37 protein-coding genes and 2 pseudogenes are annotated in these 52545 nt (G+C 42.8%); 23 read left to right on the top strand and 16 right to left on the bottom strand.

What is annotated here, in order from left to right:
- Positions 1-75: 75 nt before the first annotated feature.
- Complete coding sequence (locus AC5590_RS19725) at positions 76-603, bottom strand: DUF4112 domain-containing protein (protein ID WP_169265174.1); 528 nt, start codon at positions 601-603, stop codon at positions 76-78.
- Positions 604-761: 158 nt separating this feature from the next.
- Between AC5590_RS19725 and AC5590_RS19720 the strand changes: the two genes are divergently transcribed.
- Complete coding sequence (locus AC5590_RS19720) at positions 762-1211, top strand: hypothetical protein (RefSeq protein WP_169265173.1); 450 nt, start codon at positions 762-764, stop codon at positions 1209-1211.
- 65 nt (positions 1212-1276) lie between these two features.
- On the opposite strand, the gene thrC is transcribed toward AC5590_RS19720, so the two are convergent.
- Positions 1277-2368 carry a threonine synthase gene (thrC, locus tag AC5590_RS19715; RefSeq protein WP_169265172.1) on the bottom strand — a complete coding sequence of 364 codons (1092 nt, stop codon included), beginning with the start codon at positions 2366-2368 and terminating at the stop codon, positions 1277-1279.
- A gap of 496 nt (positions 2369-2864) precedes the next feature.
- Between thrC and AC5590_RS19710 the strand changes: the two genes are divergently transcribed.
- Positions 2865-3047 (top strand): hypothetical protein, encoded by a 183-nt coding sequence (locus AC5590_RS19710; protein ID WP_169265171.1) that lies wholly within the window; start codon positions 2865-2867, stop codon positions 3045-3047.
- 965 nt (positions 3048-4012) lie between these two features.
- Positions 4013-5848, top strand: coding sequence for a right-handed parallel beta-helix repeat-containing protein (locus AC5590_RS19705; RefSeq protein WP_169265170.1), 1836 nt, complete (start codon positions 4013-4015; stop codon positions 5846-5848).
- Positions 5849-5859: 11 nt separating this feature from the next.
- On the opposite strand, the gene AC5590_RS19700 is transcribed toward AC5590_RS19705, so the two are convergent.
- Positions 5860-7083: a glycosyltransferase family 4 protein gene (locus AC5590_RS19700; RefSeq protein WP_169265169.1), complete on the bottom strand. Its 1224-nt coding sequence runs from the start codon at positions 7081-7083 to the stop codon at positions 5860-5862.
- A gap of 242 nt (positions 7084-7325) precedes the next feature.
- On the opposite strand from AC5590_RS19700, the gene AC5590_RS19695 reads away from it, so the two are divergent.
- From AC5590_RS19695 to AC5590_RS19670, 6 genes are all read left to right on the top strand, one after another.
- Entirely contained in the window at positions 7326-8351 is a 1026-nt protein-coding gene (locus AC5590_RS19695; protein WP_169265168.1) for an Npun_R2821/Npun_R2822 family protein, read from the top strand.
- 32 nt (positions 8352-8383) lie between these two features.
- Entirely contained in the window at positions 8384-9331 is a 948-nt protein-coding gene (locus AC5590_RS19690; RefSeq protein WP_169265167.1) for a glycosyltransferase family 2 protein, read from the top strand.
- Between the two features lie 584 nt (positions 9332-9915).
- Complete coding sequence (locus tag AC5590_RS19685; protein WP_169265166.1) at positions 9916-10767, top strand: transcription factor RcaD; 852 nt, start codon at positions 9916-9918, stop codon at positions 10765-10767.
- A gap of 54 nt (positions 10768-10821) precedes the next feature.
- The gene (locus tag AC5590_RS19680) at positions 10822-12900 is read left to right on the top strand and encodes an ATP-binding protein (protein ID WP_169265165.1); all 2079 of its coding nucleotides are present in this window, start codon (positions 10822-10824) and stop codon (positions 12898-12900) included.
- Positions 12901-12917: 17 nt separating this feature from the next.
- Positions 12918-15518, top strand: a complete 2601-nt coding sequence (locus AC5590_RS19675) for a DNA translocase FtsK (protein WP_169265164.1) — start codon at positions 12918-12920, stop codon at positions 15516-15518.
- A gap of 180 nt (positions 15519-15698) precedes the next feature.
- Positions 15699-16637 (top strand): ParA family protein, encoded by a 939-nt coding sequence (locus tag AC5590_RS19670; protein WP_169265163.1) that lies wholly within the window; start codon positions 15699-15701, stop codon positions 16635-16637.
- Positions 16638-16779: 142 nt separating this feature from the next.
- Here the strand turns inward: AC5590_RS19670 and ileS are convergent.
- A pseudogene (gene ileS / locus AC5590_RS19665) lies at positions 16780-19653 on the bottom strand (isoleucine--tRNA ligase).
- A gap of 283 nt (positions 19654-19936) precedes the next feature.
- Here ileS and AC5590_RS19660 point away from each other — a divergent pair.
- The 5 genes from AC5590_RS19660 to AC5590_RS19640 all read left to right on the top strand — a co-directional run bounded on the left by AC5590_RS19660 (position 19937) and on the right by AC5590_RS19640 (position 26952).
- Positions 19937-21010, top strand: a complete 1074-nt coding sequence (locus AC5590_RS19660; protein ID WP_169265162.1) for a sulfate ABC transporter substrate-binding protein — start codon at positions 19937-19939, stop codon at positions 21008-21010.
- Positions 21011-21015: 5 nt separating this feature from the next.
- Positions 21016-21888, top strand: coding sequence for a sulfate ABC transporter permease subunit CysT (cysT, locus tag AC5590_RS19655; protein WP_169265161.1), 873 nt, complete (start codon positions 21016-21018; stop codon positions 21886-21888).
- A complete protein-coding gene (gene cysW / locus AC5590_RS19650; RefSeq protein ID WP_169265160.1) occupies positions 21878-22723 on the top strand; it encodes a sulfate ABC transporter permease subunit CysW in 846 nt (281 codons plus the stop codon). The genes cysT and cysW overlap by 11 nt, the downstream gene beginning before the upstream one ends.
- An 837-nt stretch (positions 22724-23560) precedes the next feature.
- Positions 23561-24568, top strand: a complete 1008-nt coding sequence (locus AC5590_RS19645; RefSeq protein WP_248277227.1) for a PstS family phosphate ABC transporter substrate-binding protein — start codon at positions 23561-23563, stop codon at positions 24566-24568.
- A gap of 5 nt (positions 24569-24573) precedes the next feature.
- Positions 24574-26952 (top strand): hypothetical protein, encoded by a 2379-nt coding sequence (locus AC5590_RS19640; RefSeq protein WP_169265158.1) that lies wholly within the window; start codon positions 24574-24576, stop codon positions 26950-26952.
- Between the two features lie 57 nt (positions 26953-27009).
- Here AC5590_RS19640 and AC5590_RS19635 read toward each other — a convergent pair whose 3' ends face one another.
- Entirely contained in the window at positions 27010-27750 is a 741-nt protein-coding gene (locus tag AC5590_RS19635) for a Ycf66 family protein (RefSeq protein WP_169265157.1), read from the bottom strand.
- A 306-nt stretch (positions 27751-28056) separates the two neighbouring features.
- Between AC5590_RS19635 and gnd the strand changes: the two are divergent.
- Positions 28057-29475, top strand: a pseudogene (gnd, locus tag AC5590_RS19630) (NADP-dependent phosphogluconate dehydrogenase); the annotation flags it as partial.
- A 322-nt stretch (positions 29476-29797) separates the two neighbouring features.
- Here gnd and AC5590_RS19625 read toward each other — a convergent pair.
- A complete protein-coding gene (locus AC5590_RS19625; protein ID WP_169265155.1) occupies positions 29798-30706 on the bottom strand; it encodes a LysR family transcriptional regulator in 909 nt (302 codons plus the stop codon).
- A 165-nt stretch (positions 30707-30871) separates the two neighbouring features.
- Here AC5590_RS19625 and AC5590_RS19620 point away from each other — a divergent pair, with 165 nt between their 5' ends.
- Genes AC5590_RS19620 through AC5590_RS19610 form a run of 3 tightly spaced genes read left to right on the top strand, consistent with a single transcriptional unit; the run spans position 30872 to position 34604 of the window.
- Positions 30872-31771, top strand: a complete 900-nt coding sequence (locus tag AC5590_RS19620) for an SDR family NAD(P)-dependent oxidoreductase (RefSeq protein WP_169265154.1) — start codon at positions 30872-30874, stop codon at positions 31769-31771.
- 49 nt (positions 31772-31820) lie between these two features.
- Entirely contained in the window at positions 31821-33149 is a 1329-nt protein-coding gene (locus tag AC5590_RS19615; RefSeq protein ID WP_169265153.1) for a carboxymuconolactone decarboxylase family protein, read from the top strand.
- 33 nt (positions 33150-33182) lie between these two features.
- Positions 33183-34604, top strand: a complete 1422-nt coding sequence (locus tag AC5590_RS19610; RefSeq protein WP_169265152.1) for a lactonase family protein — start codon at positions 33183-33185, stop codon at positions 34602-34604.
- A gap of 285 nt (positions 34605-34889) precedes the next feature.
- Here AC5590_RS19610 and AC5590_RS19605 read toward each other — a convergent pair whose 3' ends face one another.
- The 3 genes from AC5590_RS19605 to hetF all read right to left on the bottom strand — a co-directional run bounded on the left by AC5590_RS19605 (position 34890) and on the right by hetF (position 40961).
- Positions 34890-36392 carry an aldehyde dehydrogenase family protein gene (locus AC5590_RS19605; RefSeq protein ID WP_169265151.1) on the bottom strand — a complete coding sequence of 501 codons (1503 nt, stop codon included), beginning with the start codon at positions 36390-36392 and terminating at the stop codon, positions 34890-34892.
- Positions 36393-36816: 424 nt separating this feature from the next.
- Positions 36817-38028 (bottom strand): serine/threonine-protein kinase, encoded by a 1212-nt coding sequence (locus tag AC5590_RS19600; RefSeq protein WP_169265150.1) that lies wholly within the window; start codon positions 38026-38028, stop codon positions 36817-36819.
- A gap of 335 nt (positions 38029-38363) precedes the next feature.
- Complete coding sequence (gene hetF, locus AC5590_RS19595) at positions 38364-40961, bottom strand: cell division protein HetF (RefSeq protein ID WP_169265149.1); 2598 nt, start codon at positions 40959-40961, stop codon at positions 38364-38366.
- A 1046-nt stretch (positions 40962-42007) separates the two neighbouring features.
- On the opposite strand from hetF, the gene AC5590_RS19590 reads away from it, so the two are divergent.
- On the top strand, positions 42008-42334 hold the full coding sequence (locus AC5590_RS19590) for a thioredoxin family protein (RefSeq protein ID WP_169265177.1): 327 nt from the start codon (positions 42008-42010) through the stop codon (positions 42332-42334).
- Here AC5590_RS19590 and AC5590_RS19585 read toward each other — a convergent pair.
- Both AC5590_RS19585 and AC5590_RS19580 read right to left on the bottom strand, forming a co-directional pair.
- The gene (locus AC5590_RS19585) at positions 42321-42554 is read right to left on the bottom strand and encodes a hypothetical protein (RefSeq protein WP_169265148.1); all 234 of its coding nucleotides are present in this window, start codon (positions 42552-42554) and stop codon (positions 42321-42323) included. The genes AC5590_RS19590 and AC5590_RS19585 overlap by 14 nt on opposite strands.
- Before the next feature lie 113 nt (positions 42555-42667).
- Entirely contained in the window at positions 42668-44524 is a 1857-nt protein-coding gene (locus AC5590_RS19580) for a DUF5942 domain-containing protein (RefSeq protein WP_169265147.1), read from the bottom strand.
- A 120-nt stretch (positions 44525-44644) separates the two neighbouring features.
- Between AC5590_RS19580 and AC5590_RS19575 the strand changes: the two genes are divergently transcribed.
- From AC5590_RS19575 to AC5590_RS19560, 4 genes are all read left to right on the top strand, one after another.
- Complete coding sequence (locus AC5590_RS19575; RefSeq protein WP_169265146.1) at positions 44645-45067, top strand: hypothetical protein; 423 nt, start codon at positions 44645-44647, stop codon at positions 45065-45067.
- A gap of 106 nt (positions 45068-45173) precedes the next feature.
- A complete protein-coding gene (gene thiD, locus AC5590_RS19570) occupies positions 45174-45995 on the top strand; it encodes a bifunctional hydroxymethylpyrimidine kinase/phosphomethylpyrimidine kinase (RefSeq protein WP_169265145.1) in 822 nt (273 codons plus the stop codon).
- Between the two features lie 264 nt (positions 45996-46259).
- Positions 46260-46850 carry a hypothetical protein gene (locus tag AC5590_RS19565; protein WP_169265144.1) on the top strand — a complete coding sequence of 197 codons (591 nt, stop codon included), beginning with the start codon at positions 46260-46262 and terminating at the stop codon, positions 46848-46850.
- 523 nt (positions 46851-47373) lie between these two features.
- On the top strand, positions 47374-47712 hold the full coding sequence (locus AC5590_RS19560) for a P-II family nitrogen regulator (protein WP_015197276.1): 339 nt from the start codon (positions 47374-47376) through the stop codon (positions 47710-47712).
- Between the two features lie 141 nt (positions 47713-47853).
- Here the strand turns inward: AC5590_RS19560 and rdgB are convergent, their stop codons facing one another.
- From rdgB to AC5590_RS19535, 5 genes are all read right to left on the bottom strand, one after another.
- Positions 47854-48438 (bottom strand): RdgB/HAM1 family non-canonical purine NTP pyrophosphatase, encoded by a 585-nt coding sequence (rdgB, locus tag AC5590_RS19555; protein WP_169265143.1) that lies wholly within the window; start codon positions 48436-48438, stop codon positions 47854-47856.
- 61 nt (positions 48439-48499) lie between these two features.
- Positions 48500-49936 carry a phosphoglucomutase/phosphomannomutase family protein gene (locus AC5590_RS19550; protein ID WP_169265142.1) on the bottom strand — a complete coding sequence of 479 codons (1437 nt, stop codon included), beginning with the start codon at positions 49934-49936 and terminating at the stop codon, positions 48500-48502.
- A 135-nt stretch (positions 49937-50071) separates the two neighbouring features.
- Positions 50072-51022, bottom strand: a complete 951-nt coding sequence (gene pip / locus AC5590_RS19545; protein WP_169265176.1) for a prolyl aminopeptidase — start codon at positions 51020-51022, stop codon at positions 50072-50074.
- A gap of 353 nt (positions 51023-51375) precedes the next feature.
- Positions 51376-52296, bottom strand: coding sequence for an ROK family protein (locus tag AC5590_RS19540; RefSeq protein WP_169265175.1), 921 nt, complete (start codon positions 52294-52296; stop codon positions 51376-51378).
- Between the two features lie 53 nt (positions 52297-52349).
- Positions 52350-52545: hypothetical protein (locus AC5590_RS19535; protein WP_211178439.1), on the bottom strand; the 196-nt coding region annotated here is incomplete at its 5' end.

Raw genomic sequence — 52545 nt, 5'->3', positions numbered from 1 at the left:
CTGTTCCCTGTTCCCTGTTCCCTGTTCCCTGTTCCCTGTTCCCTGTTCACTGTTCCCCGTTCCCTGTTCACTGTTTTAACCGCCACTTAACAATCCCTGTAGCATTACAAGCAGTGATCCAAGTAGTCTAATGAACATTACGGTAAATGCGACTAATGCAATAGCAACTATGAATAATACAATAAAAACCCCAAATACAAACCACTTGTCTGCACTCTTCCTGTGGCTAGGAGACCTCAGATGATCTTCGAGTAGCTTAACATTACGCTCGTTCGCTTTCCAGGCGAAATCAAACAGGTCTCCTGCTATGGGTATTGCACCTACTAAGCCATCAAGAATGATATTGATCATCATTCTACTTAAAGTAGCGCCAGGTGCTCCTAGTCGTGCAGCTTCAAGGACAATGTACGCTGAAAGCATGACTCCTAAAAAATCACCACCAACAGGTATTAATCCTATGATTGGATCTAGACCAACACGAACTTGCGTTCCTGGAACGGTAATAGCTCTATCGAGTAAATGACTTAACTGACGCAGCCTTCTTAAAGTCGGTACTCTGACATCAGGTTCAATTATGGGGTAGGAAGGGGGAATTTCAGACATTACGGCGTTTACATTTGAGTTTTCAAACCGTTAAATATTTTAACTCTCTAACTGGGTATGGTTATACTTGATCCTTAATTTTGTAAAACTTCGTTAAAGTAGTACAGTACTTTTGTAACAAAAAATACCATTGAAAACAGTAAAAAACAAAAGCATTTATGACAGAAGAATTAACCTCACAGTGGTTGGCAGAAATTAAAGCCCTCAAACAGCAGATTGTGGAAATTCAAGCCGAACAGGACGCGGGGTGGCAAAGTGGCGAAAAATGGCGCAAACTTTACAACATCGAAGCGGAACAACGCCGTACAGATGCTCAAATGGCGCAACAGACAATTGCCTCTTTAAAAGCAGAAATACAGCAAATTAAAGGTATTGAGGACGCACGACTTGATGATCCCACTGCTGCAACAGTCATTGAACAACAAGTCGAACAACTAAAATCTGTGGAGGAATTGCAAGCAAAATTGATTTTGGTTACCAAAGAACGCGATCGCCTGCTACAAGCTTTGAAAACAGAACAAGACAACCACACCCAAACGCGCAAAAGTTTAACCACAGCTCTTGCTGATGCTATAAATGGTTTGACAAACCAGAAGCAGGGGAGATAGGGGAGCGCTTGGGTGTAGGGGAGATAGAAAGTTATTGTTATTTATTCCCCTTGTCCTTTACTGTTCTAAAATCCCATTGCCTCTGCGACTGCCAACAGTTCTGGCTCAATGCCTTGTTTAAATTGGCTCTGGCTGTGTTTGATTGCTGTATCTGGATCTTTGAGACCATTTCCGGTGAGGACGCAAACGACTGTCGCACCTGTGGGAACTTGGTCTTTCACCTGTAACAAACCGGCGACGGAAGCGGCGCTAGCAGGTTCGCAGAAAATCCCTTCTTCGCATGCCAAAAGGCGATAAGCTTCAATAATTTCCGCATCGGTGACGGCGTGGAAATTGCCCGTGCTTGCTTGTTGGGCTGCAACTGCTTTTTCCCAGCTAGCGGGGTTGCCAATACGAATTGCTGTAGCTATGGTTTCTGGATGTGCGACTGGCTGTCCTGTCACGAGGGGAGCTGCACCTGCTGCTTGGAATCCCATCATCTTAGGTAGGCGATCGCACTTTTGGATTTGATGATATTGACAAAATCCCATCCAATATGCTGTGATATTTCCCGCATTCCCCACTGGGATGCATAGCCAGTCTGGAGCATTACCCAAAACATCAACAACTTCAAACGCCCCTGTTTTTTGACCTTCTAAGCGGTAAGGATTGACAGAGTTTACCAAAGTGACTGGATAAGTTTCGGCCATTTCGCGCACAATTTCTAGCGCTTGGTCAAAATTACCTTTGATTGCCAGGACTTCTGCCCCATACAGCAACGCCTGTGCCAACTTGCCCAGCGCCACGTAACCATCAGGAATTAGGACAAAGGCACGCATTCCTCCACGGCGAGCATAAGCTGCTGCGGCTGCTGAGGTATTACCCGTGCTGGCACAGATAACAGCTTTTGCTCCAGCTTCTTTTGCCTTAGAAATTGCCAATGTCATCCCTCGGTCTTTAAAGCTACCAGTGGGGTTAAGACCATCGTATTTGACGAAGACACGCACTTGTCTACCAACAAGTTGTGCAATTGAGGGAACAGGTATTAAGGGTGTATTGCCCTCCTGTAGAGTGATAACTGGTGTTTTTTCGTTGACAGGCAAGTACTCGCGATATTGTTCTATAAGTCCAAGCCAGGGTTGGCGATGAGATTTAGCAGCAGACAGGCTCAAAGTCACGGTATTTAAAAGCTCTTAGCTCCAATTGAGAACACTATGTAGTATTTATTTTGCACCTTAGATGCTATGCAAGCGCAAGGGGTATCTAGCATCTATCGATTAAACCTCTCCAAAAATCGATTTTTAGTGCAAGCGCCGTAAAGGTTTCATAGCCATTTTTGGAGAGGTCTATTGGTGAAATTGTTTTTTGGAACAAAACTGTCCCATGTCCAGTCTCCTAAAATACAATTCTAAAGGATGTTTGTGAAAGTCAAAATTGTCATATTGAAGTGCGGTGCAGTGGAAGATAACTCCTAAAAAAGGAGTTGCTGATCTTGCGTAACACGCTTGTACACCTTACCGCTACGGAAACAGTACGATAAATGAACACTTTTCAAACATCCTGTCAGAGGTGTTAAATTTGTGCGAGAAAAATATACAATTATTTAATGATTATTAAAACTCGCCTATTATAATATCTCTAATGGTGTGAGTTGATTTATGGATAGATACGTCAATGTCTACATCTAGTGTGTCAGAAAAAGAAACCCAAAGTATCTTGGCAAGCAAACTAAACAAGTGTTATTACCAAGATGAGCAGTTAACAAAATTTATGCATTTGCAGGCAGAAGTCGATTGCTTGCTAGAGCAGTTGCAAAGTATGAAGACGGAAAAATCAATCACGAACAAGGAGGAGTAGGTCAGTATCCAGTAACGGTGCTAGCCGCATATAGTCACAATATCATGACGAGCACGCAATTGAAAGCGGTGTTTGTTGTGTCAGCAGATTTTTAGACCAGAACTGTGGGCAGTTTTTACGACCGAAGTCAGGAAATGCCCTAGTACGAGTCTAACTAGACACATTTTTGTGTTTGTTACTCTGTTGCGATCTGCCGTTCGCGTAGCGTGCGCTTTGCGCTTAGGCAGCAGCGAAGCTATCGCCCAAAGGGCAGACGCCAAAGGCGTATCTCAGCTAATACTTCCTCTAAATCACTTTTAAAACCAGTATAAATCAGTTGACATTATTACACAACAAAAGCGTCGGAAGACTGATCAGCATAACATAGTGCTTCTGGTTTGAAGCAAATATACCAATCCGATTTTATTTGTGTAGGTGTAGCCTGCGCAAAGCGCATAAATCACGCATACTCAGATTCCCGACTTCTTTAAAAGAAGTCGGGAATTTTGTTGTTAGGGTAAGTCCAAAGTGCATGAATGGGGCGTTGCAAGAGGGTTATATAGCGGTTCCATTTGAATCACATACACTACCACGACTAAGTGAAAATATGCAAGTTCAGTATATTTACGTATTGTGTATCACAAAAATATCGAATATAAATGTTGTTATGGAAGTTGCATTTTATACAAATTAATTTTACAGCCATTTTTATGTAAATAGACCACAGTCGTAGGGGCACAAAACATTGCGCCCTTACAAAAGGTGCGGTTCATTTATGTGAAAACTGCTGTAATAAACAGCATTTAGAAGTAGGGGGAGATGAAGCGCCCACCTACTATCTTTGAATGCAACGCGCTTATCAGTATTACTTGTCCAATTGAAAACAAGGGATTTGGCGATCAAGAGCGATCGCCCAGTTTTTTTGAGCTTTTCCACTACGGAAAAAGTAGATATGTTTGTTTTCTCTGTGAGTGATATTTTACCAAATGAATAATCATCTGGTCAACCGCTTCATTTTTCGTAAACAAAACGGAATAACCTTTCCAGTTTTGCGGATTTTTGGATCTTGTTTGTTGATATTATTCTCAATAGGTAGCCAAACAAAGCCAGGATTGGCTAGTCTTACGGATAAGTTATCTACAAAGTTGTCGAGTTCTGCGATCGTTTCCCCCAACTCAAAGCAGAACAAGTCTGCAACACAGGGAAAAACGCTATATGTCGGCCTTAACGGCAAGGGGAATGCCTGTACAACAATAGCACCCTGCTCCCTGACAAGCGTGCAGCAGTATCTGCGTTCCATCAATACCTCGATGAAAACCGATATAACCGTCATTCTGAAAAATGGCACATATTACCTGCCGGATACTTTTACCCTTAATGCACAAGACAGTGGTTTCAATGGGTATTCGATCATTTTTCGAGCTGAAACACCCGGAAGAGTTCAACTTTCAGGCGGTAAGGTAATTACAGGATGGCGAACTCAGGACGGAAAGATTTTTCAGACTGCGGTGGATAACCAAGATTTCCGTCGGCTTTTCGTCAATGGCGTTCCAGCTATCCGCGCCCGACAACCAAATGCTGGCACTTATTTTCGTGTTGTGAATTGGGATATAGCCAATAAAAGGGTGGAAATAAAGCCAAACGAGATCAATCGATGGAACAAACTCAGCGAAGCAGAAATGATAGTTTTCAGACACTGGACTATCAACAGATTTAAAATTGAAGATTTTTTTATAAACGGCAACGTTGCTTCTGTCACGCTGCAGAATCCAGGCAGAGATCTGGCTTTTATGGTGAATACCCAATTCTTAGAGCCACAACTCTCGTATTATTTTGAGAATGCTTATGAATTTCTTGACAATAAGGGAGAATTTTATCTCGATAAGGAAGCACACATTTTATTTTACATACCCCGCCCAGGCGAAGATATGTCTCGAACAACTGTTATCGCCCCGCGTCTTGATCAGATTGTAAAAATTGCCGGAACTGCTGAAAAACCAGTACAGAATATTGTTTTTCAGGGTATCATTTTTCAGGATGCCAACTGGACAGGACCTTCGCAAAAAGGATTTATCGGCGGGCAGGCTGGCACGGAAATTAGCACAACCCACGTATGGGGTGATACGACGATGATCGCAGGGGTAGAACTGTCTTACGCGGGAAACGTCAGCTTTGAAAAATGCACCTTCCGTAATATGAGCGCCTCAGGCGTCAATGCTTCTAGCGATGTTGAAAATCTCTCCATTACGAACAGCCATTTCGAGAACCTGGGGGGACAAGGCATCGTCATGGATACCCTCTTAAAGGCGGAACCTGCAACAGCGACGATCCGTAATGTTAGCATCAATAACAATACCCTTACCGCCCTTGGTCAGGACTATCAAGGTTCGGTAGGAATTTTCGCTGGTTTTGTCGAAAACATGACCGTTGAAAACAACAAACTGTGGAATCTTCCTTACACGGGCATCAGCATCGGCTGGGGATGGACGAGGGATATCAACAAGCTAAAAAGCAACACTATCAGGAACAACGAAATTTCCAACGTCATGAACACTCTTGATGACGGTGCGGGTATTTATACTTTGTCTAATCAAGATAATACCTTGATTTCAGATAATAATATTCACGATCTTGTTCGTTCTCCGTGGGCTGCAGGCTATCCGATCACCGGTATTTATCTGGATCAGGCAAGTGGAGGGATTACAGTCATAAGAAACAAAATCGATAATGTTGTTATGCCAATCTACACACACAGCACTCAAAATAATAACGTTATCCAGGGTAATTCGCCTAACACCGTGACTAATAACGAGTCGTCATAAACCGTGTGATCTCAACACCCAGTACTTGTCAGGACTTCTTCATAGCGTTTACCTGCGCTTTCCCAAGTAAATTCCGTTTCTACTAATTGTCTGGCGTTACGAGATAACTTTGTTCGCAATTGCGAATTTTCAAATAATTGACTGATAAGAGTAACGTATTCTGTAGGCTGATTTGCTCGTAATGCTCTGGGTGGTATATTTGAACCATCTACACTTAGTCCTTCTAAACCACGCTCACTTGCTACTACTGGCACACCTGCAGCCATCGCCTCTAAAGTTTTATTTTTAATACCAAATCCCGTTCGCATTGGCACAACGCAGACTGTTGCTTTGTGCAAATATTCTACCATTGAAGGAACACGCCCGGTAACTGTAATACCGGGTTTTTCTTTGAGTGCTAAAACTTCTGGTGCAGGACGAGAACCAACAATATCAAAAGTGGTATCTGGGTAAAGCTTTTGAATTTCGCTTAAGACTTCGTTACTAAAAAAGCAAACAGCATCAATGTTTGCTAAATTATCCATTGCACCAATGAAAATGATGCGATGTCCGTTTGGATCATGAGTACGGTAGGGAAAAGAAACTAAATCTACCCCATTGGGAATAACTTGAATTTCGGTCTTGGGGTTAAATTCTTGCATCTGAATTCTATCTTCTTCTGTTGTCACCACAATTGCTGAGAATTTAGAGCAATAGCGTTGTTCATAACGACGCAAAAGTGGTAAGTAGAGTCTATCTCGAAATCTATTTTCAGAAATGCCCGTTTTTAGCTGGTTGCGACAAGTACCGTAGACTGAACTATGAACATTCACTATAGTTCTAAGATTTTTTTGAAAGTGTGAGCGCACATAAATTTCATTAACGCTATGTTCACAGGTAATAACATCGCATTTTCCCGCCTCCACAAAGTTATCAATCCAAGTCTGCATTTCGCTTGAGTAGCGGTTTAACACACTTGGCGGGGTTCCTGTTTGTATAAAATAATAAAACCGCTGGATTTTTTCTAGTAATGTTCCTGATTCACTCGTGTCTTTACGGCGATTAAAAACAATTAAGTTATCAACATAATTCCGTAATTCTAGTACTTCTGTATCTGTCACATCAGGCTCTCGTTGAGTCACCAGCGTAATAGCATGATGTTGACTGAGATACTTGAGTAAATGAAATGTCCTTACCTGGGTTCCGCCTCGTGTAGGAGGATAAGGGAAGGTGGAAGATAGCATTAAGATGTTCATAAACCTAATTATTTGGAATAATACTAATTAGAGCGGTGATATAGCAGTCCTAAATCATTTGTAAGAAACAAGATACCCGACTTCTGGTGATAAGTCGGGTTTATTAGTTTTTGAATTTTCACAACTCATTTCGGATTACTATACATATAGGATGGCTTGTCATCACATTTTATATCATCATTTTCCGACTTATAAATTTAAATTTTTGATAAACCACGTGAATAAACAAAGGATATTTAGCGATGGAAGATTTTGGTATTTACACACTAGCTAATGATATTGTTTATAATCAGTTAGTGGCATTACTAAACAGCATTGAAGTGAATGTTAGCCCAAATCTTCCGATTTGTATTATTCCTTATGATCAGAAACTAGACCGAGTGAAGCTAGAAGTAAGTTCTCGATCGAATGTCACCTTATTTGAGAACAAAAGCTCAATGCAACGCTGGCAAGATTTTTATAATCAAGCTTGGAATGCCCATGCCCAAGCTAGCCAGCTAAAGCAAGGTCATTCTAGAAAATGGTACAAACAAAGTAATTTATTCAGGAAAATGTGTGCCTTTGATGGCAACTTTAAACGATTTGTGTTTTATGATGCTGATAGTTTGGCAATGAGTTCGCTGGATAGGGTTTTAGAAAAGTTAGACCACTACGACTTTGTGTTTGATGATTGGGAACATGGCAAGTCAACTCCTGTTGCAGCACTCAACTTTGCTCGGATTGAAAAGGCAATATGCTTGCCAGAATCCCAGGTAAGACCACTATTACATTGCTCTAGTTTCTTCGGTTCCAAACAGGGAATTTTTAACCAAGATGAATTAGAGATGCTAAGAAAATGTTTAGTTAAAAACCAGGAGTTTACCTGGATTAATGAACGCTCTTGGTGGTGTGATGCAGACTTATTTAGTTACATGACATTGCGATGCAAGCGCCCACTCTTTAACTTTACCCTCAGCCCCAATGGTCGAGACATAACTGGCAATTGTGCAGATGCCGATCCATTTGTAAATATCAATAATGTCCTCTACAACCAAGATGGATTAAAACCAATTCATCGTCTACATTATATGAATTATCCTGCCATTAATTTTACTCGGTTGTGTCAAGGCGAAGATGTTGATATTCGTTACAGAGATGAATTGTTGTACTATCGATTTTTAAAAGAACCAGAAAAACGACCTCAGCAACTCAAGCCGCCGAGTATTGTGGCTAAAACCAATCGATTCATCCAAAAGGTTAAGAGTAGAATTGAAAGAATGATTTCTTAAGTTTAGTTTTTGTCAACCCTAGAATTACACAAATGCCTAAAGTCAGTGTTTGTATTCCGACTTTTAATCGTATTAATTTGCTGCCTTTCGCAATTGAAAGTGTACTCCAGCAGACTTATCAAGACTTTGAGTTAATTGTTTGCGATGACGGTTCTGCGGATACTACTCCTAAACTTATGTCGCAGTACACAGATAGCCGCATCAAATATATCCGTCATCAGCAAAATATTGGTAAAAGCAATAATATGCGCTCTGGCTTTGATGCTGCAACAGGGAAATATTTTATCAAATTTGATGATGATGATAGGTTAACTTCAGATTTTCTATCACGTACCACAGCAATTCTGGATAAAAACCCCAATATTGATTTTGTTGGAAGTGACCATTGGGTGATTGATATTAACAATATCCGAGATGAGACAAAAACACAAGAAAATTCTCGGCGCTGGGGTAGATCGAATTTGCCAGAAGGTGTTGTTGATAATTTACAGGAAGTTGTCTTTGTTAATCAAAGCTTTCAAATTGGTGCAACCTTATTTCGCCGTTCAGCCTTACAAGAATTAGGATTTATGCAGCCTAATTGGCAAAATTGTGAAGATAATGATTTATTTGTGCGGCTGGCTTTGGCAGGAAAAAAAGGGTATTATCTCCCAGAATTCTTGATGGAATATCGCTTCCACGCACAACAGCAAGGGATTGACAGGGCAATTCCTTATTTCACAGATAAGTTACGGTATTTAGAAAGTTATCAATTTGAATCCCAAAAGCTAGAGAAAATTAGGCAAGAACGTCTCGCGGAGACACAGTTATTGTTAGGTTTACGGTTGATTGAAAAGGGTGAAACGCAAAAAGGAAGAGAGTTAGTTTTAGCAGGGAAGTCTTTTTCTCCTGCTAAGGCGTGGACTGGGTTGGGGTTGTCGCTGTTACCTGTGGGATTGCGTTCTTTGATGTTTGATTTGGTGAGAAGGGTGAAGGGGTAGCTGAGATCTTGCACCATTCTCAACAAAACCCAAAAAACCGGGTTTCTGAACCAGAAATTAAGGTTTCTACGAGCAGGCATTCTCAAGAAACCCGGTTTTTAACTCAGGTGCAAGATCTGAGGTAGCTTACATCTTGCACCTGATCAATAAAATATAAAAATAATTACATTTTATTTCACTCCGTTCTCGTCCGCCTAGGACTGTAAGTCCCAGGCTAATAGGGGAAGTCCATTAAAATGGACTAAAACTGGAACGGAATTTTTAGTATATTTCAAAACATTTATCAACCCAGAGTGGTTTACTTGTAATGGTGCAAGATCTCAGGTAAGGGAGATGGGGAAATGAGAGAGTGAGTGAGAATTGAAAAACCAAGATCCTCGACTTCTGGTGAGAAGTAGGGGATCTTGTTTCTTACGTTCTTTGTAGCGTGCGCGTAAGGTTTATGATTTAGGACTGATATGTATTGATATTTAGATAACATGCACCCTGCCTAAATACCCTAAATCTAGTTAGGATAAGAAAAGGTGTCAATTATTGCCACTTGAGCTAGAGTGGTGCTGATTTAAATACAGGCTAGAATCCGCATGGATACAGATGAGTTAAAGTTTCTACTCAAATTACTAGGATGTGCTAACTATAAGTCAAGCTTTAGTGCTAGTATTTTCGATAGTTTTAAAGGTAAAGACAAAATTTGTCAAAGTTTAGGCGATCGCGAACTACTAGACTATTCCCGCGAGATTGCCACAGTTAAGATTTTACCACCTGGTAACGCCCTGCTGAAACTTGAACCAGCTCAGTTGCCCATCACAGACAAAGAACTCAAGGTACTAGAAAAGATAAGTAAAGCTGCTGGTAAAGTTTCCCCCAGCAAAATAAAAATTTCGTCGTTGAAAGCGCCTGAGAAAGAAGCCATATTGAAAACCCTGAGTGAACGGGGATTGATTGACGCTGAAATCAAACGCCAAAGAGTTAAAGCTGAAGTTTGGCTGACTGAACGAGGACTGGAGTATCTACGGGAAGATTATACTCCCAAGGGCGCTGCAACCATTAGCCTGGATTTGCTGAATAACTACGTGCGGTTTTTGCGAAAATCTTTGCACGATAAGCCTGAACAGGTATCTACTCCAGCACATCAGAGTGAAGAATGCTCTCCAGAAACGATTGTCAATATTAGTGACGAAGAAATTTTAGAAACTATCCGGAGATTGGATCGGGAACTGGGTACTGACAATTATTTGCCAATCTTTCATGTGCGAGAAAAATTGCAACCCCCGTTGTCACCAGAAGAAGTAGATAAGGCACTTTATCGTTTGGAAGAAACAGACCAAATTGAATTAAGTACTTTGGCAGAACCAGGGGATTATGGTTCTGAACAAGTTGACGCTGGAATTCCCCAAATCAGCGGTGGCTCCTTATTTTTCATCACCGTGATTTAGCAATATACACCCAAATTACAAGCAGGCTAACTTTGAGACAGCAGGGATATTGGCATGGCAACAATTGATGAAGTTATAAAAAAATCGCTGAATCCATTTGATAACCAAGCAGCAGGAAACTTTTGGGAAGAGCAGGAGTCACCCCCTACTGTTGAATCTATTCATCAAAAGCCATTAACCCAAATCAAAAGTCTCATAGCACAGATTTCCCAAGACCATCAAACCCGCAGCCTCATTCTCTATGGCGACGCTGGAACAGGAAAGACTCACTTTATGGGTCAGATCAAAGAACAGCTAAATGACCAAGCTTTTTTCGTCTACATTGAACCATTTTCTCAAAGTGACCGTATTTGGCAGCACATCTTACGCTACACCGTTGATAGCCTAGTTAATGCTCCAGTAGGACAAGCAGATTCTCAATTAATCCTTTGGATCAAAAGCTGCTTGTCTACTATTGAAAAGCAGTTAAAAAGCGATCAGCAAAAATTTATTAATATAATTAAAGGCTTTTTTGGAAAAACAGACGCTGAACGGGATCGCCAACTCTTCATTGACATCCTCAAAAAGACTATTGGTACTACAGGAATTTACAATGCTAATGAATTTTTTGGTGTCCTTTATGACCTGACTAATCCAGACTTATACTCTCTCGCCTGTGAATGGTTGAAAGGGGATGATCTAGATGAAGAAAGTTTGAAAAAGTTACGAGTTAAGCAATCTATTGATGATGAAGACAAGGCGCGGGGTATTTTAGGCAACTTTAGCAAAATATCCGCTAAAACTCAGCCGATTGTCTTGTGTTTTGACCAACTAGATAGCATTGCTCGTTTACCAGATGGCTCTCTTGATCTACAAGCTTTATTCAACGTTAACTCTACGATTTATAACGGCAAGTGGAAAGGTTTCCTGATTATCATCAGCATCAGGACAAGTACTTGGAATGAGAATTCCAAGCGAGTTCAGCCTTCTGACTTGGATAGGGCTAGTATCAGAATTCCACTCAAACGCATCACCCTGGAAGAAGGCGAAGCTTTATTAGCTTCTCGACTCTATCCGGTGCACAATCAAGCTTCCCCTAAACCTGTTTCCCCAATTTACCCCTTAAATCAACAGGTGTTAGAGAAAGTGTTTCCTAGCCGTAAAGCTACACCCCGCAATTTTTTGATGCTGGGGAGACAACTATTCCAGGATTACAAGGAATGGCTATTTAGAGATAGACAACCCCCTCAGCCCAAATGGTTAGGTGGTGGAGATCCGCCGCCGCCGCCACCGCCACCTTGGGAGATAATTAAAGCAGAATTTGAATTGCTATGGCAGCAGGAATTTCAAAAAGTTCAGGAAAAAAATACCAAGATTACTTTGTTAGCCGCATCCGACCTAATTTGGATGTTGCAACAAGCTTTAGAAGCAATACAAGTACAGGAAATTAAGCCTAAACTTATCAGTGGAAAGTACGCTAGTTATTCCTTGAGTTATCAACAACCTGGTAAGCGTGAGCGAGTAGGGATAGTCTGGACAGAAGATCCAAACATGACAAGTTTTTTCAATGTGATGAATGCTTGTCAAAAAGCAATTCAGCAAAATCTTTGTCAAACTATGTACTTACTCCGTGCTGGAGGAGTAGGAAAGCCAAATCTTGCCGGAAATCAAATCTACAGACAGATTTTTACATATACGAATCACAGCCATATCAAGCCTAGTCTGTCTTCTGTTCACTATTTGGCGACATATCATAGCTTTGTAAAATCAGTGGAAGCTAATGAATTGCTTCTTGTAGGTAAAAGCATTACTTTACAGGAGCTACAAACTTTAATCCGCGAGTCTAAAATTTTAGAAAAATGTACTTTATTACAGGATTTAGGAATTCTTTCTAAACAAGAGCCGATTCCAGAAGAGAGAAATGGAAAAAAAGATTTCAGACCTGTCAAAGATTTCTTGTTGAATATAATCAAAAGTCAAGGTTACATGGGAGTTCCAACTTTAATGACACAATCTAGCAGTCAGTTTTCTTTTGTGAAAGAAGCTGATGTTCAACTATTGATTGAACTATTGTGTCAAGAACAGAAGGTAAAAATTATTAATCCAAAAGCTAAATTACAAGACCAATTAATTTGTTTCATAGCTAAAACGTGATGTTTTTATTTTAGCCAATGCAATACCTCACACAAGCAACTGAAATCAGAACGCAAATTATCAAATTTGCTTCAGCCAAAACACTATGGCTAGATACAGAAATTGCTGACTGGGATACTTACTATCCAAAACTATCTCTCATTCAGGTACTAGCTGAACCTACAAACTTAACAAGTGACTCTGCTTTGATCCTCGATGTATTGAACAAACCTGATTTAGCAGCATATTTTATTAATCAAATTATAGCTAATCCTCAAATAGAAAAGGTCTTTCATAACGCCAGCTTTGATTTAAAATATCTTGGAGGAAAGCTAGCACCAAATGTTACCTGTACGCTAAAGCTAGCCCGAAAAATTACCCGCGAAGTTTTGCAAGTTTCTAATCTACAACTGAAAACCTTAGCAACAGAACTTTGTCAATTTTCTGATGTAGATAAGGAAGAACAGGGAAGTGACTGGGGAAAAAGACCTCTCACACAAAAACAACTACACTATGCTGCGATGGATACAGTCTATCTGGCTGCTGTCCATCGTCGCTTATTGGAAGTTTATAATCCCAATGCTGTAAGTACTATTTTTGATATGGCAGCTAATGGTTCAAAGCAAACAAAAAAATCCGAACAATTATCTTTAAGCGCTACAAAAGTACGAGTTGCTTTTGAATGCCCACGCTTATTTTATCTCAATCAGCGCTTTGGAGGCAATACATTATTTTTGCCACCAGAAAATGCTGTTGGAATTGGTAATACATTTCATCAGTTAGCTAATGATTTTCTGCGGTTGCTTACTGAAGAGCCTCGATTTGTAGACTTTTTAAAATCAACAACACCACAATCACAGATAGAGGAAATCGCCTCTCGTCTACAAGAAATTTTTTATGAAATCAAGTTTTATTCTTACCTACAAGAAACTATAAAAAAAGATTCTAATCAAGCACAAGCATTATTCAAAGTTTGGCAGGGATTACAAGGACTCATCAAACACTTTGCAGAATTGCTAATAATCAATCGACGCTATTGCAGTGCAGAAACAGTTGTTTGTAAAACTTTTCTCAGTGAAGAGCGCAGGCTTGAGCATTACTTTAATTTACCCGATAACACGCAGCAACGGGTAGCAGGAGAATTTGATTGCTTAGTCTATAACTTTGAGAAAAAGCGTCTGTGTATGGTGGAATTTAAAACCTATCAACCAGCCGATCCATCAGCACAATTAGCGCAGGTTGCGCTTTATAGTTATATGCTGTGGCAAAAGAATAAAGTAGCTGTTGACTCAGCAGTTTACTGTGTTTTGCCAGAATTCAAAGAGTATCAGTATTCCTGGGAACAACTGGAAAATACGGTTCATCAGTTGATTCCTTATAAATTACAGCAAATGCGTCAATGGTTGACTTGGGAACCACCGAATCCTAATCCTCCGCCTTTAACAACCCAGCCTCACCTGTGCAAAATTTGTCCACAGCAGCAAAAGTGTCAAAATTACTTTGTGGAAGAATCTGAAGGTGAGAAATCATCTTACGAAGAGAATCAACAAGAAAAAGTTGAACAGAATGGGCAAACAGGAAACAATCATAAGCAACCATTTAATCCTGATGAGATGGCTCAAGATTTAGTTAACACTCTGCAATCTTTTGGTATTAATGTAGATTACCACGGGGCGGCTATTGGTCCAGCTTTTATTAGGGTGAAACTCAAACCCCAACTTGGTGTTAAAGTGAACTCTTTGCTCAAATTGTCAGCAGATTTGCAAGTTCAGTTGGGGTTAGCAAATCCGCCTCTGATTTCCCCTCAAGCTGGATATGTCAGTATTGATTTACCTCGTCCCGACAGACAAGTTGCTAAGTTTGAGGATTACATAAAATCCCAAGTTTTACCAGCAACAGCGCCAGTAAAAATTGCAATTGGGGTGAATTTGGAGGGACAACTGATAGAAGCTGATTTGTCTGATCCAAATACGTGCCACTTTTTGGTAGGGGGTACAACTGGGAGTGGGAAGAGTGAGTATTTGCGATCGCTCCTTCTGAGTCTCATTTTGCGTCATTCCCCTGCACATTTACAAATCGCTCTCGTTGATCCTAAACGAGTGACATTTCCTGAGTTTGAGCGGATGCAGTGGTTGTATTCACCTGTTGTGAAGGAGAGCGATCGCGCTATTGAACTGATGCAAGAACTCGTCACAGAAATGGAATCCCGCTATCAACGGTTTGAAAAAGCGAAATGCGCTGATTTAAGTACTTATAATCAACGTTCTCCTCAGCCTTTGCCTAGAATTGTCTGCATCTTTGATGAATATGCTGACTTCATGGCAGAAAAAGAATCCCGCACAGCATTAGAACAAAGTATAAAACGATTAGGCGCAATGGCAAGAGCCGCAGGAATTCATCTCATTATCGCCACTCAACGCCCGGAAGCCGGTATTGTCACCCCAATTATCCGCTCAAATTTACCAGGAAGGGTTGCACTAAGAACTGCTAGTGAAGCGGATTCAGCTATTATCTTGGGAGGTAAACAAACAACCGCTGCTCGTTTATTAGGAAAAGGCGATTTGCTTTATCAAATGGGCGCTCAACTGTACCGCTTACAAAGTTTATTCGCGAGTGATATTCGGCTAACGCTGAGCTAGAATCCAAGATTGAAAAAAAAGTACCGCTCACTGCTATAATCTGGACTGCTTCAATTCAAGAAGCGTCACTGAGATAATACTCTTGACTATGTCAAAATATTAAACTTCGCAAAAATTTTCTCTCTATAATAAAACATTTGCGTTAAGTAGATGAGAAAGCTCTAGTAGAGGAATTAACCGATGGGATATGTCATTGCGACTGCAAATATGAAGGGCGGAGTTGGTAAAACCACCCTTACCGTCAATATGGCTACTTGTTTAGTCAAAAATCATAACAAGCGGGTGCTTGTCCTTGATTTAGATAGTCAAATTAGTGCCACACTTAGTCTGATGTCTCCCGTAGACTTTGCCAAGCTTCGCAAAAACAGACGGACATTGAGATATCTGATAGATGACATTATCAGCCCTTCATCAAGAGCAAAATTGACAATTCGAGATATTATTCAGCCTCAAGTTTGCGATCTCCCTGGACTAGATTTATTACCAGGAGATATTGACTTGTACGATGAATTTGTTGTCTCAGAAATGCTGCATCAACAAGCAGTCAGTTTGGGTGAAAACGAATTTGAAACGATTTGGAATCGTTTTGAAAGAGTTTTGCTGGGAAAAATCTTAGAACCAGTTCGGCAAGAATACGATTTTATCATTTTAGACTGCGCTCCTGGATATAATCTTTTGACTCGTAGTGCTTTAGCAACAAGTAACTACTATGTACTTCCTGCTAAACCAGAACCACTATCCGTGGTGGGTATTCAATTGCTGGAAAGACGCATCGCCCAGTTAAAAGAAAGTCACGAACATGAAGCACATATAGATATACAAATGCTGGGAATCATCTTCACAATGTCTAACACTAACTTTCTCAGCGGCAGATATTATAAACAAGTGATGCAGCGCGTTCATCAAGATTTTGGCGATGCAAAAATTTGTCAGACACAAATACCAGTGGATGTAAATGTTGCTAAAGCTGTTGACAGTTTTAAGCCTGTTGTTTTAAATAATTCCAGCACAGCAGGGTCAAAAGCATTCTATCAATTAACTCAAGAGTTGTTGCAAAAGTTAGAGTATGCTGAGCGTGAAAAACCCCCAAGAACAAATTTAGAAGTTGCTACCCCTTAAAGAATATGTGGAGATGAGGGGAATGAGGTAAAGTTTCTTGTTCTCTTACCCTTTTGTTCTGTTTAAACGTGTAGAGACGTTGCATGCAACGTCTCTACAAAGGTCACTATTGCAAATTATCTTATCAGCAACCGTATTGCTCTTAAAACTCCCCTGCTAAAGCAGAAACACAACGTTCACAAATCAAGGGATGTTCGGCTGACTCTCCGACATGAGTTGAGTAGTTCCAGCACCTATCGCACTTCTGCCCCTCTGCGTTCACAATTCCAATTTCCCACGCATCGGACTGCAATTTGTACTCCAGCCCTTGCACCGCTTCCGGAGAATCCAACAACTCTACCTGTGAGGTAATGAACAAATAACGCAGTTCGTCTATTCCATTCTGAGTTGCATTCAGTGATTTCACTGTGGGTCGTAACTGCTCATCTGCTACATACAGCAACACCTTAGCTTCTAGGGAAGAACCAATCAATTTCTTGACTCTGGCTTCTTCCAGTACTTTATTCACCTCATTCCGTACTTGTCGCAATTGTTGCCACACGACAGCCAACTCTGGATTTTGCCACTTCTCGTCCAACTCTACCCAACCAGCTTCAAACACTTATTTGTAAGGCGTCTCATACGGGAGAAATTGCCAGATGTCTTCTGCCATGTGGCATAACACAGGGGCGATCGCCCGTACTAAATTCTCCAAAGCAATCTTCAGCACCGTTTGACAGCTACGACGCCGGAAACCATTTGGTGCACTGATGTACAGCCGATCCTTTGCAGCATCCAAATAAAAGTTGGATAAATCAACCACGCAGAAATTCTGAATTGTTTGGAAAAAGCGGAAGAATTGGAAACTCTCAAATGCTTCCGTCACTTCCTGAAAGACTTCCGTCATCCGGTGCAGCATATAGCGATCAAGCTGCGGTAATTCCTCGAAGGGTACTGCATCTTTTTGAGGATCGAAATCGTGCAAGTTACCCAACAAGAACCGCGCCGTATTGCGAATCTTGTTTCTGATATCCGTCAGTTGCTTGAGGATATTTTTACCCAAAGGCACATCTGAGGTGTAATCTACTGACGACACCCATAAACGCAACACGTCTACACCATAAGCGGGTTCTTCTTTTTGATTTTTCCCACCTTCAATCACGACTTTCGGTTCAACCGTGTTTCCCAGCGACTTACTTTGCTTACGCCCTTGTTCATCTAAGATAAAGCCGTGAGTCAACACCTTTTTGTACGGCGCACAATCGTTAACCGCTACACTGGTGAGCAAACTCGATTGGAACCAACCGCGATGTTGGTCTGAACCTTCCAGATACAAATCAGCAGGATAGCGCAACTCTTGTCGTTGTTCTGCCACCGCTGCCCAGGATGAACCAGAATCAAACCACACATCCATCGTATCAGTCCCCTTACGGTAAGACCGACCGTTGTTGCGGTATTTTTCTGGTAATAACTCCTCAACTGAAAGTTCCCACCAAGCATCAGAACCCTTTTCGGCAAAGATTGCTTGGACGTAAGAGATAGTTTCTTCATTCAGCAGAGGTTCGCCGTTTTCTTCATCATAGAAAACAGGAATTGGGACACCCCAACTGCGCTGACGGGAGATACACCAGTCAGAACGTTCTGCAACCATTGGTGTGATGCGGTTTTCACCTTGGGCGGGAATCCATTTTACTGTGGCGATCGCCTTCAGCGCCTCATCCCGAAATCCTTCAACGCTTGCAAACCACTGTTCCGTCGCCCGGAAAATCGTCGGTTTCTTTGTCCGCCAGTCATAAGGATACTTGTGAACATAAGCTTCTTCCTTCAACAGAGAACCCGACGCCGTTAAAGCATCAATCACCGCCTGGTTTCCATCACCCAGAACATTCAACCCAGCAAAAGGTCCCGCCTCTGCGGTAAAATTCCCATTGTCATCCACTGGCGCAAGGATAGGCAAACCGTAGCGCTGACCAACTATGTAGTCTTCTTGACCATGTCCTGGAGCAGTGTGTACCAAACCAGTACCCGAGTCAGTCGTTACATAATCGCCGCCGATGACAATCGGACTTTCGCGGTCAAATAAGGGATGACGGTAAGTAGAATGTTCTAAATCTTTCCCTTTGACTGTGGTTTTTACTGTTAACTGAGTTCCCAGAACTTCAGAAAGACGTTCCACCAAATCCGCAGCAACAATCAGATACTTTCTAGAACCCTCAGATGCAACATCTTTACATTCAACAACTGCGTAGTTTAGAGATGGATTAAGAGCAACACCCAAGTTAGCTGGAATTGTCCAAGGAGTTGTCGTCCAAATAGCCACACCCAACTCAGGAAAAAATTCCTCAAGTGCAGGTTTTACCGCCTCCGATAAACCCGTCATTGGGAAAGCCACATAGATACTACGCGAAGTGTGACCTTCAGGATACTCCAACTCAGCTTCTGCCAATGCCGTTTTAGAACTCGGACTCCAGTGTACTGGCTTCAGACCACGATAGATGTAGCCTTTTAACACCATCTGCCCGAAAACACCAACTTGAGCCGCCTCATATTCAGGTTTTAGAGTTAGATACGGGTGTTCCCAATCACCCCAAATACCGTAGCGTTTGAAACTTTCACGCTGTTCATTGACTGTAGATAGGGCAAAATCTTTTGCTTTATGACGCAGTTGCAAAGGCGTCAAATTTTGTCGTTCTGCCGACTTCATATTTTGCAACACTTTCAGTTCAATCGGCAAACCGTGACAGTCCCAACCAGGTACATAACGAACTTTACGCCCGCGCAGCAGTTGATAACGGTTAATAATGTCTTTAAGAATTTTATTTAAAGCATGACCAAGATGGAGAACACCATTTGCATAGGGTGGTCCATCATGCAATATAAATAAATCGCCTGGATTATTTTGAGACAGGCGTTCATAAATTTTATTTTCTTCCCAAAACTTCTGGATTTCTGGCTCCCGCTTGACAGCGTTTGCTCGCATATCAAATTTAGTTTTGGGTAAATTTACTGTATCTTTGTATTTTCCAGTTTCTGTCACGATTTCATGCCAAGGAATAGTAATGTCTTCTCATTATTATCCATGAGAAAGACTTTTACATGTCATTTAAAAAGTCAGCGCATCTGCCTGCTGAAATCCTTATACTTGCCCCTCAATTAATTTAGGGGGTTTCTTACACCCCAAATGATTTTGCTAAACAAAAAGAAAATTGGTATCATTTTCTGAACTAAAGTTTTTTGTAAAATTTTAAGAAAACTTTTTACCTAGATTCTGTTGTAAAGTCATACCAGCTTAATATTACTAGTTACCAGGAGCTCTATCCATGAGAAGGCGTTCTGCATTACGCGCCTTGCTGTTTTCTGCTGGGTTTATAATTCCTGTTTGCACTCAAACAGGCAATATCAGTCGAAACCAGGCATTAGCAACCAATCCAATCCAAAAAATTGCTACTAAAAGTCCACAACCAGTTGAGCTAACTTTAGTTGCCTATGGAGTGGCTAAAGCGTTTTACGCAAAAGCGATTCCAGCATTTCAGCAAGAGTGGAAAGCAAAAACCGGTCAAGATGTCAAGTTCAAAGAATCCTATGGTCCATCTGGAGCGCAAACCAGAGCTATTTTGGGTGGTTTGCAAGCTGACATTTTGGCTCAAAATCTCCAAAGCAACTTAGATCCTTTGGTAGAAAAAGGCTTTGTCAGGAAAGATTGGAGTCAAAGATTACCCAATCAAGCTTCCCCCGCGAGCACAGTTATGGTCATAGTCACAAGACCTGGAAACCCCAAAAAAATTCAGGACTGGAAAGACCTTGCTCATGATGGTATATCTATAGTAGCAATCAATCCTCAAACTGGTGGCAATGCTCGATGGGGAGTTTTAGCAGGGTACGGCTCAATTCTCAAGTCTCAAGGAGAACAGGCGGCAGAAAACTATCTCAAAAGTTTCGTCAAAAACATTAAGACGATGGTGAGTAGTGGGCGAGAAGCGACAGATGCCTTTGTGAAAAACAAAATTGGTGATGCACTCGTCACGTTTGAGAACGAAATTATCTTTGCCAACAAGGTCATTCCTGAAGATTATCCTTATATTGTGCCAGCGAGTAATATCCAGGTCGATTTTCCAGTGACCGTTGTTGACAAGGTTGTTGATCAACGAGGTACTCGCGAAGTTGCAGAAGCATTTACGAAGTTTTTGTTCTCACCGAAAGGTCAACAAATCTATGCTCAATCAGGCTATCGTCCAAACGACCAACAAGCATATCAACAAAATGCCAGCCAGTACAAGTCTGTGAAAACGCTGTATAAAATCGCTGATTTTGGCGGTTGGAAACTTGTGAACCAGAAGCTTTTTGCCGATGGGGCGTTATTTGATAACGCTCAAGCAGCAGCTCGAACCCGATAATTTTAATGTCAGTTCTCTCATCGACTTTATCAATTCAGCGCTTCCATAGATCACTTTTGCAGGGTTTAGCCCTGACGTACATTAGCTTTATTATTCTTCTGCCCTTGAGCGTCATCTTCCTAGAAGCTTCCAAACGTTCTTGGCAACAATTGTGGCAAGTGATCACAGCTCCTGTTGCTGTGGAAGCGTATAAACTTTCCTTTGGTGCTGCTTTATTGGCTGCTTTAATTAACAGCATCTTTGGGGTTATTCTAGCCTGGATACTCGTACGCTATGAGTTTCCAGGTAGACGCTTAGCTGATGGTTTGGTGGATTTACCTTTTGCCATGCCTTCTGTGGTTGCTGGAATTGCTTTAGTCTCTCTCTACGGTTCTGGTGGTGTTCTCGGACATTACCTTGATCCGGGAACATTCTTAGGAAACAGTTTACAACAGCTTGGTATCAAGCAGGTAAACTTGACCTCATCTGTGTTGGGAGTTGTTTTTGCTAAAGTTTTCGTAACGCTTCCTTTTGTCGTCAGAACCGTGCAACCCGTTCTCATGGAGATTGAACCAGAAGTCGAGGAAGCAGCACATACTTTGGGAGCAAATGCTTGGCAAACATTTTGGCGAATTCTTTTTCCGCAATTATTACCTGCAATTTTGACAGGGTTTACGCTGGCTTTTGCGCGTGCGGTTGGGGAGTATGGTGTCGTTTTGATAATTTCCGGTAATATTCCTTATGAAACGATGATTAGCTCTGTCTACATCTACCGTCGATTGGAAGAATATGACTATAGCGGTGCAACGGCGGTGGCGATCGTGCTTCTGTTGTTTTCTCTAGTCATTTTAATTTGTACCAATCTCGTGCAATGGTGGAGTCTGCGGTATGAGAGGTAGCTTACAAGCAAAGCCACGATCATTTCCTTGGGGACGCTATTTGTTGATTGCTATTGGTTTATCTTTCTTGGCGATCGTCGTTGTTTTTCCTCTATTGAATATTTTTTATCAAGCGTTTGCTCAAGGTATTTCAGCTTACTTGACAGGAATTAGAACACCAGAAGCTCGTCATGCCCTGTTTTTAACTTTGGCGATCGCCTTAATTGCAGTTCCCATGAATACTGGTTTTGGGATTTTAATTGCCTGGATTCTCGCGCGATACTCTTTTCCCGGTAAATTTCTGTTACTCTTAATTATCGATTTGCCATTAGCCATTTCACCTACCGTTGTTGGTTTAATGTTCATCCTTCTTTACAGCCAAACCGTAGGTATATTTGGTTCTTGGTTAGAAGCTGCAAATATAAAAGTTATCTTTGCTCTACCTGGGATGATTTTGACAACCATGTTTGTCACCTTTCCGTTTGTGATCCGAGAAGTCCTCCCGACGCTGCAAAGCATGGAACTTGCACAGGAAGAAGCAGCGCAAACACTAGGAGCAAATTCCTGGCAGATTTTCTGGCGCGTGATTTTTCCTTCTATTCGCTGGGCGTTACTTTACGGGGTGATACTTTGTACCTCTAGGGCAATTGGAGAATTTGGAGCCGTCTCGGTTGTCTCAGGTAAATTGATTGGAGATACGAACACCCTAACATTACATATAGAACGAGTTTATAGCGAATACGATACTATTGCGGCCTTCGCCTGTGCGTCGCTTCTAGCTTTCTTAGCATTATTGACTTTAATTGGACAAGAGTTGCTGCGAACAGTAGAAAAACCAAGAGATTTTACTCCTTAACAAATCTTAAATGACCAATCACTGCTCAATAAGTCAAGTCAAGACTGATTTGTGAAAAATTGGGTAGGTTGAGGTTCTTCGTTTTTTATCAAAAGAACTCAGAACTCACAAATCAGAATAAGAAGAAAGACAAGCGCATAAATTGTAGAGTTCTGGGTTCTGAGTTTTGGGGTTCAAAACCCCACCGTCTATACGAGATCCAGTACTGCGGGAGGGAAACCCTGGTGCAGGATAAGAGCGTTGTCTTCAATTGAGTGGGGTCCCAATCCCCATTCAAAAGATTGCTGAGTTCTGCGTTCTGACAACTGAGTTCTTCTTCAAAGGTGTTCCTTTGAACAGGATATCAGCCGTACTGTAGGCATACGACATTTAAGATTGTGTTAATATTCTTTGAATTTCTTTACCAACGGATATCAAATATTGCGATTATTCTATAACCTAAAGAATGAACAAATTATTCTGCAATAATGTAAAAAATATCACTATTGCATAAAAAATTGCTTAGTAGAAGAAAGTAAGGAAGCCATATATTTCCTTGTTGCCCAAGCTGATTCCCATAATTTGGTGAATGTTGTGCTTACGGCGTCAGTCTGACAAATCTTGGGGCGTCTACCACAAAAGCCCATTGCCAACAACTGGCAAACAAAGAATTTGTTTTTGCTATTCCGTAATTCACAAAATACATCTTCAAGGAATTAAATGCATACGAACGAATCAAATGCCAAGGGAAACATTATCTGTGGCTCATGTACCTATGATGAAAATCCTAAAACAGCTAAACACTGTAAAAGGTGCGGTAAGCCCCTTGTTATTGCTTCCGTACCTAGCACACAGAGAATGACTAGCTCTACACTGTTCAAGAGTGAGATTACTTTGTCAGTCATAGTGTTGCTGCTTTTTAGTCTAGGAGGCTACTTTCTTTGGCACCAAGTTCAATCGTCAGCAACTCTCAGCAATGAGAAAGTTTCTGCCAACACCTCTTCTGATATCCAAAATTACACTTCCATGAAGGAAGTTCCGAATTTGCCACAGGGTACATTCAACTTTGGTGGCTCCCTCATTTTTGCATCTTTAATGGCTCAAGGTACACACAAGGCTATCAACCAAACTCACCCAAATTTTCTCCTACGCTACACTGAGCCAGTTGACAACCAACCTGGTACTGGTAAAGGAATTGAGATGCTGCTCAAAGGTCAACTGAGCTTTGCTTTGTCCGGTCGTCCTCTTGAGGATGCTGAGTATAAACAAGCAATTGAGCGCGGTTTTACATTGGATCAAGTCGCAGTTGCGATTGATGGGCTTGGCTGTTATACCCATCCAGATATTTCCATTCCTGGACTGTCGGTGACTCAACTCCAAGAAATTTACATGGGCAAAATCACCAACTGGAAAGAAGTCGGAGGACCAGACTTGCGGATAGTCCCTTTTAGTATCAACGTTAAAACAACCGCTTTGCTCAAAACACTTCTTGGTTCAAAAGTTGGCAGTGTTAGCCCTAAGGTACGTTCCAGTCGTGACTACACTGTACTTGTTCGTGATGTTGGCACTACTCCAGGAGCAATTGGTATCGGCGCAGCAATGCTAGTTGTCACTCAGCACACGGTTCGCCCTGTAGCCTTGGCTGCTGGTAACACCAACAAGTATGTACCAGCTATGACTGAGAATCATAAACTGAATATGGCAGCGTTCCGGGATAGCTCTTACCCTATAACCAGGTACTTGTATGTCATCATTCGTCGGGATGGTAGAGCCGATGAACAAGCTGGAGTTGGTTATGCTAATCTGTTGCTGTCTAAAGAAGGTCAACAATTTGTTGAAAAAGCAGGCTTAGTACCAATTCGGTGAACATAATGACTCAGGAAAACTACATATCAAACGAAAACCTAGATTCATTGCTCGGAGAGTATACTCATCCCGAGGGATATCTAGAGTATGTCAGCAGCTTACCGTTTCTTGGTCGTTTGCACTGTTCAACTCGACAAATTGAGGCTGGAAGTTGGCAGGAAATTCTACTTGATTACGAAGTTGGTGCTTCTGGTATTGCAGACGGTGCTTGGATTAAGGTAACGTTCAAATTTTACTCAGACTGGGGACTGTTTCAGACGGAAGACGCCAAGGGAGCTAACTATCTTTCAGCAGAATACCAAAGTCGCCCTTGTCTTCCTGGTGAGAGTCCTGCGACGGTGCAGTCACTCAAAGTTCGGTTTGACCAGAAGGGACATGAACGTCCTTATCAAAAGGCGATTATTGTAGATATTGTCGATGGTTATATCAAACCAGGTGACCATATTTTGATTCGGTTGGGCGATCGCCGCGCTGGTGGGCCAGGAACAAGAGTACAAACTTTTGTTGAGCAAGGTTTCCGCTTCCGTGCTTACATTGACCCCGTTGGCACCTCTCGCTTTGCCGACATTCCTGGTGATGTCGTGATTGATATTGTGCCAGGATTACCAGCAAAACTTGCAATTGTAACTCCACGTCTGGTTAAGACGGGGGCCACTTTTCCTGTAGTAATACGGGCAGAAGATGTCTGGGGTAATACTTGCTGGGGATTGGGAGGACAACTGCGATTAACAGATTGTAGAACACAACATGAGCAATCGCTTGACATACCAGAGCAAGGTTGGGCGGTGGTAAAAACCAACTTGACTCTGAATGCGGATGAAGAAACAATACTACAAGCGACTCTAGTAGGAACTGAGTTACAAAGCGCTCCCACTCCCATCACTGCAGATAGTAACTTGGCTTACCCTCGTGCCTTTTTTGCCGACCTTCATGTCCACTCCAACAACACAATAGGAACGAATAGTACGGAGTATAATTTTGCCTACGGTAGAGATGTGGCAGGCTTGGATGTTTTGGGTTATACGGCGAATGATTTTAATATTACTGAGGAGCGGTGGAAGGAAGATGTAAAGCTATGCCGGGAGGTGACGCAAGAAGGCGAGTTTCTTTGCTATCCCGGTACAGAATGGTGTGGGAATTCAGCGGCGGGGGGCGATCGCAATATTGTTTTCTTAGGCGACGAAGTGCTATTTCCCTATGATCGCCAAGGAAAGTTGCTTCGCTCTTTTGAGTGGAATGAAGACATGAAAGGAAAGCAACTGCTGCCTGGGGCTTGGCCCGTAGATAAGCTTTACGCTGGATATATCCATAATCCAGAACAGCACCTATTCATCCCTCACATAGGCGGACGACGTGCCATTTTAGACTGGCATCACCCCAAACTGGAACGTCTGATAGAAATTGGTTCGTCTTGGGGACACTTCCCTTGGTTTTACCAAGATGCCATCAGTCGAGGATATAAAGTCGGGGTGTCAGCGAATGGCGATGAACATCGCGGGCGTTGTGGCGGTGGTGTTCCTGGAACAGCGGTTTTTGGAGTGAATGGTGGACTAACGGGGGTGATTTCTCCTTCGCTGACAAAGTTGGATATAAGTCAGGCGCTGCGTTCTCGTCATACTTGGGCGACAACGGGCGATCGCTTAGTCGCTTTACTTTGGTCAGGATCACACATTCAAGGAGATGAATTTCCTGGATCTGATTCAGTGACTATTCACTATCGATTGCTAGGTACCACTGGTTGGGACGAAATTGCAGCACATACCCATAATGGTTTACTCTGGCATCGTAACCTCCAACTTGAAGCAGGTTACGCTGCAAATAAAATTCGCCTGCGCTGGGGTGGTTCACGGATAAAAGACCGCTATCGTTGGGCTGCATGGCGTGGAACCTTAAAATTTTCCAATACATTAGTGCACAACTATCAAGTTAATGGTCTAGAACATCCAGAGGAATATGTTAGACGAGATGGAGCACTCAAACTAGAGTTTTGCTCTGATACCTACGGAGACTCTGATGCGATTGATATGGAACTCTCCGATTTACTCCATGCGCAATTCCAACTCCATGTTGAAATCGATAGTTACATTAAGGTGGGAAGTCCATTACGCCGCAATCCTTATATCCATTGCCCAGAATTTAAGTGGGAATTTTCTGGCAAAGACCTTTTCAACAAAGGAATTTTACGGCAAGAATTGCGAGGAGCAGAACTTTTCATTGCGGTAGAACGCTTAAGTGCAACTCCTATGCCAAGAGATGTTAGTGGCACTTTTACAGTAGAACCTCAGTCGAGTCCTCACGGTTTTGTGCCAATTTATATTTCAGGGCGTCAGGTTGATGATTCCAAAGTTTGGACTAGCCCTGTGTTTATCATGTTTGAGAATTGAACTACCCACACTTGTGCAAGCGGTGAGTGCAGGTAGTTTGTTAGTTAAATTTGCTACTTAAGTATTTGAATTTGGAGGATTTGGTGGTACTTCTGCTGGGGGAAGAACTTCCACCACAGGTGCTGTTTTTTCCTCAGTTTCCGTCTGTGCTTGAGCCGCTTCCACTAATTCCGGCGATGGGGGATTTGGTGGGACTGCTTGCGGGATCACCTCTATAACTGGAGGTGCTGGTGCTTCTGCTGTTGGAGTTTTTGCTTTGGTATCAGTGGTAGCAGGTAGGGTAACTGGTGGTTGCTTTGTGACTGGAGTGCGTCCATCGACAACCTCAACCTTTGGTTTGGCTGTGGGTGCAGGAGTTTGTGCCGTTTTAGACTTTTCAGGTGTCTTTTTACCCAGAGTTTGGACTCGGTTTTTCACCCCAGAAAAACTACCAACAATACTTTTTGGCAATTGAACAAGTTTTTGTGGAAGCGACAACCCAGAGACTTGCTGTTGAATGTTTGTTTTTACTGTTTCAGTGCTGGGTATCTGAGTTTGTTGTATCTTTGGTGTGAGTTGACGACGTAACGACAGCGTTTGCCAGCCAAACCAACCCAAAAGAGCCACACTAGCCACATGACCCAGCAAAAGACCCCCAGTAATGCGTTGGGCAAATATCCATAAGACTAAGGCGTAGAACAGTCCTACACCACTCAAAATAAAATCATTCTTACGGTGGATTTCAGGAAAAAAGAAAGCTGCTATGTAAAGTGCTACACTTCCAAGACCGACAGTCAACGCTAGGATATATGCCAGCATTTTGTGGTTACTCCTTACTGTGTCATTTCACTAGGGATTTGGGATTGAAGATGAGAAATTGGGAGTAGAAGTACTCAGTTCAAAGTATCTAGTCCCCCCATCGTTATAACTAAATAACTAAATATCTCAATTTTGCAAATTTTGCCAGAAAGTTGTTGAATCAGATACAAATTAAAATTTTTTATCTGTGTAGGTTCAATATTTCGGGTATGTTTAAGAAGTCTTAATGTCTTCTTTAGGAGAGAAGCAGAAATCTCGGATTACCCTTGAAGATAAAGAGAATCTGCAAGAGTTAGCCAGAATTTTATGACACAGCAAAGCTTTGGTGTGATTGGTTTAGCTGTTATGGGTGAAAACATCGCTCTAAACGTTGAGCGTAACGGCTTTCCAATCGCAGTTTACAACCGCTCGCGAGACAAAACTGATAAATTCATGGCTGAGCGTGCCCAAGGAAGAAACGTTAAAGCTGCTTTTACGTTAGAAGAGTTTGTGGCTTCTTTGGAACGTCCCAGAAAAATTTTAATCATGGTGCAAGCAGGTAAACCTGTAGATGCAGTGATTGCTCAGCTCAAACCCTTGCTGGACGAAGGCGACATTATTATCGATGGTGGCAACTCTTGGTTTGAAGATACGGTTCGCCGCACCCAAGAACTAGAACCCGCTGGGTTTCGGTTCATTGGTATGGGCGTCAGCGGTGGTGAAGAAGGAGCACTCAATGGTCCTTCACTGATGCCAGGAGGTACCCAAAGCTCTTACCAGTATCTGGAGCCAATTTTTAACAAAATTGCTGCCCAAGTCGATGATGGTCCTTGCGTGACGTATATTGGTCCTGGTGGTGCAGGTCACTACGTCAAAATGGTACACAACGGCATTGAGTACGGCGATATGCAGCTGATTGCAGAAGCCTACGATTTACTGAAAAATGCTGCTGGACTTGACCATAATCAACTCCATGAAGTTTTTGCCGAATGGAACACCACGGACGAACTCAATTCGTTTTTGATTGAAATTACGGCAAATATTTTCCCCTACATTGACCCAGAAACAAATTTACCTCTGGTAGATTTGATTGTTGACGCCGCAGGTCAAAAAGGGACTGGACGTTGGACGGTACAGACTGCGTTGGAACTAGGAGTTTCTATTCCGACAATCATAGCAGCGGTGAATGCCCGCATTATCTCTTCTTTTAAAGAAGAGCGCGTAGCAGCATCCAAGATCCTGACAGGTCCAACTGGCAAGTATGAGGGAAATACCCAAGAGTTTATCAACAAAGTGCGGGATGCCCTCTATTGCTCGAAAATCTGTTCTTACGCTCAAGGAATGGCTTTGTTAGCTACCGCGTCGCATACGTATAATTTTGGATTGGATCTGGGTGAAATGGCGCGGATTTGGAAGGGTGGCTGTATTATTCGTGCTGGATTTTTGAACAAGATTAAGAAGGCTTTTAGTGAAAATCCAGCGCTGCCTAACCTTCTATTAGCTCCTGAATTCAAGCAGACGATTCTCGATAGACAAGATGCTTGGCGTGACGTGTTGGTAACAGCAGCAAAACTGGGAATTCCAGTGCCAGCATTTAGTGCATCTTTGGATTACTTCGATAGCTATCGTCGCGATCGCTTGCCTCAAAACCTCACACAAGCTCAACGCGACTACTTCGGGGCGCATACCTACCTGCGTCTGGATAAGCCTGGTGCCTTCCACACTGAATGGACACCAATTTCTGAGCAGTCCGTGTCAACTTCAACACCAAGACAATTGGAAGCTAAACTACCAACTACACCTCCAACGTCTTCAAATGGCTAGAGATTTTTAGTTGAAAATTTTGCGGGTGACTCTGAGTTTTTCAGAGTCACTTTTTTCAATTGCATAAAGCACAGATCATTAGACTGAATTTTTTGATCTGATAAAGAAACTGTTACCGAAGCTAAAATCCTGAAATTCCTTTATGATACATATTATCTTTTTTTGTCAATAGGAATAAATTCAGTTTTATCTGCATATTTTTTACTTTAAATAAAAACGTCAAATCCTCTGCCTCACTTCCCGCCTAAATAGTTGTGTTTCCGTTGTCTAAACAGCTTTTGACCAGAAATTCGACAAAGCATTGCACTTTAGGAAGTAGATAACGATTACTTGGAAATATGGCATAAATTCCAACATCATTCTTATCTTCACACTCAGAAAGAATGGGAATCAGTTGCCCTGAACGCAACGCCTGATCTGCCAAAAATGCTGACACACGAGCGATTCCCAAACCTGCCAGTACAGCCTCGTACAGCGCTACCCCACTATTGACTGTAAAATTTCCAGCTACCCTAATTTCTCTGAGTCCAACTGGATCGCGAAAGCGCCATTGATTCAAAGTTGTTTTGTATGCATTCAATGCGATGCAGTTGTGATTAGCCAAATCATCAGGAGTCTTCGGTGTTCCATAGCGATCAAGATAAACCGGAGCCGCACAAGTAATGCGGCGATCAGACACTAACCGACGTGTAATAAGTGAAGAATTTGCCACTTCACTAATACGAATTGCTACGTCTATGCCCTCACCGACCACATCAACCACATCATCACTCAGCACCAGTTGAATGCTTAAGCGCGGGTAGTGTGCCAAAAACTCAGGAATCCGCGTAAGCAGATGGCGATGGGCAAACATAGTCGAACAACTGACGTGGAGTAATCCTTGGGGCGCTTGGCTGTGCTGTTTTGCTTCGCGATCAGCTTCCTCCAAATCTGCCAAAATGTTGAGACAACGGTTGAAGTAGCGTTCTCCCACTTCGGTCAAGCTGAGGCTACGAGTCGTGCGATTGAACAGACGCACCCCAAGTTGATTTTCAAGCTGAGTAATGCGACGGCTGATTGCAGACGGATTAATGTCTAAAGCCACTGCCGCTTTTGCAAAATTGCCACTGTTGACGACTTGCACAAAGACTTCTAAATCTTGTAGACGACTCATAATTAATGCAATTTGTGCATGAGAGTGGTGTCTAAAAAAGCTATTGTCAGTTTTTTGGACATGAATCTACACTTAGGCTATTGAAGCTCGTTTTGCAAGTCTGCTGTCAACTAAAGTTTTTAAGGTGGCAGCAAAATTTGAATTATTTTCCACACCATAAAAATTATGATTAACCGCAGTAAAAAGCAACAATCTAGCCGTCGCCAAGTCATTCAAACTGGAATTGCTGGAATTGCTGGAGCCGCTACGGTTGGATTTACGACAAAAGTGAATGCTCAACAGCCTACACCCAAACCCGCAAATTCAAAGAACCGCTTTGCTGGAAAAGTAGTCTTGATCACTGGAGCAACGTCTGGAATTGGGCGTGCGGCGGCGATCGCCTTTGCCCGTGAAGGAGCCAAAGTTGGCTTCTGCGGACGTAGGGAAAACTTGGGAACCGAGGTAGAACAGCAGATTAAGAAGAATGGTGGCGATGCCACTTACGTTAAGGCGGACGTGACGCAGCCCAAAGAAGTTGAATCGTTTGTCAACCGTATCGTTGAAAAATATGGTCAATTGAATGTGGCATTTAACAATGCTGGTGATGTACTTTCAAAGCCACTCCACGAGATCACCGTTGATGAGTGGGACTGGGTTCAGAACACAAATCTACGGGGCGTTTTCCTCGCAATGAAATACCAGATTCCTCACATGCTGAAGCGGGGTGGAAACATTGTAATTACTGCTTCTCAGCATACCGTAGCTACTCGACCAGGTATGGCTGCCTATGCAGCTGCCAAACGAGCACTACTGGGTTTAGTGCAGGCGGCAACACTGGATTATGGACAGCTAGGAATCCGAGTTAACATGCTCTCGCCGGGGATTACGGATACGCCTCTGTTTCAACGGACAACGGGAGGCTCAAAGGAGAAGGTAGAAGCTGCTCGACAATTGGTGGATGGACTGAAGCGGATTGCAACAGCGGAGGAGATTGCCGAAGCTGCGTTATTCCTTGCGTCCAACGATTGTCCTTACATCACGGGTGTTTCTCTCTTAGCAGATGGCGGCATGATGTCTGGGTTGTAGAAATGTTTGAACACTCAGAATTATTTTGAACTTTACAGCAGTAAAAGTTATGCCACAAACCTCTCAACGGATGCGGCGATCGCTCCTTACCTCAGCAATTGCGACTCTGACAACATTTGTTTTGGGAATCGTAACTCAAAAGCAAACACAAGCTCAATCAAATCGCTCAGGCGATCGCTATACTCGCGGCATCGAGACACTCAAGCGAGTTGGGGGTAAAGAGTACGATCGCGCAACTCGCCCACTGGAGCCGTTCTCACCAGATTTAAGCCGGATGGTTGTTGAGCATGTATTTGGCGATGTTGTATCCCGATCCGGACTTGATTTGAAACAGCGAGAAATTGCGACTGTGGCGGCATTGACTGCGATCGGCTCGGTTCGTCCTGCCCTCAAATTTCACATTCATGGAATGCTGAATGTGGGTTGTAGTCCTCAAGAAGTGATAGAAATAATTCTGAATGCGGTCGTGTATGCTGGATTTCCAGCCGCACAAGATGGGATGACGATCGCACGGGAAGTTTTCAAAGAACGTAAAATCCAGTTTCAGCCAGTTTCAGCAAGACCGCAAGGCGATCGCTATCAACTCGGCATTCAGAATTTGCAGCAAACAGAAGGCGATAGAGTCAAAACAATTGCAACTCGGTTTGCAAACCTTGCACCAGATTTACCACGGTTAATCATCGAATTCGCACGTGGTGAAATTTGGAATCGGCGTGGACTCAGCCTCAAATCCCGCGAGTTCGCCACTCTAGCAATGGTGACGGCTCTGGGAAATCAGAGTAATTCGGTTGAGGCTCACGTCGAAGGTGCATTGCGAGCAGGTGCAACTGAGACTGAAATTAAAGAGTTACTGTTGCAAATGACAGTGTATGCAGGGTATCCCAAAACACTGGCTGCTGTTACTGCTGCGCAGCAGATATTTGCAGATCTCAAGCAACGGGGAATTCCTGCTGCCAGTCCGCAACCGGATCTAGAAAGTCGGCGGCAAGCAGAAAGCAATGAAGCGCGTTATCGTCGGGGTTTAGAAGCTTTAAACCAAATTAGCAAAGCATCGGGCGAGGCAGTAGTGAAAAGCTTTGAAGATATTGCTCCCGACCTGGGACGCTATATTGTGGAATTCTCTTATGGTGATGTGTTTTCTCGTCCAAATTTGGATCTTAAAACCCGCGAACTTGCGACCGTTTCTGCACTGACTGCATTGAATACAACTGCCTCAGAACTGCCGCTCGAGGTGCATGTCAATGGAGCATTAAACGTTGGAGCCAATCGTCAAGAGATTGTTGAAGCAATTATGCATATGATTCCCTATGTTGGCTTTGTCAAAGTGCAGCAGGCAATGGCTTTAGCGGAAGCAGCGTTTAAGAAACGAAATGTTTAAGCAGTTAAAAGAGCATTAATCCTTTCATTAATTATGAATAGCAAGAAACGTTTTGCCTTGAAAACTCGAAGCGCGATTCTGGTTCCGAGAGGCTACGCGATCGCATTTATCATCGCCTTCCTGACACTGATCTTAATTTCAACTCAACTCAGTAATGCTCAATCGCTAAAGCAATTACCAAGGTTTGCAGGTCGCTACATTGCTGCCATTTCAGACGGTGATTTTCTTGCTAGTACTTATAGTGATGGTAAGCTACCTGCTCCAGGTGTGAGCGATCAGTTATCGATCTTGACTTTGCCACTCAACGGCAAACAGGAAGCGTTGGCACCGAGAATCGCACAAATCAATGCTTCCAACTCAGTTACCGGAGCACCTTATGCGCTGGCTCTATCACCCGATAGTCGCACAGCTTTTGTCGTTGAAACCCTCGGCGCTATGCCAGTTGGTGCGACTCGCAGAGAACAACTTCCACCCGGAAATCAACTAGTTGCGATCAATCTATCAAATCCGCGTCACCCCACTGTTTGTGGTCGAATGGCAGTTGCTCCCAAACCCGAAACAGTCCACATTCACCCAGACGGAGATTTACTGGCAATTTCAACCCAGACTCCAGACAAAGAAATTATCCTGATTCCAGTTCAAAATTGTCAAATTGCTCAACCCAGCGAATTTTCACTACAACAGTTAGGCATTCAATCTGATCCAGCGCGATTTCAAAATGGATTGTATGTCAGTCAAGTGCAGTGGCATCCCTCTGGGCGCTTCCTTGCTATAAATTTGGATTATCGTGATGAAATTGCCTTCTATGAACTACAGCGTAATCTTCAAGGTAATCTACAACTGATTCCTTGGGGTCGCCCAGTGAAAGTGGGTAAAGATCCTTTTACGGGGCAGTTCACCCCAGATGGACGCTTTTATCTCAGCAGCAATTGGGGGCGCAATTTTGGCGCAGAAGTTAAAACCTTAGAACAGCGGATACCCGAAACGGGAGGAACCGTATCGGTGATTCAACTTGCAGAGTTGAATTCTTCTGCATCCCAGGTTCAGCATCGTGTTGTTTCAACTGCGATTGCCGATAATTCTCCTGAAAGTTTAACAATCAGTCCCGATAGTTCAAAAGTCGTCACTGTGAACATGCGCGGGACTGCCTTTCCCACGAATTCATTTCGATTTACACGTCAAGCGACACTCAGTTTGATGACGCTTGATCCCACCTCTGGTCAGTTAACGAAAATTAATGATTATCCGTTTGAAGGTATCTTGCCAGAGAGCGCAGCATTTGATGCTAGTGGTAATTTCCTAGTTGTGGCAGTGTATGACTATTTCACCCCAAAACCCGAAGGTGGAATCGAGTTTTGGCAAGTCCTTGAAAAGCCAAAACCTGAGCTACAACGTACAGGGTATGTTGTCGATGTCGGTCGCGGTGTCCATCAAGTGTTAGTCGCTCGATCTTAACCCTCTTCTAATAAACCGTATTTGCTGAGGGTTCAGAAGAACCTGAGTTCGACGAACTAGAAGCTCTCAAAGACTTGTCTAGAAAAGGTTTTAATGAAAAGAACTTACGACTCAGGAGCCAGAAGTCAGAATGAACTTCACCTCGCTGGCAGATAAGTAGGGGGTCGCGCATCCCGATCCAAGTGATTCTGACTCAGGAATTGCTGACTTCTGACTTCTGTTTAATTTCATATGCCTTGCTATGTAAGAATTTCAGCCTCTAAATTCCGTCGAAGTCACGTTATTTTAAAGCTTCACACAAACAGATTTGACCTCAGTGTAAAGTTCTAGCGCATTGTGTCCCATATCTCGACCCCATCCTGACTGCTTGTAGCCGCCAAAGGGTAAAGCAGCGTCAAAGATGTGATAGCAGTTAATCCAAACTGTACCAGCACGCAATTTAGACGCTAAACGATGAGCTTTCGATATATCGTTAGTCCAGATTCCTGCTGCTAAACCATAAGCGCTATCATTGGCTACTGGAACAAGTTCATCCACGTCTTTAAAAGGCATCGCCGTTACGACTGGACCAAATATCTCCTCTTGTACCACCTTCATTGTTTGCTTAGTATCAACCAGCACTGTTGGCTCCACAAAATAGCCCTGATTGCCAATGAGCTGTCCACCCGTAACAGCTTTTGCACCTTCAGCAAAACCTGACTGCATATAGCCATAAACTCGGTCAAGTTGCTCATCAGAAATCAGTGGTCCCATTTGTGTGCTGGGGTCAAGTCCTGGTCCAATTTTAATTTTCTTAGCTTCGGCTGCAACACCTTCCACCACTTGGTCAAAAATATCTTGTTGAATATAAAGTCTTGAACCAGCATTACAACATTGACCATGATTGAAGAAGATGGAATTGGCTGCGCCCTTAATCGCCATCTCTATATCAGCATCTTTGAACACGACGTTGGGTGATTTACCGCCTAGTTCTAAAGAAACCTTTTTGAGGTTACCAGCAGCAGCTTGGACAATTAATCTACCCACTTCAGTTGAGCCAGTAAAAGCAACTTTATCAACATCGGGATGTGCGACTAGGGGAGCACCTGCAGTTTCACCATAACCAGTCACAATATTGACCACACCATCAGGAAATCCAGCTTCACAGATTAATTCGCCCAAGCGAATAGCTGAGATGGGGGTTTGTTCGGCTGGTTTCAAAACGATTGTGCAGCCAGTAGCTAAAGCCGGACCTAATTTCCATGCAGCCATTAGCAAAGGGAAATTCCAGGGGATAATTTGTCCGACAACTCCAACAGGTTCGCGCACTGTGTAGGCAAAATATTGAGTGCCAGCAGAGATAGGAATCGTATTTCCTTCAATTTTTGTCGCCCATCCTGCCATATACCGAAACAAGTCAACCGCACCTGGCACATCAGCAACACGAGCAACACTGATTGGTTTGCCATTATCCAAGGATTCTAATTCGGCAAATTCTTCCAGGTTTGCTTCTATTAAGTCGGCTAATTTCCAAATGAGTCGTCCGCGTTGTGAAACAGTGAGTTTTGACCAAGGACCATTTTCAAAGGCTTCACGTGCAGCTTGTACTGCTCGATTAATATCTTCGCTCTCACCCGAAGCCGCATGGGCGATGACTTGACCTGTAGCCGGATTATATACAGGAAAGGTTTGACCACTCGCAGACTCAACCCATTTTCCCCCAATCAGTAGTTTCAATGGCTGAGTTAAAAGCCTTGACACTTGGTCGCTGACAGGAATTCCAACTGCTTGTTGAACTAAAGTTGACATATCTATCTCCTTTTTATGAGGGTGTCATTCACTTAACTTGCATTTTTTTAACGTTATGTAAAACCTGTCATTTTTTCCCCACTTAATTTGTAATACACAACTTAAGCCCAGAGAGCTTTTTTTCCATAATTCTTATTAAGTTATGTAGAACCAACTAATGTCATTTCGAGCAGTTTTCAATTGGGTAGAATACAGCTTTTACCTCGTTCCCAGCCTCTGACTAGGAATGTCTATTAGGAGGCTCGGCCTCCCTTACTTGCGGCAAAGCCGCCCCAACGGCATTTCCAGGTGGAACCTGGAAACGAGATTTGATTTTGTGCTACCTGCTTGCATCACACGCCACTTTTAGTTAATTCGTGAATGTGGCTGTTTACATCTGTTGATAAAGATAGACAATACTATATAAAAATTGATAATTTCTGAGCTATAATTGACCTTTTTTATACTTAGCCTTTAATTCTTCCAATTCTTCATCTATTTCGTTTTTACTAGAAGATGGCTGAGGTGTTTGTGGCTGAGGTTGAATATTTTTGCTTTTATTAGAAGATGGCTGAGGGGTTTGTGGCTGAGGCTGAACATTATGACCTTTATTGCTTTTGGATTTTCCGCCTTGAAGAAATAAAGTTTTCATTTCCTCTAATTCTGTGTCTATTTGGGTAGTCGCTGGATTTGTAGAAACAGGTGTGGAAATAGGTTTTGATGGAGTTACAGGTTTGAGAGGGGTTACGGGTGTTGCAGGTAATTGCGGCTTTTGGTTTAAGTCTTTGAGGACTTGATCTACAGTTTGGTAACGTCGAACGGGAATGCTTTGCAGCATTTTGTCCAAAATACGGCTCAACTCATTGCTAACTGGGCTTGTGAGATATTGTTGCCAAATCCAAGCATCGTTGTTGATATCGTACAAGTCAAAAGGAGAGCGTTGAGTTAACAGATGAACACAGGTGACACCTAAGCTGTATATATCACTGGCAAAAATCGCCTTTCCTCTGATTTGTTCAGGAGCAACATATTCTGGACTCCCAATACTGGTTCCTGTTCGGTTTAAAGCTGTGTAAGTCGCTTCTTTCGCAGCACCAAAATCTACTATAACCAGATTTCCATTGCTTGATTTGGTGTTTGTACGACGAATAATATTTTCTGGCTTAATATCTCGGTGAATGACTTGTCTCGCATGGCAAAATTGCAGCACTGGTAATAAATCATTCAGCAGTTGCCGAATTTGAGTTTCATTAAATGCACCATTTTGTTGCAATTCCTGGGCTAAGTTCAGTCCGTCAATAAATTCTTGTACAAGATACTGCCGATCATCTTGAGTGAAATAAGCTAATAGTTCTGGAATTTGAGGATGCTTACCCAATTCATCCAAGCGCATTGCCTCATGGGTAAACAACTCTACTGCTTTCTGAACTGTGCTAGTACCTTGAGCTTGGGGGTAGAATTGCTTAATGACGCAGCGTGGTTTAGATGGCTTATCCTCATCTACAGCCAAGAAGGTTCTGCCAAAACCACCCTGCCCTATTGGTTTGATGGCACCGTAGCGCTCTTTAAGCAGTAACTTGGAACCACACGTGTGGCAAAATTTTTCGTGATTGATGTTAACAGGGTTGGGGCAATTAGGATTTAAGCAATAGCTCATGTGACAAATATGGCTTTTGCGTAGCCTTGATACGTTAGTCTACGCTTTCATATGTTTTTATTTTGCCACGTTCAAAGATGATGGAGAATATTGGTCAAAAATATTTTAAGAAGAACTCAGTTGTTAGAAACCAGAACAAGCTAGCCCCTAAGGGGGTGCACTCAAAGGACGTCTTGCTACGCGCTAATGACGCCGTATTTCTACAGGTCTACTTGATGAAATACATTTTTCTTTTTCATAAAATATATAGAATCGTATAATTTTGTTACGATACTTCTGGAGCGCGTAGTGAGGCGCAACCCATTCTGACTTCTAAATTCTGAATTCTTTCTGGGTCAATTTTGAAGTATGGAACGCTGACTTTTTAGTTGGAGGAGTATTTTCCAATCTTGTAAACTATTCTCGGTCCAAAGCCAGTTTTTCGCCAATTCTTTAACCTCAAAATTGACTGGATCATCTTTAACGATCATTTGACGCAGCTTGATGGCTTCATTGAGATATTGCTCGCGTTTTCCTTCTGGTTGCTTGTTTGCAGTTTTATACAAACCAATAGCTAACCCAGCATAAGCTGTTAAAGCATCCCGAGGGACTGGCTTTGAGGACAAAAATGTTGTCGCAGAAGCAGGGGATTTACTCTGCTGCTCTCTGACTGCGAAACTCAACGCTTTAAACCAATAGTCATTTGCCTGGTCAAGTTTACCTTGTGCGTAGTAGGCAAAGCCTAAAGCATTATTATACAAAATTGAGTCTGGTTGAGCCTTGAGCGCACTTTCCCAATAACGACGGGCATCATCGACGCTATATCTATTGTCTCGTATCTGGATAAATTGCCATGCTAATCGCCCTTTAAGGAAATAGACTGATGCGTTGTCTGCAAACTTTTCGGGAATCGCGTTAAGGGCAGCTTGAGCGTTAGGAAGTACATTACGATTAAGCAGTTCTTCCACAGCCTGTAGTCCTGTTTGCAAGTCGCCTTGACTCAATTTGTCGGTGGCGATCGCACTGACAACTTTAGTTTCAGTCGTTTTAAAATTGGCTTGTGGGGTGTTAGGGCTTTGTTGTTGAGACTGAGGATAAATGAGCGGTATTTGTTGATTGTGCGACCACCAATTTAAACCGACAACGGCTGCTATGGCGCAAAGTGCCGTTCCTGCAAGGGCGATCGCACTCACTCCTATAGTACCCCGCGAGACTCTATGTCTTTTGGCTTGTTTCGGTTTTGCTGTTTGTGTCCGCCGAATAGTGCTTGTCTGAGCTAATGGCTGGACACTTGAGTTTTCCCAATCTTCTGGCAAGTCCAGCTCTTGTTGGCGACTCAGTTCACTATTGGAGGGAAGTTCGCGAGGATCTGCGCCCTGCTGTCTACCATAGGATGCGGCTTCACGAACTTCTTCCCACATCCCAGTATCATTTTCCAGCGAAGCTATTTCACCTGAAACTTCTTTATCATCAAGACTATCTTCCCCAAATTGCACAAGTTCCGCTTTCATGGAAGATTGCGAGGATGTGTTTTGTTTATCTAGCTGGCGGAACAAATCTGAAACAATCGCTGAATCCTCTTCATAAGTTGGGTCATCGTACTCAATTTCATCAATCAGGTCGCCCCAAGTTTCTTCCCCTAGCAAGTCTAGATCATCGAATGAGTCTCTTGCCAAAGATGAGGGTAACATATCCTCAAGAGGTAAAGGCATACTGGCGTCGTTTGCCTGCTCTGAGTAAATTATTGCTGATGTCTTTAAAGATGGATTGTATTCGTTAAATAACTCCTCATCTTGAGGTAACGATATTTCTGGGCTAAGATAGCCGTCAAATCCTGGCTGGATATAAAGAATTGGTAGTGCCCAGTACAGTTGGTGGGAACCATAAGCAGCAATTAATCCTTGGCGCATCCGACTCACGCACAAATCCACAGGATACCCGTGAGAAAGGTTGCGATAAAACAATTGTGTTAGCAGTAGTGCTACTTCATCAGGAATGCGTTCTGACATTGCCAAAACACTCCTGATGCCCCGCCTGACCAAGCTTTCTGTCAAATTACGTTCCCCTGTGTCTGTTACCGCACCAGAGGACGTCGCTGCATATGTTCCCAGGCAGGAGTTAAACACTGCCATTTGGATATTATTGTTGACCAACAAGCCTGCCAAGTCGTCACCACAGAGGGTTTCCCTTAAACCAGTTCTGCTACTGACAAGATAAATTTCTCCGCCGTTCGGACCGATGTTACTGTGACCAGAGTAGTGCAGAACGTGGTATCGTCCTTGTTCTAGGGCTTGTGTCAATTCTTCTCGCCCTGGTTGTTCTAACAGGGTCAGTTCTATGTGCGGCAGATAATTGCCGCTTTCCCCAGGCTGAAGTTCCGCTTGGAGTTTGATGGCTTCTTGTTTGAGCAAATCTAGACGCACAAGATCTGTGGGAGAAGCAATTGCCATCAAAACCTTTAGCCCGCCTTCCTCTGCTGGTGCTGGCATACCTGTTGACGGCAAACGAGACGTTCTACCAATGCCATTTTGGTAGCGAGAAAAAGCGATATAAGGTCCAGTCGCAATTGGGCGATCGCCTGCATGCATCACTTCCCAAGGAAGACGTGCTAATTTAGTATCTTTGAGCCCTAATCGTAAACGCAACACCTGTTGGTGGTTTTGGGCTATTCCTTGTGCCGTAATCCAACTATCTCTGAGAGTGCCTTGAAACAGTGCATTATAAAGTTGCTGACCCAACGCCACCAAGTTGACGGAGTTTCGTGCTAGAGCATCTCCCTGTAGCACCGACTTCAACGGGTCATTCATCAAATGTCCCGCAGCCGTTAACCAATCAGCCACAGGCCAAGTCACCAGTTCTTCTGCTAATGGCACCCCAGGCGCGACTTGTTCCGTGCGCACCAAGTAGTCATTTTGCCCTACTGGGGTTACGGAAATGTGAAATTCCTGGGTCACAACTGCTCCTGTTTGCCTCCTAAATCCGGTTTGAAACCTGAAAGTTTCAAGTCGATGTTTTGCTTTTTCTTATACCTTAGATGCATCCTGGCACTGATTGTTTCTGGTTCGTGTCGTTTTGCTCATCAGTTTTAAGCTGTAAGGATTCACGGATCCACGAGTCATAATTCATGCTGTCTTATCTTACGACTAGTTTAAAAGTATCGCTTTGATTGCTTCAACCTCTGGAGTATCGCAACAGAAAAAATTCTTGGTTCATAAAACTACATCCCATAGATTGAGTTCTTATATTACAATTTTAAATTCTGAACCAATCTTCTTTCATAACTTTATCCGGATCTTGTCAATTTAGCCCAGAACTTTCTTACTGGTAGATGCACCTTGATCTTTACTCCCATGTAGGCTAACACCTTTTGGGAGTTTTTCTGTCTTTACCGATTTTATTCTCAAGCTAGGAATAGGGGGGTTTCGGGTCTTTTGGAAAAATCATTTACCGACACCTCTACACCCAAATTAATTTTCTGGTGATCATTAACTCATTTGTTCACACCCTGTAAGTTTTATTGATCACTCACAAAAAATCCCAATTATTTTTCTATACAAAATCATCCGGAGAAAGTCGTTATCTCTAGAACATAGTATTGGTAGATGCACCCTGATAACTGACACCCCTAGTCTAGAACATAGTATTGGTAGATGCACCCTGATAACTCACTTCCCTAGTTTAGAACATAGAATTGGTAGATGCACCCTGATAACTCACTTCCCTAGTTGGCTACTCGCTGCTGGGGATTTATTTTTTTACACGAAACAAGCGATATTTAGCGGTTTGCACCGAACTAGGATCTCGCTGACTGGTAATATTTGGTATTCTTCTATATTATGTTATTTCACAAGCTAGTGTTAATAGTTCGAGAGTTTTGACTTCCTCCCACCGTTAATCCTTGGGGGAAGTGTGAGGGATTCCAAAAATCACTATTTAAGTCGATCACCGCCAAACGGAGTACCGTTATAGTGGGAGGCTTCTTATGGAGTTAGGTAAATCTATGAATTTAGCTGTCATCAAGTTTTCTTCCGAAGACTGCGGTCTCTGCCACAAGATGTCTTTCTATGACAAAAAGGTGACAGAGGAATTGGGTTTGGAATTTATTGACGTGAAAATGCAGGATACAGCGACTTATCGGAAGTATCGTCAGATTCTGTTGACTCAATACCCTGATAAGTCACAGATGGGATGGCCCACCTACATTATTTGTGATTCGCCAGAAGGAGAATTTCAGATTTTGGGCGAGGTCAAAGGTGGTCATCCCAAAGGCGAATTTAGAAGTCGCTTGCAAGAAGTTCTCAATTCACCAGCGTCTAAGGAGAGTTAATCACCTCAAAAGATTTTACTTCTAGCACTGGACCAATCATTGCAGCAGTCATAACATCTTCACGCACAAGTCCCGTGACTTTTGCTTTCTGTCCTTGTTTGAGTAAATTTTTGTCTGTTCCTCTAAGGATTTCATATGTATCACCCTTATCACTAACTAGCGCCCAAGCCCCAGTACCAATATCACGACGTTCAACGGTACCTGTAACTGTGATGCTCATATTCGTAAAACTACTCCTAATGGGTGAGGAAGTGAGGGAGTCAGGGAGTCAGAGAGTGCGGGAGTGATTTCTCCCCTTGCTTCTGTTGCTTCCTGGTCTCCCCTATCTGGTGTTTAAGCTGGTTGTTCTTCGTTTTTGACAGCTAAACGAGCTAAACCGAAACATAACACGGCATTAACGATGAGGAACATACGGGCTAAGATACCACTGCCCAATCCCCAAACTGCAGGATCTAAAACTGCACTTACCGCTAAACACGCTGCTACACCTAGTGATGAACCGATGGCAAACCACTTCCATTTAGGATTTCCTAGCAAAAGCGCCATTAAGCCTAAGGGAATTAGTACGCTGGCAAACAGTGGGTTAAAAGCATCTGTTCCTTGAAGGGTATTGCCTAATTCAGGAATAGAACTGCCTAAGACACGGAAAGGCCATTGGGGAAGGTCAAAAATATAGATTCCCTTGAGAAAGAATAATCCAGAACTACCAGTGATCAATCCCCAGGATAAATTCCAGCCCCAGCGGAACGGGAAGTAAACCCGTAAAAACCAAGCTAGGACATAAGAACCGACGACCATTAAAATCTTGGGTAACAGCGCTATAGCACCGCCATCAATCCAAAAACCGGGGTTGAGATAGCCGCTATCCCGTAGCCAACGGAAGAAGTCTTGGAAAGAAATTTGCCCTTGAGTGGCTAATTGCACTGCAGCTTCTGCGTTGAGTTGTCCAGCGCCATAGTAGTTCAAACTGTCATCTTGAACACTTCGTGCTGACTGCTTGAGGACTTCGAGGATTTGGTCTGGTTCTTTGACGCCAGAGGCTTTTACTAATGCAGCAACACCAGCAACGTGGGGGGCTGCCATGCTTGTCCCCTGGAAGCCCATAAACACTCCAGTGCCTTTGTTATCTGGGTCGATGGTTTCTTGGAGAATCTTGCCTGCATCACTACCACCGGGGGCGGAGATGTCTACTCCGGCACCAAAGTTAGAATAGGGTGCGCGATCGCCATCTGGACCAAATGCCGAAACGCCAATAACATGGGGATAACGTGCTGGGTAAGAAGCGGAGTTCTGATTTTCATTACCAGCAGCAGCAATGATGATGACTCCTTTTCTATGTGCATAATCAATTGCATCTTTCATCAGGTGACTTTCACCGCCACCGCCTAAGCTCATATTAATGACATCTGCACCGTTATCAGCAGCAAACTTAATCGCTGCTGCGATATCAGCAACAGTACCACCGCCATACTCATTCAGAACTTTGAGAGGCATCAGCTTGGCTTCGTAGGCAATTCCAGCTACCCCATAGCTGTTGTTAGTCGATTGGGCAATCGTACCAGCAACGTGAGTGCCATGTCCATTGTCGTCGTTGGCTTCTACTCTGTCGTGAACAAAGTCGTAACCGGGGACAAATTCTGTCTCTATGAGATCACGAACGCGAGTGACGCCGCTATCAATCACTGCAACCGTAATGTCTTTGCCTTTGGTTTGAGTCCACGCGCCTTCAACATGAATATTGTGGAGATTCCACTGCTTGCTGTAATAGGGGTCGTTGGCACCTTTGAATGCTGGTTTTGCTTCGTCAGCCTCTTGTGAGGGATCTAATAATTCTCCCAGCCAAGTTGCTTTACCTGGTTTTGGAATTTTGTAGATATAATTTGGTTCAATAAAATCCATTGCTTGGGCAAGTGGCGACTTTTTCAATTCTTTGAGTCGCTGCTTATCCCCCTTGACGATATAAACATTGTCCTTGGCGGAATATTGATTATCTAGTTCGGGAGTGACGTTGTACTGTTGAGCAATAGCCTGCAGGTCTTGCTGCAATACCTCTTTGGGAATATCTTCCCGAAAATTTAGGACTATTGTTTCAAACTCCCCTTTGGCTGCAAGTCCCTGAAAATTCATAAAATTAAACAAGGCAACGCTCAGCCCGATGACAAATAAGCAAAATAATATTAACTTTCTCATTTCAAACCATTACCGCTTTTTGCCAGTTTGCTCACTACCATAACTCATACAAGCCCTTTGGTGGTGCATCTGGCACTAAACTTAGGATTTTTATACAAACTGGAGGACAATTTTTCAAAGATGGAACGTGGTCTTTTATGGTTACCCCTGTTATTCGCATTTTTTTGGTTGGCTTGGCAAGGTTCCCAGGAGTATCAAAAGATAGAAGCATACCGTACTTGGGCGGAACAATTTGAACAAGCTAAGTATGATATTTACGCAGTTTTGGGTCACAAAGATAACAATATAACTTGGGGCAAACCAACGCCAAAAGGTCCAATCAAGTTAGAATCATTTTCTTTGCTTGATGTGCAAAGCATCACCCTTTTGGTAGACTCAAAACAAGTAGAAGTAGAAAAACCACCCGAAAAAGGTCGTACTATTGAGTTGGAATTTTTATTTTCCGAACCAGACAAAACAGTACGTGTTCCTTTTACAGAGATTCCTTTAGCCGCAGAATGGGGTAAATATTTGCAAAGTCAATTGCAAAGCCTTGAAAGTTAAAAGTCTAAACTTAAAAACCAAGAACAACCACCATTAACACCAGATGGGGAAGTGAGGGAAGTTTCCTTCCCTCCCTCCCTCCCTCTCTCCCTTTCTCCCCTTACCTATGAACTCCCAAACAACATCCACGGTGCCCGTTGCTTTAACTATCGCCGGATCTGACAGCGGTGGCGGTGCGGGTATTCAAGCAGATTTACGCACTTTTGCCTTTCACTGCGTTCACGGAACAAGCGCTATCACCTGCGTGACAGCACAAAATACTTTGGGGGTGATGCGGGTTGATCCTATACCACCAGAGGCTGTTGTGGCACAAATTCGCGCCGTGTATGAAGATATAGGCGTCCAAGCGGTCAAAACGGGAATGCTAATTAACAAGGAAATTATTACCGCTGTAGCTGAACAGGTGGAGGCTTTACAAATTCAAAACTTAGTCGTCGATCCAGTGATGGTTTCTCGCACAGGGGCACAATTACTAGATAATGATGCTGTGAACACTCTGCGTCATTTGCTCATTCCTAAGGCTGCTATTGTGACACCAAATCGCTATGAAGCCCAGATTTTAAGCAGTTTACCAATTAATTCACTAGATGATATGAGAGCAGCAGCTCAAATGATTCACAGGAATGTACGGGCAAAGGTTGTTTTAGTCAAGGGTGGAGGTATGCAAGGAAAATTGTGTGGTGTTGATATTTGGTTCGACGGACATAAGATGGAAACTTTGACAACAAAACACGTAGAAACAAAAAATTCTCACGGTACTGGTTGTACTCTGTCTGCGGCGATCGCCGCCCATCTTGCACTTGGAAGCGACTTGATAACAGCAGTACGACAGGCAAAGGAGTATGTCACCTCAGCCCTTTCTTACGCTTTAGATATTGGCAAAGGACAAGGTCCTGTGGGACACTTCTTTCCATTATTGAATAAGTAAGGGAGTTACAAAGTAAGGAATGACAGAAGTTGCAAAATCGTTTAAACTTCTTTTTTACCAACATTCCTTTTTAAGTTCATACTTTACAAATTTATATTCGATTTTTGATAAACTTGTATCTTTCTCCTCTTAAATTGTAAATTAATCATTTTTAGCTTCAAGAATATCTTTCTATTATTCTTGGGCATACTTTCACCAGACTAATTGTCTCTGGTAGCAAATTCGCTTAACTGACTGACATTAAATTTTGGTTGAAATTTACCAATGCGAACAATCTCAAATTCAGTTCACAGCAATACACCAACAGGAAATACACAAGTCTATTCTCCCTCTGTACCGCTTTCTGTCTATCGGGACTTGGCAACAGAGTTGCAAACTGTCCAAGGAAAGTTAGACACTCTCAATGCTCATAATCAACAAGTCGTAAAAGAAAATCAATTACTTCGGCAAGAAATTACCAAAGCTGTTGAGTCTGTTTCGCGCTTGCAAAAACTGGTTGATTCACAAGCCAAGATTAATTTTTCTCAAGCTTACCAAGCATCTTCTGATTCTAGAACCCAAACAAAACCACCTATTACTGAAGTAGGTTCTAAAGAGCAAGTTTCGCATCCGCGTGCTTTTTATCCAGAAAATTTCCAGACACCTGATTTTTCCCAAAAAATAGAAATTCCAAGTTCCATTCCAGAACCAGTCTTTATAGAAGAACAGCAAGTTAGCTATGATTCTTACAGGGAATCAGAGCCTTTACGAATTAAGGGCTGGTGGTTAATAATAGGTATCTTGTTCATTATTGCTCTTGGTTTTAGTGCTGGGTATTTGGTTGTACGCCCTTTACTTCAAAGTCATAGTCGTTAAGTCAAATCATTCTTAAACTCAAAGTGTGAAACATCACAGTTCATCTTTGTTTAAAAGTTAAATAAGCTACGAAAAAATGATAAATTGAACGTATAAACCTCATAGAATAACTGAAAAGATGATTAAGGTAGATAATGCTTATACCAAATCCGCTTTCATAGTCTCCTTTTTCCCCTAAAACAGGTGGAACTAAACGAGACTTGTCCAAAAGTCGTGCAGACTAATGGAAAAAAGAAAGTATCCGGATTTGGTATTACTAGTTTTACTTTTCAAATGATAAGTAAATCATCTACTGTTAAGTCATGTGGCAAGTGATTCAATATTTATTTGAGGTGACGTTGCTAAGCTAATGAGCATGCTGATTGCAGTTTTTTGTTAAGACTATCTACGGTTAACAGTAACTTTTGACTTTTGAATCTTAACAAATCTCACAAGTTAAATCTGCAATCTGTAACAGCAAACGCAAAAATGTTAGACACTGGATCTGCTTTGATAGATAAATGTAGAAGTTGGGAGAAAAGAAATGAGAAAAGTAGAAGCTATTATCCGTCCCTTTAAGCTTGATGAGGTAAAAATTGCCCTCGTAAATGCTGGTATCGTTGGTATGACTGTGTCAGAGGTACGGGGTTTTGGACGTCAAAAAGGTCAAACAGAACGCTATCGCGGTTCTGAGTACACAGTTGAATTTTTGCAAAAACTAAAAGTGGAAATAGTTGTTGAAGACAACCAAGTTGATATGGTTGTTGATAAAATTATCGCAGCTGCTCGCACAGGTGAAATTGGTGATGGCAAAATCTTCATCTCGCCAGTTGAACAAGTTGTGCGAATTCGTACCGGGGAAAAGAATACAGAAGCTGTTTAACAGTTATCAGTTATCAGTTATCAGTACTTATTGCTCAAAAATAACGGATAACTGTTCAGCGTTCACTCGTTTCATAGTTAGAAGTTAGTGGTTAGTCGTTAGTCGTTTATAGTGAAATAAAATTCAACTAACAACTAACAACTAACAGTCAGTGTTATTTAAATGAGGCAACTTTTGAAGTAAAGATGCAAAAGCTTTGCCTCTATGGCTAACTGAACGCTTTAACTCTGGCGTCATCTCAGCAAATGTCAATTGCTTTTGTTGAACGTAAAAAATTGGATCATAGCCGAAACCGCCATTTCCACGAGGCGTGTAGAGGATTTCACCACGACAAACCCCTTCTGATTGTAAAGCTATTGTACCATCTGGACGAGCGATCGCCACAACACAAGCAAATTGAGCTTGCCGATTTGGTGTGTCGCCTAATTCCCGCAACACTCTGGCAATTCGCTCTTCATCAGTTTTGCCATAACGTGCAGAATAGACTCCTGGTGCACCATCAAGGGCATCCACTTGTAAGCCAGAATCATCAGCGATCGCCCAGTTTCCTGTTGCAAGTGCTACTTGGGATGCTTTTAAGCAGGCATTAGCACTAAAGGTATCTCCTGTTTCCTCGATTTCCAATTCTTCAGGCTTGAGAGTTAAGTCCCAACCAGAATCAGTTAGGTAAGCTTGCATTTCTTTCAACTTACCTGGATTTCCTGTCGCTACTACGAGTAATGTCATAAGTCAGTTAACAGTTAACAGTTAACAGTTAACAGTGATCACTGACTTATGACAACTGATATTACTCTGCCCAGTCTTTTGCCCAAGCTAGAGTTTGATGTACTTGTTGAAGTGTGGGGGCTTCGCAGTACAGGCGTAAAACGGGTTCGGTACCGCTAAAACGAATCATTAACCAACTGTTGTCGGCTAAGCGGAATTTGTAGCCATCAATGGTTTGACAGTCAATGACTGGTTGTCCAGCTATTTGTGTTAAAGGTTGGGTTTGCAGTTGTTGCAAAAGACGCGATCGCACTTCCATGCTGGCAAGGGGTAAATCGATGCGATCATATGCGGAGGTAAAATCTGTTTGTTGTTGTAAATGGCGATAGTAATCACCTAAATCCAGCCCAGATTCCACGATCGCTTCTAGCACGTACAATGCTGATAGAAGGGCATCGCGTTCAGGTATATGGCTTCCGTACCCAATTCCTCCCGATTCTTCGCCACCCAACAAAACTTGTGCTTCTAACATTCTGTCAGCAATGTATTTATAACCGACGGCTGTTTCAAACACTGACAAGTTGTGGAGTGCTGCTAGGCGGGGAATCAAGTCAGAACCACTCACGGTTTTGACAATTTCGCCTTTGAAATCGCGGCGTAGGGTTAAGTGGTCGATTAATATTGGGATTAAGATTTGTGAACTTAGGAAATTGCTGTCTCCATCAACAGCGGCAATCCGATCGCTGTCTCCATCAAACACCAACCCTACCGCTAAACCTCCTTGATTCGTTTTTTGGTAATTTTGCATCACCTCAAACAGATGCGAAAGGTATTTGGGTAGTGGTTCTGGTGCGCCGCCACCAAACAGGGGATCACGATTGCTGTTAATTTCTTTGATCTCATTGCCAAGTAGCATTGCCAATCCACCAGCAGCCGCGCCATGCATCACATCGGCAAATACTGTGAGTTTGCCTGCAGCTATAGCATCGCGGATTTTTGCAATTTTGACTTTACCTTCGAGTGCTTGACAATAACTGCCCCAGGGGTTGAACTTCTCTATTTTGCCTGGAGTTGATGCGGGTGGTAGTTCGTCTGATAAAAGTGCTTCTATCTGCTTGGTAACTTCTGGCGGCGCAGAACCACCAAAAGCACTTTTGACTTTTAATCCCAAATATTTGCCTGGATTATGACTCGCGGTAATTACGAGTGCACCCAAAGCATTTTGTTCCTTCGCCGCCCAACTAAAAGCTGGAGTTGGGGCATAAGTATCCGTGAGTAGTACATCAAATCCAGCAGCACAGACAACATCCGCAACTTTATGAGCAAAATCTTCTGCCATAAACCGTCGGTCGTGTCCGACAATAATTGTACGGTTACCTGTTATTTTCCCGTATGTATCAAGTAAAACTTTTGCGGCAAGTGGCGCAACTAAGGCTACACGCTCAAAGGTGAACTCATCGGCAATGACGCCCCGCCAACCGTCTGTACCAAATTTGACTACGTTAGCTGCTACTGACATTGAGGTATCCCTACTTTCTAACAGTGGATTCTAGCATTCACACAGGGCACCCGGTAACAAGACTTTTAGTATAAAAAGTGCAATAGTAATTATGATACTATTGATGACACACAAATAACTAAATGTGTTCCTAACTCATTCAAAGTTTGCAAACTTATCTGTTGCCGAAATCAAAGCGCTGAGAATTCCTGGTTCACTCATTGAATGTCCAGCATCCGGGACAACAACAAATTCAGCTTCTTCCCAAGCACGATGTAATTCCCAAGCCGAGATCATCGGACAAACAACATCGTAACGTCCCTGAACAATCACAGCAGGAATATGGCGGATGCGCTCAACATTTGAAAGTAATTGATTTTCTGATTCAAAAAATCCTTTATTAATAAAATAATGACATTCAATTCGTGCAAATGCTTCTGCAAACTCATTTGTGCCAAACTTTTGCATCAGTTCTGTGTCTAGAAACAATCGACTTGTACTAGCTTCCCAAATTGACCAAGCACGGGCTGCTTCCAACCGAGTTTGTGCATCTGAACTGGTTAAGCGTTTGTAGTAAGCTGTGAGCAGATCTTTACGTTCTGTAGGCTCAATTGGTTTGAGATATTCTTCCCAAGCATCAGGAAAAATATAACTAGCTCCCTCTTGATAGAACCATTGCAATTCTTTCTGTCTTAACATAAATATGCCACGTAAAATGAGTCCCGTGCATCGAGAGGGATGAGTTTGACTGTAAGCTAATGCTAGAGTGCTTCCCCAACTTCCACCGAAGACAACCCACTTTTCTATACCCAAATGCGATCGCAGCTTTTCAATATCACTAACCAAGTCCCAAGTGGTGTTCTCGCGTAGTTCTGCATGAGGGGTACTTTGACCACAACCACGTTGGTCAAACATTACAAGACGCCATTTTTCTGGATTGAAATATTGTCGATAAAACGGCGGACATCCACCTCCAGGTCCTCCATGTAGCAAAACAATTGGTTTGCCATGTGGGTTGCCTGACTCTTCAAAATGAATGGTGTGCAGGTCAGAAACCTTTAACTTGCCTTGTTTGTAAGGTTCGATGGGTGGGTAAAGTTTTTGAATTCTTTGCATTTGACCGCCTAAATTATGAGACTAGTATATTAAATTACTTTAATTTTGGAGAATTTTCATACTAGATCTCATGATCTATGCTGAACACAGCGAGTAAGCAAGGATTTTATGAAAAAACTTTTCTCACAGATGGCTGTTGCCATTGTTGCTTTGGTTTTGTGCTTCACAACAGTACTAGGCTTGCCGACTAGGGCTGAGGCGAGCCTTAGTTTTTGTTAATTCGTCTAGCGGGTTCCGACTGGGAAAAAGTCTTGACTTTTTTTGTCCCAAATTTAGCGCTCACGGTTACTCGTTCTATTAAGGCTGGCTCATTCCCTAGCCCCAACACATTGTCAACAGAGAAATTAAATCAGCCCTACTTTTGAAAAAGCCAACTTTGCAGCACCTGCTATACCAGCAAAGTTGCCTAACTTTGCTGGTAATATTTGTAAACCCAGACGTGAAGTCAGCTGCACTCTCCGTTCAATTTCTGCTTTGACTGATGGTATAAAAAACTCAGCACTTGCACTCATTCCGCCACCAATGACAACAGCTTCTGGCGTCAGCACATAAATCAAGCTGGTCAATCCAATGCCTAAACATCTACCATATTCTTGCCAAAAAGTCAATGCTTTTGTCTCTCCTGCTTTCGCAAGAGCGCACAGTTCTGCTGGTTCTTTCCCCGTACAACGACGAATGGCACTGACTGACAAATGCTGCTCCAAAGAGCCTTGATTCCCACTATTACACATTGGACCATCTGGATTGAGGGTGATTAATCCCAACTCACCTGCTGCGCCCAGATGACCAATAAAGAGTTTACCATCCAAGATAATTGCACCACCCACTCCAGTTCCTAAAGTGAGTAGAATGAAATTTTGAAAGCGGCGACCTACTCCCAACCAAGCTTCTCCCAACCCTGCACAGTTAGCATCGTTGGCGATAATGGTAGGTTTTCCTGTCTTTGCTTCCAGCCAGTCGGCTAACGGAACATCATACCATCCTGGCAAGTTTATGGCGACTTTGGCAATACGTCCTGCTGCATCCGCTGGTCCTGGAGTCCCAACACCAATAGCAATTGTATGACTTTGGTTGTCAACTTGAGCGTTAGCGGAACGTTCCAGAATGGAAATCGCATCTACCATTGCGAGCATAACCGCCTCTGGTGTTGGTGGTTGCGGCGTTGCGACAGTTAACGATTGTAAACAAGTCCCATCTCTAGCAACACGCCCCAGCTTGATTGCTGTTCCACCTAAGTCAATGCCAATGACTTGAGAATCTGCCACTTTCAAACCCTTCACAATTAACAATTCAAAATCACCGTAAGCGCAAGCGCACGCTAAGAGCGAACGCGCACCGTCTCCGTAGGAGATACAAAGCAGCGTGCCCGTAAGCACAAAGCGCACACTGAGTCCCAAGGGGACACGCTACGCGAACGTGAACGCGCAGCGTGTCCGTAAGGACTTAGGGCATAGATTTGGAGCCTCGCTCCGCGTAGACGCGTAGCGGCTTCTCGTAAGAGTGGAGCTATCGCT

The organism is Brasilonema octagenarum UFV-OR1 (genome assembly GCF_963888615.1).
In the GTDB taxonomy this organism is placed as follows: Bacteria; Cyanobacteriota; Cyanobacteriia; order Cyanobacteriales; family Nostocaceae; genus Brasilonema; species Brasilonema sennae.
This window is presented reverse-complemented; position numbering and strand designations above follow the sequence as displayed.

Bases quoted from the DNA above. Each gene is read 5' to 3' on its own strand.
- AC5590_RS19685 (WP_169265166.1), top strand. From the start codon at position 9,916: ATGGATACAGATGAGTTAAAGTTTCTACTCAAATTACTAGGATGTGCT.
- AC5590_RS19710 (WP_169265171.1), top strand. From the start codon at position 2,865: ATGTCTACATCTAGTGTGTCAGAAAAAGAAACCCAAAGTATCTTGGCA.
- AC5590_RS19705 (WP_169265170.1), top strand. From the start codon at position 4,013: ATGAATAATCATCTGGTCAACCGCTTCATTTTTCGTAAACAAAACGGA.
- AC5590_RS19725 (WP_169265174.1), bottom strand. From the start codon at position 603: ATGTCTGAAATTCCCCCTTCCTACCCCATAATTGAACCTGATGTCAGA.
- AC5590_RS19695 (WP_169265168.1), top strand. From the start codon at position 7,326: ATGGAAGATTTTGGTATTTACACACTAGCTAATGATATTGTTTATAAT.
- AC5590_RS19690 (WP_169265167.1), top strand. From the start codon at position 8,384: ATGCCTAAAGTCAGTGTTTGTATTCCGACTTTTAATCGTATTAATTTG.
- AC5590_RS19625 (WP_169265155.1), bottom strand. From the start codon at position 30,706: ATGAGTCGTCTACAAGATTTAGAAGTCTTTGTGCAAGTCGTCAACAGT.
- AC5590_RS19680 (WP_169265165.1), top strand. From the start codon at position 10,822: ATGGCAACAATTGATGAAGTTATAAAAAAATCGCTGAATCCATTTGAT.
- AC5590_RS19585 (WP_169265148.1), bottom strand. From the start codon at position 42,554: ATGAGCATCACAGTTACAGGTACCGTTGAACGTCGTGATATTGGTACT.
- thiD (WP_169265145.1), top strand. From the start codon at position 45,174: ATGAACTCCCAAACAACATCCACGGTGCCCGTTGCTTTAACTATCGCC.
- AC5590_RS19550 (WP_169265142.1), bottom strand. From the start codon at position 49,936: ATGTCAGTAGCAGCTAACGTAGTCAAATTTGGTACAGACGGTTGGCGG.
- AC5590_RS19635 (WP_169265157.1), bottom strand. From the start codon at position 27,750: ATGCTGGCATATATCCTAGCGTTGACTGTCGGTCTTGGAAGTGTAGCA.
- AC5590_RS19720 (WP_169265173.1), top strand. From the start codon at position 762: ATGACAGAAGAATTAACCTCACAGTGGTTGGCAGAAATTAAAGCCCTC.
- AC5590_RS19615 (WP_169265153.1), top strand. From the start codon at position 31,821: ATGCCACAAACCTCTCAACGGATGCGGCGATCGCTCCTTACCTCAGCA.
- AC5590_RS19610 (WP_169265152.1), top strand. From the start codon at position 33,183: ATGAATAGCAAGAAACGTTTTGCCTTGAAAACTCGAAGCGCGATTCTG.
- AC5590_RS19600 (WP_169265150.1), bottom strand. From the start codon at position 38,028: ATGAGCTATTGCTTAAATCCTAATTGCCCCAACCCTGTTAACATCAAT.
- AC5590_RS19565 (WP_169265144.1), top strand. From the start codon at position 46,260: ATGCGAACAATCTCAAATTCAGTTCACAGCAATACACCAACAGGAAAT.
- AC5590_RS19575 (WP_169265146.1), top strand. From the start codon at position 44,645: ATGGAACGTGGTCTTTTATGGTTACCCCTGTTATTCGCATTTTTTTGG.
- AC5590_RS19670 (WP_169265163.1), top strand. From the start codon at position 15,699: ATGGGATATGTCATTGCGACTGCAAATATGAAGGGCGGAGTTGGTAAA.
- AC5590_RS19580 (WP_169265147.1), bottom strand. From the start codon at position 44,524: ATGAGAAAGTTAATATTATTTTGCTTATTTGTCATCGGGCTGAGCGTT.
- rdgB (WP_169265143.1), bottom strand. From the start codon at position 48,438: ATGACATTACTCGTAGTAGCGACAGGAAATCCAGGTAAGTTGAAAGAA.
- AC5590_RS19640 (WP_169265158.1), top strand. From the start codon at position 24,574: ATGACTCAGGAAAACTACATATCAAACGAAAACCTAGATTCATTGCTC.
- AC5590_RS19560 (WP_015197276.1), top strand. From the start codon at position 47,374: ATGAGAAAAGTAGAAGCTATTATCCGTCCCTTTAAGCTTGATGAGGTA.
- AC5590_RS19620 (WP_169265154.1), top strand. From the start codon at position 30,872: ATGATTAACCGCAGTAAAAAGCAACAATCTAGCCGTCGCCAAGTCATT.
- AC5590_RS19660 (WP_169265162.1), top strand. From the start codon at position 19,937: ATGAGAAGGCGTTCTGCATTACGCGCCTTGCTGTTTTCTGCTGGGTTT.
- AC5590_RS19645 (WP_248277227.1), top strand. From the start codon at position 23,561: ATGACTAGCTCTACACTGTTCAAGAGTGAGATTACTTTGTCAGTCATA.
- AC5590_RS19675 (WP_169265164.1), top strand. From the start codon at position 12,918: ATGCAATACCTCACACAAGCAACTGAAATCAGAACGCAAATTATCAAA.
- AC5590_RS19700 (WP_169265169.1), bottom strand. From the start codon at position 7,083: ATGAACATCTTAATGCTATCTTCCACCTTCCCTTATCCTCCTACACGA.
- cysW (WP_169265160.1), top strand. From the start codon at position 21,878: ATGAGAGGTAGCTTACAAGCAAAGCCACGATCATTTCCTTGGGGACGC.
- AC5590_RS19605 (WP_169265151.1), bottom strand. From the start codon at position 36,392: ATGTCAACTTTAGTTCAACAAGCAGTTGGAATTCCTGTCAGCGACCAA.
- cysT (WP_169265161.1), top strand. From the start codon at position 21,016: ATGTCAGTTCTCTCATCGACTTTATCAATTCAGCGCTTCCATAGATCA.
- AC5590_RS19590 (WP_169265177.1), top strand. From the start codon at position 42,008: ATGAATTTAGCTGTCATCAAGTTTTCTTCCGAAGACTGCGGTCTCTGC.